Source organism: Flavobacterium sp., assembly GCF_036759525.1.
In the GTDB taxonomy this organism is placed as follows: Bacteria; Bacteroidota; Bacteroidia; order Flavobacteriales; family Flavobacteriaceae; genus Flavobacterium.
The window spans coordinates 263,484-321,154 of sequence record NZ_DAIOUN010000001.1; the positions used below are offsets into that span (position 1 = coordinate 263,484).

Below are 57,671 nucleotides of genomic sequence, written 5' to 3' on the forward strand. Positions count from 1 at the left end.
CCATATTGAAATGGGCTTTAGCTCGGCCAATGGCGGTATGACAACATTATTAAATAAAATGAATCAAATTCCGTACTATCCTTATCTCTTTAACGAAGTCTTTGGAACTCCCGATATTACGGAAGATCGGATACAAAAAGCATTGGCTCAATTCATCCGAAGTATGATTTCTACGCATAGTAAATTTGATTCAGCCTATGCAGAAGTATTTTCGCCACAAGCCCCCAATGGAGGAATCGGTGCTCCTTTTCCACAATTTACACCTAATGAGAATGCCGGTAAAAGTCTTTTTTTATTACCTAAACCTCAAGGTTTAGGTTGTGCGGGATGTCATATTCCACCCACATTTGCTTTGGCTGCCAATTCGTTAAGCAATGGATTAGATGCCAATGAAACTCGTATATTTAAATCGCCTTCCTTAAAAAATAGTGCAGTTGGTCCGTACATGCATGATGGTAGATTTGCCTCATTAGATGAAGTAATCGAACACTACAATTCCGGAATATTGAATGGCCCCGCCTTAGACAATCGTTTAAAAGGACCCAATAACACGGTTCAACAACTGAATATGACCCCTTTGCAAAAACAACAATTGAGAGCCTTTTTGGAAACATTAACTGATGCGGTTATTACACAAGATCCAAAATTTAGCAATCCCCATTTATAAAAAAAGTCCCAAGAAATTCTTGGGACTTTTACTTTTATAGTAAAGTGTTTTTAACCTTTTAAAGCTTCGGCACCACCCACAATTTCAAGTATCTCATTAGTAATGGCAGCCTGACGAGCTTTGTTATAAGTTAACTTTAATTGATTTCTTAGAGCCGTTGCATTATCTGTAGCTTTATGCATAGCAGTCATTCGTGCTCCATGCTCTGAAGCGAAAGAATCACGAATGGATTTATAAAGTTGCGTTTTTAAAGATTTTGGAATCAAAGTCAAAACAATCTCTTCTTTTGAAGGCTCAAAAATATAATCTGAAGTTGAAACTGAAGCTCCAACTACGGGTGCAAGTGGTAAAAACTGTTCGGTTTGAACAATTTGCGTTGCTGCATTTTTGAATTGATTGTAAACGATTTCTATTTTGTCGTATTGTCCGGAAACAAATTTTTCGATGAGCATATCGGCAATTACAGCTACATTATCAAAAGTTAATTGGTCAAAAACCTCACTTTTGTTTTCAATAACCGTGCTTGTTTTTCGCAATACATCGTTTCCTTTTTTTCCAATGGCAAAAACATCAACTTGTTTTCCTGTATAAGCATCCGTAAGTACTTTAACTTGCTTAATAACGTTGGTATTGAAAGCACCACACAAACCTCTGTTTGAAGTTATTGCAACTATTAATACTTTTTTTACTTCGCGTTGAGCCGTAAAATCACCACCTATTTCACCTTCCATAGATGCACTTAGACCTTTTAAAATTTCAGTCAATTTTTCGGCGTAAGGTCTCATAGCCGTAATGGCATCTTGAGCCTTTTTCAACTTTGCAGCAGAAACCATTTTCATCGCCGATGTAATTTGCATCGTTGACTGAACGGAACTAATTCTATTACGGATTTCCTTTAAATTTGCCATTTTGAATAATGTGTCAATGTGCCAATTTTCAATGTGCCAATTAATTGTCTAATTGACACATTAACAAATTGACTAATTAATTATATTTCGCTGAAACCTCTTTAGCTGCACTTTCCAACACATCGGTTAATTCGTCTGAGAATTTACCGGCTTTAAGAGCATTCAATGTGTCTTTGTGCTTGTTATTTAGGTATTCAATATAATCTCTTTCAAATTCTTTTACTTTATTTACCGGTACGTTACGTAGTAAATTTTTTGTACCTGCATAAATAATAGCAATTTGATCTTCTACTTTATAAGGATCGTTTACTGCTTGTTTCAAAATTTCAACGTTTCGTCTTCCTTTTTCAATAACATTTAAAGTAGCCGCATCCAAGTCGGAACCAAATTTAGCAAAAGCTTCTAATTCACGGAACTGAGCTTGATCTAATTTTAAAGTACCCGATACTTTTTTCATCGATTTAATTTGAGCATTTCCTCCAACACGAGATACCGAAATACCTACGTTAATTGCCGGACGTACCCCTGAGTTGAATAAATCAGACTCCAAGAAAATTTGTCCGTCGGTAATCGAAATTACGTTGGTTGGAATATAGGCAGAAACGTCACCCGCTTGAGTTTCGATGATAGGAAGAGCCGTTAACGAACCTCCTCCTTTAACGATTGGACGTAAAGAATCTGGTAAGTCGTTCATGTTTTTAGCAATATCGTCATCTGCAATTACTTTTGCAGCTCTTTCTAACAATCTAGAGTGAAGATAGAAAACGTCTCCAGGATATGCCTCACGTCCCGGTGGTCTTCTCAATAAAAGAGAAACTTCACGGTAAGCAACAGCTTGTTTAGATAAATCATCATAGATAATCAAAGCTGGACGACCTGTGTCGCGGAAATATTCTCCTATAGCCGCACCAGCAAAAGGTGCATATACTTGCATTGGTGCAGGGTCTGAAGCATTTGCTGCAACAATTACAGTATAAGCCATTGCTCCTTTATCTTCCAATGTTTTAGCAATTCCGGCAACAGTTGACGCTTTTTGTCCTACTGCCACATAGATACAAAACACAGGTTGACCTGCATCATAAAATTCTTTTTGATTTAAGATCGTATCAATACATACCGTTGTTTTCCCGGTTTGACGGTCACCAATAACCAACTCACGTTGCCCTCTACCAACCGGAATCATCGCATCAATAGATTTAATTCCTGTTTGTAAAGGTTCAGTTACCGGCTGACGGAAAATTACTCCGGGAGCTTTTCTTTCCAATGGCATTTCATAAAGATCTCCACCGATTGGTCCTTTCCCATCGATTGGATTACCCAAAGTATCTACGACACGACCTACCATTTGTTCCCCTACTTTTAGGGAAGCGATACGTTGTGTTCTTTTTACAGTAGAACCTTCTTTAATACCTGTTGAAGGACCTAACAATACTACCCCAACATTGTCTTCCTCCAAGTTTAATACGATAGCTTCCAATCCGTTGTCGAATTGTACTAACTCTCCGTATTGTGCATTTGATAAGCCGTAAACACGAGCAATACCATCTCCTACTTGAAGAACTGTTCCTACCTCTTCTAACGAAGCACCTGATTCAAAACCAGATAATTGTTTTTTTAATATTGCTGAAATTTCAGCAGGTTTAATTTCCGCCATTGTTTTATATCTTTATTGGAATATTAATTACTAAATTCTCTCTTTAATTGTTGCAATCTGTTTGCTACAGATGCGTTGTATTGTTGATCGCCAATTCTCAAGATAAATCCTCCAATGATAGTTGGATCTACCGTATTGATTAACGTGATTTTCTTATTTGAAAATTCTTTTATTTTGGCCAAAACTTTTGCTTCTAAGTCCGGAGTAATTGGGAAAGCAGTGGTTACTTTTGCCACTTCAATTCCGTTTAACTCATCGTATTGAGCATTATATTGTTTTGCAATTTCTCCTAAAATCTCGAAACGCTTATTTTCTTTTAGCAACAAAAACAATCCTTTGGTGTCATTTTGAACGGAGGCAAATATTTCAGACAAGGCATCGTATTTTGCTTCCGGTTTTACTACAGGACTAACTAAAAAAAGCTTTAATTCCTCATTAGAATTTACCGTTTCGTTAATCAATTTCATATCTTGATTCACCGCATCGGCTCTTCCGTTTGAAACAGCATTTTCTATAATAGCTTTGGCATATCTAATCGCAGCTCTTGACATACGGATTAATTTAATTTTGCATCGCCTAACATTTTCTCAACCAATTGGGTTTGAGCTTCTGTATTGGATAATTCACTTTTTAATACTTTCTCTGCAATCTCAATAGACAACGTAGAAACTTGATTCTTCAATTCGGCCATCGCTGCATTTTTCTCGCTTTCAATAGCAGATTTTGCCTGAGCAATCATCTTTTCTCCTTGAGCTTGAGCTTCGGCTTTGGCATCGTTTATCATTTTCTCTTTGATTTCACGAGCTTCTTTAAGCATGACATCACGCTCTGCTCTGGCTTCGGCTAATAAACGCTCATTGGAAGCGGTCAAGTTTTGCATTTCTAACTTAGCTTTTTCAGCTGCTGCTAATGCATTGTTGATTGATTCTTCTCTGCTTTTTACAGCTCCTAAAATAGGCTTCCAGGCAAACTTTTTCATTAAGAAAAAGAAAATAACAAAGATGAGCGTTGTCCAAAAAATTAAACTTTCCGGTGAAGTTAAGTTCATGTTTTATATAGATTAAATAGTTTTACTTGTTTTAAAAAACCGTTTCGCAACCAACCGTTACGAAACGGGTTCTTTTTTTAAAATTACTTTGCAATCAAAGCAACAACCACCGCGAAAAGAGCTACACCCTCAATAAGAGCCGCAGCAATAATCATAGCAGTTTGAATTTTTCCAGCAGCTTCTGGTTGTCTTGCCATAGCATCCATAGCAGATCCACCAATTTTTCCAATACCGATTCCTGCTCCAATAACAGCTAATCCAGCACCGATTCCAGCTAATACCATAATGTTAAATTTATATAGTTAATAATTAAAAAAAACTCAATTTTAGTGATGGTCGTGCTCTTCAACAGCTTGACCAATAAACAAAGCAGACAACAAGGTAAATACATACGCTTGAAGTGCCGCTACCAACATTTCCAAAACACTCATGAACAATACAAAACCGATTGAAACCGGAGAAATCATCCAAGTTTTGAAAATATAGATTAATGAAATTAAACTCAATATAATAATGTGTCCCGCTGTAATGTTAGCAAAAAGACGAATCATCAAGGCAAAAGGTTTAGTAAACATTCCGATAATTTCTACCGGCCACATGATGGGGTATAATGCTTTTGGAACCGGTGGAGCAAATATGTGTCCCCAATAGTATTTGTTAGCACTAAAAGTAGTGATTAAAAACGTGATAAATGCCAAAACGAAAGTGAAATAAATATTTCCGGTTAAGTTAGCACTGAATGGGAAGAAAGGTATTAATCCGATTAAGTTGTTAATCCATATAAAGAAAAAGATGGTTAACAAATACGGCATATATTTTGCATAATTTTTGTGTCCGATGTTTGGAATAGCAATATCATCTCTTACGAATAATACCAAAGGCTCCAAGAAACCGGCCAATCCTTTGGGAGCCATTTTGTTTTTGTTGTATGAACGAGCAACTGCCGTAAACAATAAGAATAAAACAATAACCGACATCAACATCGAGAAAACCAATTTGGTAATTGAAAAGTTCAACGGTCTGGCTGCAAAATTTAAACCGCTTTTATCTGCTTCATCTGTGATTTCTGCAAATTTATCGGCATAGTAAATCACTTCTTTGTATCGCACAAATTGTTCTCCGTTTACTTCAACAATTTCTTTTCCTTCATTATCATGGTGAAATTTTGAAGATGAAAACACCGTCAAACCGTTATTTGTCCATAAAATAACCGGCAAATAGAATGAAATCGCATGTCCATTCCAATCGGCAATATGAAACTCATGCGAATCTCCAATGTGTGAATTAATCAAGTCGGTGGCATTAAACTCTTTATCCTCAGAATGTGACCCACCTGCAAATCCAGAAATGGGTAACAACGTTACTAATAAAATCGCTAGGAACTGAATGGTACTTTTTGCTATTCTCATTTTTAAAATTTAGCAGAATTTAATGTCGTTAAAATTTCGTGCAAAGGTACATATTTAATTAATAAATGAAAATATATCAAAAGAATTTTTAAGGAAAGTCTTCAAAGTTGTTTTGTTTTTAAAAATTACGCAATCATTTTACGTTTAAAAGTCTAACAGAATGAATGGTTTCGAAAAGCAAGAAAAGGAAAAAAGGGACAAAAAATGCACCAACATCCGGAATTTTATTTTCAAAATCGGATTGGATTAATGGCATCAAAAAAACTATAGAAGCCATCATTTTTAAAATTCCTGTTGCTAAAAAAGTGTATCCGGTTTTGTCAAAAAAAGTAGTATTGACAAATACTAAAAACCAATATAATAAAAAGGTAACACAAAAATGAAAACTGTATACCTCAATCAAAGAATAATAAAAAGAAGTTTCAGGAAGCAAAAAACGGGTTACCCAGAATTGTAAGCCAAAAGTAAGAAGGGAAAACGGGATAAACTGTTTAATAAAAGGCAATAGTTTTTCTTTCATTCGTTTTGCTTTGAAATGTTTTTTACTTGACGTATCACGTGGTATAATGCTACAAATACGGAAAATAACGATAAAATAATAGTAAAAACAGGGGTTGAATTTTGTTGTTTTTCATCTATCCATTTACCCAAAAGAACTCCTAATAAAATGATTACTCCCATTTGAAAGGGAATATTCATAAAAACCAACCATTTGTTAAGCGATTTTTTCTTCGGGTCCGGGTTCATTTTGAGTAGGTAATGTTTTCACATTGGGCTTCATTACGCAAGTAGCACTGAATTCGGCTCCCGGTTCTACTGCCAATTTGCCACAGACTACTTCCCCGTGAATGATAGCTTTTGATTTTAAACTTAAAATCTCTAAAACCTGAATTTTTCCATCAAACTTTCCTTCAATATCGGCATTTTTACATACGATATCACCTTTAATACTTCCGGCAGGGCCAATAACCAACTTCCCTTTAGAATAAAAATTACCTATTAAATGTCCGTCCAATCTAAAATCGGCAGACGATTGTATATCGCCCTTTATTATGGTTCCTTCAACTATTCTATTGGTTTTACCCAATAAATCGGTATAGGATTTTGAATCTTTTTTAAACATGACTATCCTTTTTTAGTGTTGTTTGGTGCCGGAGGTAACTGTTGTTGAAAATTTGATTCATTTCCTCCTTTTCCGGAAGAATTGGTTTTTCCGCCTGCAGGGGGCATATCGTTTCCTCCCGGAGGCATTAATGAGCCGCCTTTACCCGGGTTTTGTGTTCCGGCAGGATTTTGCATAGGAATTACAATCTCAGATTGTTCTTTTTTGGCTTGAGTTCGCTTGGGCTTGGGAATATACGGTGGCGGAACAACTCTCAAACTAGGGTCTAGGTATTCTTCTAAATTTTTTCTAATTTGAATGATTTTGTAATTCTCCGTAGAAACAATTACAAAAGGTTCTGCTATTTTGTATTCTTTAAATTCCTTCAATATTGAGGCTACACCTTTTGCATATTCTTCATCTTTTAATCCATGAATTACAATAAAGTTCTTGTCCGTTGTGTACAAATCAATAGAATGTGACAATTGTATCTGATTTCTTTCTTTTATGAATTTACTGATTTTTTCAAGTAATTCTTTGGTTTTTTTGTCTTCCAGATTATCTGCTCGATATAAAATCTTATACGTTGTTGGCGGTGCTTGGTCAAAATACAAACTTTCCAAATACGGTATATTATCATAAAGTAACTCTTCGGCTTGTTTGCCTTCGTCTGCGTTAGGATAGGTTAAAGCAACAAAGTTGAGCGATTTTTTGTAATCTTGAATTCCTTTCATTTTGGCTACAAGAGAAGCCTTGAGTAATTCAAACTTGGGCAACAATTCTTCTCCGGTAAATTTTTCAATAGCTAAATCGGTTTCTAAGGCCACTGCTCTGTAGTCTTGATTTTCGTATCGCTTGTATAAATTTTTATAAACAAGCTCCGGATCGTCTATCATAGTATCGGCAGAAGCGTTTGATTTACTTAAAATTTGAGCATAACGCGAATCGGGGAACTGCGTTAAAATTTTATCCTTAAGTGTCAAAGACTTAGTTGGATTGATAATTTCATACACTTTATACAAATTGTAAAGTGCCGGTAGAACCAGACGTTCTTCAGGTTTGCTTTTTAATAAAATTTCAAATCTATCGGCAGATAAGTAGTACTCTCTGAATTTCTCTTTGTAGATAACTCCCAATTGGTAATAGGCAAAATTGCGTTCTTTGGCAATACTATCTATCACGATTTTTGAGGTTGGTAACTGACTCAAATAAAATTCAGGAGAATACATGGGGTTGTCTTTTTCCTCTTTTGCTACGGTATCATCTTCTTGTTCGGGAGAATCAGGGCTTTCAACAAATGAAGTACCCGGCTTTTGATTTAATCTCCAATAACCACCCATACTTCGTTTTCCCCATCGCTTTACAAAGTCGAGTTTTCCCTGAGCCAAGGTAGCTGCATTGTAAAAATAAAACGTTGACCCACTGCTTCCTGTTGTTAAACTGGCCGAATTTTTAAAGGAAAGTTCTTTTGATTCTGTTGTAGGATTGGTTTTTTCTTGAGCAGCGGTTTTGGCATTTGTTTTTTTCAAGTCGGTTATATAGGCTTCATAAAAAGCGATTTGATCTTCTTTTGAAAGCGAAACCACATTCAAAATGCTATCATTTCTTTGAGCAATACCTTCATATTTAATCACATCAACTAAATTGTCTCGTTTCTTTTTGATGGCTTTAAATTCGCGAGTGCGAGGTTGTAATAAAACCAAAGTACTGTCGTAATACTGTCCCGATGTTTGGTATTTGGCTTTGTAAAAATAAATTTCACCTAAGTTTCTGTAATTTGAAGCCAATAAATAGGGATCTAACGATTGGGCTCTAAGTGATTTATTGTAGTTGATAACCGCGTGGTCCGGCATTTTCATTCCTTCATAAAACAATCCTTTTTGATAATACAAAACATCCAAATAGGGCCTGTTTTCTCTATCTTCAATAAGTTTATTGAATTGCGTTACAAAAGGAAGTGTATCCGCTTTTTGGTAATCAAAGTAAGCGGCTTGTTTGGCATGGGCTTGAATTACATATCTTCTGGGAGATTTTCGTTTCATATTTATTACCGATTGGTAATAGTGTAAAGCACTGTCTTTTTGCTTTTGCTTATCAAACAATTGCCCTAAAATGAAACGGTAACGAGCCTTTTCTTCATCTTTTTTTGTATAACTTAATGCTTTTCTGAGTCTTACTACAGCACTGTCTTGTTCTTCCAAATTAAGAAAAGCTTGAGCCAAACTGGCATTAGCATCTGCAAAAACTTGATCTTTAAACTTAATTTCGCTTAGTAGTTTTCGAAGGTTTTTTACGGCCAAAGCATCATTTTCCAAACGGATATTGGTACGCTCTCTCCAAATTTTGGCTTCATAGATTTTATCGCTGTCCGGATTTTTATATAAAATATAATTAAATGCTTCTAAAGCGGGTACAAAACGTTGGTCATAATACCTGGCTTTACCCAACAAAAGGTGAGCTTCATCCATTTGTGGGTTTTTTTCACTACCCCCAATAAGCATAGAACGTTTTTGGATTGCCTTAGTTGCTTTCTCTTCTGCTCTTTCAAAATTAGGATTTCTGCTTTCGCCGGGCATACTCGCTTCTTGGGCGACTTGCATGCGTTCTACTGGCAAAACTTCCCAGAAATTATCCTTATAATTGTTTCTCAAATCTGTCAAACCTTCTTCTAAAGCCAAATTACCGTTGTAAAGAACATTGAATTCGGTATTCAAAGCCTGAAAATTTCGGTTCAAAAATTTATCTTTTCGGGTAGAACAAGCCCCAAAAACGAGAATAGTTAGAGATAAGTAGAGTGTTTTTTTTGCAGCAGATTTCAAAATTAAAACATTTAATGGCATAACTAAAAAAAGAGCTCTTTTAGTATATAGCAAGGGTAAAAATACGTTTCTTTTTGAAATAGAGAAAAATATTGACTCTTTTTTGTATGCAGAAGCCTTTTCGGTTTTGAAAATTAGGCGTTTTGAATGCTATTCTGCAAAAAACGCTTCCAATTCTTTAAGGGTTTCCGATGTAGGAATTAGGTCCAGCTTGATTTCCCCTTTTTGTAGTGCTACAATACGATTGGAAACTTCTACAGTATGCTGTAAATCGTGACTTGACACTAAAATGGTAACTGTAGGGTCATCTGCCAATTCTTTGATGATTTTTTTCAATCGAATTTGAGTAGTCGGATCTAAATTTGCAAAAGGTTCGTCAAGAATAATTACTTCAGGTTCACCAATCAAAGCGGCTACTATTCCAACTTTTTTGGAGTTCCCTTTGGATAAATCTCTCAAATATTTTTTGTTTTTTAAAATCTCTCCATTAAAAAAATCTGAATATTTAAACAAAAAGCTATCTACATCGGCTTTGTTCCAACCTCGAAGTTCTCCAATAAAATAAAAATATTCTTCGGGTGTAAGGTATCCAATTAAAAAACTCTCATCAATGAAAGAAGAGGTAAATGGTTTCCATTTTTCACTTGTATTTACTTGAATCGAGTTGTTCGTTATCAGTCCGGTAGTAGGCTGAATTAAATCTAATAACAAACTGAAAAAAGTAGTCTTGCCGGCTCCGTTATTTCCAACCAAACCAAAACTTTGTCCTCTTGAAATTTCTAAATGTTCAATATTTAAAACCGTATTTCCATTGTAGGTTTTACTAAGATTTTTTACTTGAATCATGGATGTTGTGTATTAAGATTGATGATGATTAACTTTCTTGTTGTTTGTATCCGGATAGGATATCATACTTTCTTTTGGCATATTGCAATGCGATTTTTTGCATTAGATAATTTCGCAATAAAATTCCAACCAAGCCTAAAATTGCCAAAACAGCAACTCCTGTTTCATAAGAGAAAAAATAGTAGGCCAGATACCAAATTAGTATAGGAATTAGCAACAAGGGAAACCCTACAATCCATTGAGCTGCACCGGTTCCTTGGTAATTCATAAACGGACTCTTATCTAAATCAATTCTTTTTTTATTAAATGATCCTGAATACATCAAAATAGGAACGTTTACCCCTATGTTATAAAGAGCACAGGCTAAGTTTAATGCTAAAATATTGAGCCCAAAGAAAGCATAAGGCACACTCAAAATGGCCAATACAATAACCGAAAAAGTCATTAATCCGGCCTTAGAATTTAAATATTCTTTTAAAGGAATATTTTGAGACATCATCATAGAAAAATAGGCACTATCCCACGAAGGTATGAACTGTCCAAAATTTACCATAAAAATTCCGGTGACAAAAATCCCTACAAAAACAAAAAAGGCCGGCATGCTTTGATAGGTTGGATTAGGATAAAAAATTAATCCATACAATAAGAAAAATAATGACATCCAAACGGTTGTTTTGGGTCGTTTGTTTCTCCAAATCAATTTTAAATCCAACTGTAAAAAAGGAGCCATTTTACCAAAACGTCTTACCCAATTGTAATCTACCGTTGAAACTTCTTTAGATTTGGTTTGGATTGATTCATCTAAATAAAATTTGGCTCTTAAATTGCTAAAATTCCAATAATATAAAGCGAACAGAATCAAAAAAGGCAATCCCATTAGAATTGGATAATCGATTAATAAACCTAAAAGTTTTCCAAATGCAACGGTAATTCTAAAAACTTCAAAATATTCCAATCCAAACAATAGTAATCCCAATGCCAAAAAAGGTAATAATCTTTTCAAATTGTCTGCAAATCTTTTCTTTAAAATGAAATTAGTATAATTTACACACAAGGTCAAAACATACACCGATACCATCCAAGGAATTATATTCCATACCGAAATCTTTTCTTTTACGGCATAAAAAATACCAAAAGGCACAATTAGCAATAAGGGTAAAATGTTGTAAAAAGAAAGCAAACTTTTTAACAATACAAAATGGATAACTTTTGATCTGGGTATAGGCACAACCAAAAGTGGTTTTATATTTAAAACCGGTAAAGATTGAAGGAAAAAACGATAAAATAACTCAATGACCAACCAAAGTAAAACAAAATTATTTACGGTTGTTAATGGGTCTTGGTTGGGGTTCAATTCTTTTGAAATAGGATACAAAGCCACTCCCAAAAACAAAAAAGCTGTTAAAAAGTAAACCGCCAAAAACCCTAATAAAATTTATAACGCAATACTTTTTCCAACGCTTGCCGACCTGATAAAAGATTTAAATTCTAATGAGATAAAACGTAGAAACATACAATTGCGATTAGTTATCAATTCATTTAAACCTAAGAATGTGAAATGAGTCGTACATGTGAAAAAAATGTTACAATCTAAGTTGAAAGAGAATATTCCGGGTAGGTTTGTTTTAGATATTCTTCGGCTTTAGAGGGAATTACTTTTACAATAATATAAGTCCCCAAAAACAGCAATACCAGAAATACACTTATACCCCAAAGTATGTAATCATTGGGTACACCACTACCGTAATTGGAAAATATATTGATTAAATGCAACGGAAAAGCAAAAACACCCGAGAATGAACCATAACCGTAAATAATTTCTTCAAACATCCACTTTTTTCCGGTTTGTTTTTTTCGCTTCTTCATTTTATTTCTTTCATAAATTAAGAATACAATTAGAGCTAAAAACCAAAAAACCATTCCAAATGTCATCAATTCATAAAAGAAAATGTATTTGAAAAAATAAAACAGTCCGACAATTAGTGTTGCTGTTACGGCAATTTTGGGAATAGAAAAGAACGCTTTGAAATGTTTCCATATCAATAAATGGTATTTTTTACTCAATGCTTTGCTGCGTTCTTCTACTACATCACTAAAACCGAAAATTCCAAATTTTTTAAATTCCTTTTGCAAAGCATCCTCAAAGGATATTTTGGTATTTTCTCTCCATTGTTCTTCAATAGCATTGGAAAGGTGATCCACCAATTCAGTTTGCAAATCATAGTGCTCTACAAAATGTTCGCGAGTGAAACGGTACAAGCGATCAATTTGTTCTTGATTAACTTTTAATTCCATATGTGCTTTTTTTTGTAATATTTTTGAATAGAGTTACCGTAAAAAGACAGAAAAACAATTGATATGAAAAGTATTGAGACATCAAACCAAAATACCTGTGTAACTTTATTTACATCAATTAATTGGGATATAGGAATGATGAGATAATTGATGAAAAAAAGAACTAAAAAAGATTGTTCCAAAACAAAAAATCGTTTCTTCTTTATGAAATGAAAAAAAATAAAGTGTGCTATCGCAAATAGGAAAAAAAACGAAAACCAATATGCGTGAAATTCTTCAATGAAATACGTTTTATCTAATTGATATTGAAAAAAATAAATTCCCAAAAAGAAGAGAAAAGCAAAAACAATTGAATTACGCTTTAATAAATACTTGCTAAAAATTCTAATAGGTTCAAAAGATTTAAATCCCCCTCCTGCAAAGTTTTTCAAAAGGGTTTTCTTATTCAAAATCATGTAATTTTTAAAAGCGTCATAAAAATCAATCGTATCCGTTCTCATTTTTTCTTCCACAGCCGAAGCGATATGATCGGTGAGTTCCATTCGAATATCATCATAACAAACTTGGCTTTGTTTGAGATAATTATCAATGAATTTCAGGTTTTGAATAGTTAATGTATTCATCTCAATAACTCAATTTAGGATTCACAATAGTCTGCATATTCTTTATAAATTCTTCCAATTCTGCCAATCGGTTTACCGTTTCTTTGGTGCCTTTTTCGGTGAGTTTATAGTATTTTCGCAAACGGTTATCTACTTTTTCAACTTCTACTTCAAGCAAACCTTCGGCCTCCAATTTGTGTAAAGCCGGATACAAAGCTCCCTCGGTAATGTTCAATTCACCTTGCGTGATGATTTTTACTTTTTGGGTAATTTCATACCCATACATGCGGCCTTTTTCTTCTAAAAGCTTCATTATAATGGTATTAAGACTTCCTTTATATAATGCCGAGTTTTTCATTTTAAGTGAATTTGAAACACAAATATACATAAGATTCTTATACATAAAAAACTTAGGTATAATTTTTTGTTTTATTTGCAATTTCTAAAACTACGGGTTTATTACCTTTGTAAAAAAAGAAAACTATGTCCACTTTCTATAAATTAGCAGTTAAAGATATTATTCGTGAAACACCAGAAGCGATTTCCGTTTTGTTCAACGTTCCATCCGAATTAAAAGAAAATTACCGTTTTACAGCTGGTCAATATATCAACTTAAAACTCACTTTAGACGGAAATGAAATCCGTCGTGCCTATTCCATTTGTTCTACACCTGAGAGTGGTGAGTTGAAAATTGCCATTAAGGCCATCAAAAACGGTTATTTTTCAAAGTTTGCCAATGAGCAATTAACCGCCGGGAAAGTTTTGGAAGTAGGAACTCCCGAAGGAAAATTTACGTTTGAACCCGATGCTTCACGACAAAAAAACTATGCAGGTTTTGTGGCCGGAAGCGGAATCACGCCGGTACTATCCATTTTGAAAACCGTTTTAGAACAAGAACCCAACAGTACGTTTGTATTGGTTTATGGAAATAAATCAAGTAACGAAACCATTTTTTACAACCAATTGCACGATTTACAATTGAAATACGTTGGACGTTTTATTGTTCATTATGTTTTTAGTCAGCAAAAAGCCGATGATCAATTGTTTGGAAGAATTGATAAATCGGTGGTAAATTTTGTGTTGAAAAACAAACACAAAGAGAAAGAATTTGACAAATTCTACTTGTGTGGTCCGGAGGAAATGATTAACACGGTAAGTGCTGTTTTAAAAGAAAACAATGTTAAAGAAAAAGATATAAAATTTGAATTGTTTTCGGCTTCATCATCTGAAAATGAAATTCAGAAATCATTGGAAGGTCACACCAAAATTACCGTCTTGGTAGATGGCGATGAAACTTCATTTGAAATGTCGCAAAAACAATCGTTATTAGAAGCCGCTTTAAAACAAGGTTTGGATGCTCCTTATTCTTGCCAAGGCGGAATATGCAGTAGTTGTATTGCGAGAATTTCTAAAGGAACTGCCGAAATGAAAAAGAATACCATTTTAACCGATGGTGAAATTGCCGAAGGGTTGATTTTAACGTGCCAGGCACATCCAACTTCGGGTGAAATTTTTGTGGATTATGATGATGTTTAGGAAAGTGATTAGTGAATAGTAATTAGTGATTGGTGAAAAACAAACTGGAAATATTTAAAAAAGCTCAAGCCCTTTTGGATAAACCGGAAGTGCAAGAGCTTTTGGCATATTGCGACCGATTGGAAGATGAATTGGTAGATTTAAAGTTTGAAAAAACCAACAACAAAGAACTGATATTGCTCGATATGATTCGGGAAGTTTTCAAAGGATGTAATGCTCTGGAAAAAGAACAACTGGAACACGAACGGTTTGGCTATGATGCACCTAATTATGCTGAAGTCGTTTCCAATTTAAAATCGTTTATTCTGGGAATGTGTAAAGACCATAAAATTTACTTGTAATTTATCACTTAAAACTGTGACTGCGAGTGAATAATTGAGATCCTTCCTGCGTCAGGATGACAAGATTGTGTGAAAACTGAGACTGAAAACTGCGACTGAAAACTAAACCCCCAACAAAGACTGAACTCTGAACACTACTTTTTCCGGTTCAATAGTTCGCATTGCCTCTTCATAACCTTCTACTTTCTTGTTTCCATAAATGGAAGTTGGCAAAAGCGGAAATTTCTCTCTATCTGCGGTGATACAATTTTCCAACGGTTGATTAAACGGTGAAAATCCGGCAAACGGGTGTGTGGCTCCCCAAAGTGTAATAACTTTTACACCTAGCATCGCTGCTATATGCGAATTTCCGGAATCCATGGAAAGCATTACGTCTAAGTTGGAAATTAAATCCAATTCTTGTTTAAATTTTATTTTTCCGGCAATTACAACTACATTTAAGTGATTGTTTTGCAATTGATTTAATTGCTGAATTTCCTCATTTCCACCGCCAAAAAGAAAAATTTTGATGGAAGTGTTTGTAGACAATTCATCAATCACTTTTTGCATTAAATCGAGTGGATAAACTTTTCCTTCATATTGAGCAAACGGTGCAATACCGACCCAATTTTGGTTTTTATTTTCGGTGATTTTCAGAATTTCATCTGATAAAACTGCTTTTTGGGGAAATTGAGGGTTTGTTAAATCAATTGAAAAACCGAGTTTTTTAAACGTTTCCACATGACGTTCCACCATGGGTTTTACGGGTTTGAAAACTTTGTTAGTCAAATTGGTCAACGCTTTTTTTTCCGCTCTTCCTTTATCTGTGTAAGCTACTTTTTTTCCGCTTAAAGCGAATAAACTTCGGATAACTTTTGATCTAAGAACATTATGTAAATCAGCAACCGCATCAATATCCAACTTTTTTAAATCGGAAAACAATTGAAGCAAACCGAAAAATCCTTTGTGGCGTTTTTGTAAATCAACCGCAAAGAAATGCACATTTGGAATTCCGTCGAAAAAAGGTTTAAAAAACGGTCGGGAAACCACAGTAAGTGTAAGTTCGGGATGTTGTTGAATTAATGCTCGCAAAACCGGAACGGTCATCGCTACATCGCCCATAGCTGAGAGACGAATAACTAGAATATGTTTTGGTTTTTGCGACAATGAATGATTTTTTAAAATTAAAAACCATTAAACAATTAAGGTTCATTACGTTTTGATACTTAACTCTTCTTAAATGTTTAATGGTTCAAATAAAATTACTTCTTATTCTGATACAAAACCGGATTCAACTCCTCGTCGTTGTACATTTTCATTTGTTTATAGACTTTCATGAATTTGTCTCCGCTTTCAATATCTTTCAACAATTGGTCGATAGACGAAAACATATCGCTTTTTTGTTCTAACAAAACGTTTAATTTTTCCTGACATTTGGCTCTGTGTTCCGGAGTGGCTTCTCCTCGATTGGCTTCTTCGCTCATGTGATAAATTTTTAAAGCCAAAATAGAAAGGCGGTCGATGGCCCAAGCCGGACTTTCGGTGTTGATTTTAGCATCTGCCTTTACCTGAATGTCTTTATATTTTTGAAGAAAATAGCTGTCAATATATTCCACCATATCGGTGCGAACTTGATTGGACGCATCAATTTTTCGTTTTAAATCCAGTGCCGCTACCGGGTCAATTTGCGGATCACGGATGATGTCTTCATAATGCCACTGCACGGTGTCAACCCAATTTTTGGCATACAATAAATGTTCAATTTTATCTTTGGGATACGGGTTGTTAACCGGTTGATACACATTATCATGAATATGATAATCGGCTATACTTTGTTCAAAAACAGAAAACGCAAATTGTGAAAACATAGGATTAAATTTTAAAATACAAATATACTTTTTATACCTTTATCAAACTAATTCAAAACTAAAACGTTTATGCATCTTCATTATATTTCGGAACAAAATAGCATTCTCAATCATTTTTTGGCACAAATTCGAGATGTTTCGGTACAAAAAGACAGTATGCGTTTCCGAAAAAACATTGAACGAATAGGCGAAATTATGGCTTATGAATTGAGTAAAACGCTGCCCTATGTTCCTGTAGAAGTGCAAACACCGCTTGGTATAAAAAAAACTACAGCTTTGGAAGACCATGTGGTTTTGTGTTCTATTTTGAGAGCCGGTTTGGCGTTGCATACCGGTTTTATGAACATTTTTGATAATGCCGAAAACGGATTTGTTTCGGCTTATCGTCATCATCCGAATAATGATGCTTATTTTGATATTTTGGTAGAATACCAAGCCGCTCCTTCTTTTGAAAATAAGACTTTAATTTTAATCGATCCGATGTTAGCCACCGGACAATCGATTGTAGCTGTTTTAAATAAATTGCATTTAGAGCAAAACCCGAAAGAAATTCACATAGCCGTAGTGATTGCTGCTCCCGAAGGAATAGCCTATTTAGAAGAAAACCTTCCGGCCAATTGTCATTTATGGGTTGCCGCTTTAGATGAAAAATTAAATGAGAAAAACTACATTGTTCCCGGTTTGGGTGATGCAGGCGATTTGGCCTATGGTGTCAAATTATAATTGAAAAATAAACAAAAAAACGGAGGCAATAACAACACAACCCACCAAAATTTCGGTTGTTAATTTGTCTTTAGTCATTTCTAAAAAAGAAGTCCCCATAATAGCAACCGGCAAAACTCCAAAAAGTAGCAAATCATTTGATTTATTAGGAGATACAACATAAATTAGAAGGGCAATAACAAAACTAAATAGAACCTTTTTAAATGATGCGTGCTGAATTAAAGGTCTTTTGGTAAGTGTTAGAAGTAACGAGAAAAAGAATAAAACCGAAAAAATAAAGAATACGGTTAAAGCTATGTTTTCAATAGGTTTTTCAGAAAGGGCAAATTCTGTACTAATTCTAATTTGAGAGCCAACCCAAGAGAGCCAATCGGTTTCCAATAGTAAACTAAAAAAAACCAACAAAATGCTTACCGTAAAAAATGCAATAAAGGGAATAAGCCAATTTCTGTAGTCTCTGGAAACATGAAACACTATAGATACAAACACCAAAAGCAAAAACAAAATACACCAAAAATGGAACAATGAGGCCACTATAATCCAAAAAGAAGCATCAAATATTTTTTCTTTTGGAGTAATCATCGACTTCATAGACATTAACCGTCTAAAAGCTAATATTAAAAAAAAAGAGGCTGCAATTAAAGCATTCGAATCAAAAACGCCGGGGATAAAAAGAAGCAATAAAAAATAAAACAACACCGTGTAACTATTGTCTTTACTCAACTCGTTACGTTTGGTTATAAAATTGACTAAGAAAATGGAAACGGTTAGGAAAATTAAGTTTAATCCTTTTTTTACGACTTCAATGCCTGCAGATTCTTGACCTAAACCCAAATGAATTTGGTAAATAACGAAACAAAAAATCAAAGCACTGGCAATTAAAATATAATTAAATGGTCTTGATTTACTAAAAATGCTTGCTATCATACAGATATTTTATACTTTTGTGGGTGTAAATATAATACTTTAAAGCATGAAAGCATTTTTCGAAGCAATCCAATACTTGTTTGTCGATATTTTATTCGCTCCTTTAGACGCCATAAGAAACTTAGAATTAAGTAGTTGGTGGGGTGCCAATACGATCAACTTCCTATTTATGATTATTTGTGCAGGTGCCTTAGTATACTGGGTAAAACAATTGAAATTGCACAAAGCCAATAACGAAGAAAATCAAGATACAACGGCTCATTCGTTTTTAAAATAAAAACCGAAGTCCGATTTTTTTAAATCTTTCTTCTCGTTTTTTTATTTAAAGATCAAAACCAATATCTTTTCTATAATACATCTTATCAAAATGTAGTTTTTCTATATTTTGATAAGATTTTTTTAGAGCCTCTTTGAAATCGTTTCCATACGAAGTAACGGCTAAAACCCGTCCCCCGTTTGACAAAACCGTTCCGTTTTCAAGTTTGGTTCCGGCATGAAAAACAATAGAATCTTTTATGTTTTCCAAACCGGTTATTGTTTTTCCTTTTTCAAATGCTTCCGGATAACCTCCCGAAACCATCATAACCGTAGTAGCACTTCTTGAATCTATTTCAAGTGTCATTTCGTTTAATTTTTGTTGAGAAACCGCCAGAAATAATGCAACCAAATCCGATTTGATTCTTGGCATAACCACTTCGGTTTCAGGATCACCCATTCGAACATTGTATTCAATTACCATGGGTTCACCTTTTACGTTGATTAAACCTATAAAAACAAAACCTTTATATTCAATTCCTTCTTTTTGAAGGCCTTCAATCGTAGGTTTTACAATTCGGGTTTCAATTTTTTCCATTAAAACCGCATCGGCAAACGGAACAGGAGAAACAGCACCCATACCACCGGTGTTTAAACCGGTATCGCCTTCACCAATTCGCTTGTAATCTTTTGCGGTAGGAAGCATTTTATAGTTTTTTCCATCGGTTAAAACAAAACAACTCAGTTCAATTCCGTCTAAAAATTCTTCAATTACTACTTTAGAACTGGCATTGCCAAATTTTTGATCCACAAGCATGCTTCGTAATTCCGTTTTGGCTTCCTCCAAATCATTAAGAATTACAACTCCTTTACCGGCCGCTAAACCATCTGCTTTTAAAACATAAGGAGGCGTTAAAGTTTCTAAAAAATGACATCCTTTTTCAACTGTTTCAGCTGTGAAACTATCATAAGCCGCGGTTGGAATGCTGTGTTTGATTAAAAACTCTTTGGCATACTCTTTACTTCCTTCCAATCTTGCTCCTTCTTTGGAAGGGCCAATTACGGGAATTGATTTTAATTCAGTGTCGTTTTTAAAAAAATCAAAAATCCCGGCTACCAAAGGGTCTTCTGGCCCTACAACAACCATGGTTACGTTTTCTTTTATGACAAATTCTTTTACTGCCGTAAAATCTGTAGGTTGTATGTCTACATTTGAAGCAATAGATGCCGTTCCCGCATTACCGGGTGCCACAAATAATTTTTTGCAAGTAGGACTTTGAAGTAATTTCCAAGCCAACGCGTGTTCGCGTCCGCCGGAGCCAAGAAGTAAAATTGTCATGTTGTGTTGTTTAAAAGAACTCTTTTCGATTTTTAATCTCAAAATGGTTCTAAAGCTGTTGTGGGGCAAAAATAGTTTGTTTTGAGGTAAAAAAAAAGAGGGTTGAATAGTTTATCGGTTGTGGTTTTTATATTTTTGAAAAAAAATCTTTGGAATGTTTAATTTATTTCTTCTCTCTTTAAAATTAAATGGTTTTCCTATCCAGAAAGCACAAGAAGAATTTGAGGAAATTTTAAAAATTCCTGAAGAGAATTATGAAAAATACCTTGAAAACAGAAAAAAGGAGATTGTAGAATTTCATTTAAATAACAACCCTTTTTACCGTAATTTAAACCCCGGAAAGCAATATAAAACGTGGAATGAGTTGCCGGTTTTAACCAAAAAAGATTTGCAAAAACCTCTAAAAGAAAGACTTTCTAAGGGGTATACCTTAAAAAATGTATTCCTAAATAAAACATCGGGTTCTAGTGGTGATCCTTTTATTTTTGCCAAGGATAAAAAAGCCCACGCTATTACTTGGGCTTCCATTATTCACCGTTTTGGATGGTATGGAATTGACTTTTCAAACTCCTTTCAAGCTCGGTTTTATGGAATTCCTCTTGACTTTTTAGGGTATTACAAAGAACGATTAAAAGACTTTTTGAGTCATCGTTACCGTTTTCCTATTTTCGATTTATCCGAAAAGGTTTTGGATACAATTTTGATTCAATTTAAAACTAAAAAATTTAACTACATCAATGGTTATACCAGTTCAATAGTGTTATTTGGTAAATATTTGCAAGAAAAAAACATCATCCTCACAACTATTTGTCCAACACTAAAAGTTTGTATGGTAACCTCAGAAATGCTTTTTGATGACGACAGAAGAATGTTGGAAAAATATTTAGGCATCCCTGTAGTGAATGAGTACGGTGCTTCTGAATTGGATTTAATAGCGTTTGAAAATCTACAAGGCGAATGGCAGGTAAACACGGAAACTTTATTTGTAGAAATCTTAGATGAAAACAATGAGCCGGTTCCTCATGGAAAAGAAGGCAAAATTGTAATAACTTCTCTATACAACTTGGCTCATCCTTTCATTCGATATGAGATTGGCGATATGGGAATTCTAGATGAAAAAAGTAGTGGAAAAAACGTTTATCTGAAAAAATTAATTGGAAGAACAAACGATGTGGCTATCCTGCCCAGTGGAAAAAAATCACCGGGATTGACCTTTTATTATGTAACAAAAAGCATCATAAAAGACGATGGAAACGTTAAGGAGTTTATTATTAAACAAACAAAAATTGATCAATTTGACATTGATTATGTGAGTACTACCGAATTAAATGAAATCCAAATAAAAGAAATAGAAAAATCAATTGCCGAGTATTTAGAACCGGGATTAACTTTTACATACAACCGAAAAGAGGTTTTGCAACGCACCAAAAGTGGCAAACTAAAACAATTTCAATCTTTACTTTAATTTCTATATTTCAGAAATCCTCTATAGGCCCAATGCATCAAATAATAGAGCGATTGAAATACCGATAAATTTTCTACTTCTCTATAAAATTGCCATTGGTACTTAATCAAATCGGTTTTTTTTCGGGATAAAGAATTTTTTCTTATTCGATAAATAGCCTGGGGCTGCTGAATACCGTAAGCAAAAGGAACCGCTTTTAAATACTGCAACCACAATCCCATATCTTGCCTTTTTCGTATAAGGGGCATGTATTTTTTTCCCAGTTTTTGGATATCCAAAAAAGCCGTAAGACAGCTAATAGAGTTGGATTTCAATATGTCTGAATAAGTTACACTTTGAGGTACAATAAAATCCGAATAGACAAAGTTGAGATTTTCATCAGCCCTTCTATAGGAAGAAAAAACAAAGGGAATTCCGGTTTTTTGAATAGTTTGAATACTATTTGCCATGAAATCTGGAAACCAAATATCATCTGCATCTATAAAAGTGAGGTACTGGCCTTGAGCCTGTTCAATTCCGGTATTACGGGCAACGGCTGGTCCCGAATTTTTTTCTAATTGAAAGAACTTAATTCGAGAATCATTTTTTTGAAGCTCTTTTACTAAGTCTGCCGTTTTATCCTGAGACCCATCGTCTACAATGAGTAATTCCCAATGGGTATAAGATTGATTTTGAACCGACAGAATGGTTTCGGCAATAAACTGTTCCGAATTGTAGGTAGGAGTAACTATAGATACTAAAAAATCCATTAGTAGGCTTTGTCTTCTCCTTTAAAGATATTAATTACCGTTTGAATGATAATTTTAACATCCAATAAAAACGACCAATTTTCGATGTAAAAAACATCAAATTTGATGCGGTTAATCATATCTTCATCGGTTTCAATTTCGCCACGAAATCCTTTCACTTGTGCTAGACCAGTAATTCCGGGTTTAACATAATGCCGCACCATGTATTTCTTGATCTTATTTCCGTAGGCTTTATTTTGTGACCAAAGATGGGGTCTTGGTCCTACAACCGACATATCGCCCATTAAAACATTAAAAAATTGGGGAAGTTCATCCAAGCTGGTTTTTCGTAAAATTCTTCCAATTTTGGTAACTCTTGGATCATTTTTTGAAGCTTCTTTTTCAGTAGTTTTATTGATTTTCATCGAACGAAACTTGTAGCAAAAGAATTCTTTTTCGTCTAAGCCGGGTCTGCCTTGTTTGAAAAAAACAGGCCCTTTGGATTCCAGTTTAATAAAAATAGCCAAGATTGGCACTAGCCATGACAATAAAAACACAATGACAAAGAGTGAAAAAACGATATCAAAAAAACGTTTGAAAAGTTTAGTAACCGGTTCGTGGAGTAATGTTTTTTGCAGTGAAAGAACCGGAAACATTTCGTAATAATCTATCTTCAAATTTTTAGAGAAGATTTGTTTCGTATCCGGAATAAACTTGATTGTTTTGAAGTGTTCGTCTGCAAATTCTACCAAATCTTTTAATTGATCATTACTAATTTCGTTTAAACTACAGTAAATCTCATCCACTCGATTTAACAAAACAAACTCTTTAACCTCCTGAATTTTTCCTACAATGTGTTCGTTTGACTTTTTATTAGAGAAAAATCCATAAAAGCGGTAACCGTAATCATTTCGGTTTTCAAAAAGTTCTTTTAAAGCAATCGCTTCTTCGGTATAACCAATAATAATAGCGGTTCTGTAATTACTACCGGTTACAATTCTATACTTTTTGAGATAATAAAAAAGTAAAAATTTCACAAATAAAATCAAACTAAATGAAGCCGTAAGAAAATAGGCTATAGCTCTACCGCTAAACTCTGCTTCTTTAGCAAAGGGAAAGAAAGCGATAACAACGAGCAAAAAAACGACAGCTTGTTTGAAAATCTTGGATAAAATTTCCACCGGTGTTGTAAAGCGATACACCTCATAATAGTCTACAAAAAAGGCGATTAAGCTCCAACTAATCGTTTGATATAAAAGATAAATTGGGAAATTTAGATTTAAATCTGCCAGAAAAAACAAACTCAAAGAGGTAATAACCAAAAGGTCTAGAAAGACACTTATGGGTCTAATGTATTTGGAATATCTACCTTTTTGAGCTGCGACCATACTAGTGAATGAATCCTGAAAAATCTTTGTGTTCTTCTTTTAACAGTTCTTCCGAAGATAGTGTTTTGAAATACTCATAGGTAATTTTCATCCCTTCTTCACGAGAGACTTTGGGTTCCCAACCCAAAATTTCTTTCGCTTTTGTAATATCCGGTTGCCTTTGCAACGGGTCATTTATAGGTAATGGATGGTACACCACTTTTTGTGTTGTTCCGGTAAGTTTGATAATTTCTTCTGCAAAATCTTTGATGGTAATTTCATCTGGATTTCCAATGTTAACCGGCAAATGGTAATCGGAAAGCAACAAACGGTAAATCCCTTCTACTTGATCGTCTACATAACAAAAAGATCGGGTTTGCATGCCATCTCCAAAAATGGTTAAGTCCTCACCGCGTAACGCTTGACCAATAAAAGCGGGAATAACACGCCCGTCATTTAATCGCATACGTGGGCCATAGGTGTTAAAAATACGAACAATTCTAGTTTCTAAACCATGGAAAGTATGATAAGCCATGGTGATGGATTCCTGAAAACGTTTGGCTTCATCGTATACTCCTCGTGGTCCTATGGTATTTACGTTACCATAGTATTCTTCAGTTTGAGGGTGTACCAAAGGATCTCCATATACTTCAGATGTTGAAGCTATTAATATTCTGGCTTTTTTAACTCTTGCCAATCCCAATAAATTATGTGTTCCCAAAGAACCCACTTTTAGAGTTTGAATGGGTATTTTTAAATAATCAATTGGACTAGCCGGTGAGGCAAAATGTAAGATATAATCCAGATTTCCGGGAACAAATACAAACTTCGTTACATCGTGATGGTAAAATTCAAAATGAGGTTCTTTAAATAAATGTTGGATGTTTTTTAAATCTCCGGTTATCAAATTATCCATTCCAATAACATAATAGCCCTCTGCAATAAACCGGTCACATAGATGCGAGCCTAAAAATCCGGCCGCTCCTGTTATAAGAATTCTCTTCATATTAATCTTTTTTTGTTGGCAAAAGTTGCGTGGCGGTAAACAAACAATAAAATGCTGTAAAAAAAACAACGCCTCTTTGTCGCCATAAGAAACTTTCTGTCAAAAATAAACTTATCATTAGAACTGCAAAAGCAATTTGAATAAAATCTTTTTGTTGTAGGGCATTTTTAAACACAATTGCAACCAAAAGCAATAAAATCAAAAAACCAAAAAAACCTAACTCGGCAAAATTTTGAATGTATTGGTTGTGAAAATTTTTATTTTGGTAGCCTTCTTGTGTTTCATTTCCTTGAAAAACATTATATGAATTAGCTTTTTCTTGTAGCTTTTTATAGGATGCATTCAAGCCGAAACCTGTCCAAAATACTTTCTCTTCTTGAAATAACTCATAGAATAAGCGAGCTTGATAAACCCGAAAAGCGGTTCCTGGAAAAAAATCGTTTGGTGAAAACTCTTTGTTTGTCCAGGCTTCATTGATACTTACTATTCTTAAACCCACTTCCTCTTTTGCTATTACGGTATGATTAATACTTTTTTCTGACTTTGCTTTTAATTCACTTTCTACAGAATCTTGGATTTTCCCCGTAAAAAAAACACTTCCAATAAACAAAATAAAGACTATTAGGTTTCGAAGCCTCAATTGTTTTCCTGTTTTGGTGAAATAAAACAAATAAACAATAAAAAGCAGTAAAAAAGTAATTAAAATAGCATAGGCAGATAATAATATCATAAAAACAAATAACAATAAAAGCGAAAGAGTTGTTAAATAACTTCTTGGGTTTTGCTGAATTAAAATGAAAAAAGCCATACCAACGTATACCGAGACATGAACCGCATTCAGTTCTTTAGGAACCAATCCGTGAAAGAAAAAAACGGAGACATCTTGTGAAATAATAAAAAAACTGAAAGCTTTTAGTGTAAAAAACAAACAATAAATCACAATAGAATAACTGTAAATTCTCAAAATTTGACTCAACTGTTTCCTACTGAAAGGCTTGGAAAGCATAAATAAAACAGGCACTAAAAGAAAAGCCGTAAATCGGGGTAATGCTCTTAATGACCTCTCTAAATCTATACTCCAACTCAGAGAAAGAATTGTTATAAAAAATAAAACTATGAGCGGAAATAAATTTTTAACCCAATGCACATTTTCTCTTTTAAAAGAGAAAATGACAGATAGAGCATACAAAACTAGCATCACATTGTTCAATCCATTGTGCAGTGGCAAGGTAACCAAAAGCAATACCATGGGTAAAAAGGAATGGTGATTTTTAGATTCAAAAAGTATATCCTTAAAAAAAGTATTTATTGGATGTTGAGCTTTATACATGTTCTACATTTGAAATAAAATAATTCAAACCCTTTGCAAGGTAGTATTTTTTTCATAATACCGGTAATTTTTACTATTGACTACTCAAAAATGTAATTAAATAACACTTTAGATTATATTTGCATTCAATCTCGTAGATTGCCAATTGATTTAAAATTTGACATAGAATCAATTTATTGTGATAGCATAAGTGAATTTTAACCCCTTTCCATTTGATGCAAAAATTTCGAATTTTATTTCAAAACAATTTATTTTTAAGCGGTATCTATAAAGGTATATCAGGTCTATCCCTTTTTATATCCATTCCGCTTTTAATACAGTTTTTGGGAGAAAACAGTTTTAGTATTTGGGTTCTAATATTTGCTTTGTTTCAGTGGATTTTATTAATGGACTTGGGTATTTCAAGTGTACTCAAATCCAAAATTCCGGTTCTAAAATTAGAGAATAAACCCTCACAATTAAACGCTTACATTAAATCAACTTACAAAATTACAACCGGTATTGCCTTCTTTTCTTTCTTAATTTTTTCAGTATTAATTTATTTTTTTGATATAACGAACATTTTAAATATTACCGGTTTTTCTCTTGGATTTATTCGGTTTCTTTTTGTTTTAAACATAGGTTTTTTTTGTGTTCAATTTATTCTCAATACACACAAGTCTCTTTATGTAGGTTTTTTAAAAGGAAAATATGCCGAAAAATCAATTGCCGTTAATCAAATTTTTTTCTTGATATCCTTGGTTTCCCTTTACTTATGGGGAAACGATTTTGATGCAGATACTAAATTACTTATGGTTTCTATTTGTAATGGTATTGTAGGGATTGGTGTGCATTTAGGGTATACGATGCACTTGTTTAAAAGTGAAAAAATTTCGTTTCAACAAAGAACAAAATCACCTAAAAATTTCTTGAAAGAACTTTACCTGATGGGTATGAAGTTTATGATTATACAAGTGTGCTTTATTTTTATTTTTAATTCTGACACCTATTTAATCAGTTATTTTTTTGGTTCAACCGAGGTAGTTTCTTATGAGATTTTGACCAAATATTTTCAATTTCCACTAATGGTTTTAATGGCGGCTATGTCTCCCTTATGGTCTATTTTTGCTAAAAAATATTATGAAAAAGAATACCATTGGTTGCTTGACGGTTTTCGCAAATTCAACTTAGGGTTTTTAGTTATTTCTTTATTATTTGTATTTTTTGCTTTGTTAGCTCCATGGATATTTCCTCTTTGGATTTCACCTGATTTTAACTATTCTCAAACGTTATTCATTTCAATTGGATTCTTAACCTTATTTCGATTGTATTCGCTTTTTTATGGTTTTTTTCTAAGTGGTATCGGAGAATTAAAGAGGTACATCCTAACCTTGGTAGTAAGTGTCTTGTTAAAAATTCCCATCACCTATTTTCTTATTCAATTTCATTTTGGAGTTTCTTCAGTAGCTATAGCTTCTGCAGTTTTGGTATTCATTTGGTGCTTTTTACAACCCTGGGAATCCTACAGAATTGTAAAAAAGAATCTCACACACAAAATCATTTGAAAAAAATTTCTATATCTTTCCGCACCATAGTCAAAAATTAAATAAACAAACCAAACTTAAATGAACAAACTTTCTATAATAATACCTGCTTACAACGAAGGTCCAACTATTCATTTTATATTAGATAAACTTCAAAATGTTACATTACCTAATGGCATTGAAAAAGAAATCATTATTGTAAACGATTGTTCTAAAGACAATACTGAGGAAGCTATTTTAAAATACATTGAAACTCATCCTGATATGTCGATTCAATACTTTAAACATGAGGTAAACAAAGGCAAAGGAGCTGCACTACACACCGGAATTAGTAAAGCTACAGGTGAATATTTAATTATTCAGGATGCAGATTTAGAATACGACCCCAATGAATTTAATTTATTGATTCAACCGGTTTTAGATGGTTTTGCCGATGTAGTGTATGGTAGCCGTTTTATGGGCGGAAATCCACATAGAATCTTGTTTTTTTGGCACACAATAGGCAATAAGTTTTTAACTTTTTTATCTAACATGTTTACCAATCTTAATCTTACAGATATGGAAACGTGTTACAAACTTTTCAATACCAAAATCATTCAACAAATTCCACTTCGTGAAAAACGTTTTGGCTTTGAACCCGAAATAACTGCTAAAATTTCACGAATACCCAAAATTAGAATTTATGAAGTGGGTATCTCCTATTACGGAAGAACCTATGAAGAAGGCAAAAAAATAGGTTGGAAAGATGGTTTTAGAGCTATTTATTGTATTTTAAAATATGGTTTATTCAAAAGATAAGATGTGATACTTCTGACAACAAATCTTTTTCTTTTATTTATTTTAATGAATGATAAATCTTTAAGTTTATCTTTCATTAAAGCATTACTTTTATTTTCTGTAACCGTTTTTGGAATAACTGAATTCCTTTCCTTAATTGGTTTTCTTGATCATATTGGAGTTATATTGTCTTGGTCTTTTGTTAATCTAGTTCTTTTCTTTCTATCATATAAAAAAGGTCTCTATAAAAACATATTATCTAAAATTAAGAGTCAAATTGAAATTTTTAAAACTAGTAAGCAGTCTTTTAAAATTTTACTTTGTATTACTATTTTAATAATTATAGGCCTGTTTTTTCAAGGTTTTGTTTATCCGCCTAATAATTGGGATTCTCTAACTTATCATATGTCTAGAATTATGTATTGGATTGGAAATGGATCTGTAGATCATTTTCAAACTCATATTTTGAGACATTTATACCAACCTCCTTTTGCTGAATACGTCATTCTTAATTTAAATTTAGCTAACGGAAATGATTATTTTTCAAATAATGTACAAGGGGTTTATTTAATTGGGTGCCTTTTTGTTGCTATTGCTATTTTAAAAGAAGTTGGAGTTAGTGAAAATTATAAACTTTTTGTTTGCTTATTAATCTTAAACACACCAAGTGTCCTTTTGCAGGCAACCACAACTAAAAATGATATTGTAGTTGCTTTTTTTATTTTAACTACAATTCATTTTTTTAGAAAAATAATTCAAAGCAATCAACCCTTAGATTTTATTTTTCTTGGACTGTCGATAGGTTTGGGAATGTTAACTAAAAGTACATTCTATGTTTTTACTGCTCCTATTATCCTAATTTTAGGAATATCTTTTTTATATAAAAATGTCAAGACTAAATCCTATTTTTGGTTAACACATTCAATTATAGCCATAGTAATTGCATTGTCAATAAATACAACTCATTTTTATAGAAACTATAAAGTAGATCAAGATATCTTAAACATTGATAAAAACGAAGCAAAAGGTTATTCAAATGAATCCATGTCTGTATCTTTTTTTACCTCAAATTGTATTAAAAATATAGGGTTACATTTAGGTTATCCGTTCCAAGATGTATTTGATAAAGGAATTAGGAAATGGCACGAAAAAAACAATATTGACATTAATAATCCCAAACTTAATTATCTTGGTATACCCTATGAAGGTGCAAGAAAGTTGACTACACACGAAGATTATGTTCCAAATACATTTCAATTTCTTTTTATTTTTTGTGCTTTTCTATTTACAATTTATCAAATGGTTCGGTATCGAAAAATTAGCTTATTCCTTTTATCACTTTGGGGCATCTTAATTCTACAAATAATTTTATTTGTATTGTTTCTAAAATGGCAACCTTGGCATACACGTCTTCACATTCCTTTGTTTATAGAATCTTGTATAATTTTAGTACTAACATTTAAAGAATATAAAATTCGCAGATTAACGGGAATCATCGTTTTGACAATTTGTCTGACTGGTTTTATTTTTTATTTTGTTTACAACAATTTACGACCACTTATAAAACATTCTAAATACACAAAAGATGTATCATTTTATGAAAACAGATACAGAAATTATTTTAGTAATCAACTAAATCTTCACGGTGAATATAAAAAAATCAAAGAAAGTATAATAGATAATACCACTATTGGTCTTTTTATGTCTGATTGGGAATATCCATTATTCAAAGATTTCTATTATGATCACATAAAATTAAAAGCCATTAATGTCTTAAATAATACCAATAGAATCAAACAGGACGAATTACCGATTGATCAAATTATTTCAAATACAATTAATCAACCATTTATTGAATACCAAGGCAAAAAATATTACAATCAAAACTTTAATAATTTGTACATTTGGAGCTATAAATAAGTTGAAAGCCCAAGACTAGAGATAAACCATAAAAATGAATTCATTCCTACTTCAAAATAAAAGCTTCCTACTCAAACTAAAACGCTTATTTAATTCGGTAACACGCATTGAAATTTCAAAATATCCGAGTCCGGAATTAGATAGACGTATAAAATTGATTCAATCCAATCAAATAGATGTCATTTTAGATGTGGGTGCCAATATTGGTCAGTATGGAGGTGAGATGAGAAATTTAGGATTCAAAGGTCAAATCATTTCTTTTGAACCGATGCAAGAGGCTTTTACTAAATTGGCTAAAAATGCAAAAAACGACCCGCTTTGGGATGTTTACCACTCTTCATTAGGCGAACGCGATGGCGTAGCGGTTATTAATATTTCTAAAAACTCTGTTAGTAGCTCTTTACTAAACAACCTTCCACAACTAACCGAAAGTGCTCCCGAAGCCTCCTTTATCACACAAGAAGAAATAAAAATAGCGAAGCTTGATACGCTTTTTGATTCTTTGCAATTAAACGGTAAAAAAATCTATCTCAAAATAGATACCCAAGGTTATGAAGAAAAAGTTTTAGAAGGTGCTCTAAATAGCCTAAGTAAAATCAATGGAATTCAAATAGAAATGGCTTTTATTCCAAGTTATGAGGGTGCATTAACCTACGAAACCATTAAACAAAAATTAGAAAACTTTGGTTTTAAGTTGATGGCTATTGAAAACGGTTTCTATGATAAAAAAACTGGAAAACAGCTCGAAGTTGATGGTATATTTTACAAACCCTAATTCTGAATACCAAATCCGGATTGGTTTAAATTTGAAAAAATTGGCTTTTGAAAATAAATATTAAAAAATATATTCTTTACTCTTCGGTTTTTGCCATTTTTACAGAAGCCTTTTTCTTTAATTATATTATTGATTGGAAATTATTGTATTTGATTGTTCTTTCAAATTTTTTACTCTTACTTAAAATCAATCACATCAAATTCAATCGCAACTTTGTTTTTATTCTTTTAGGATTCTTTATTCATGGCTTAGTTTGTTACACAGCCATAGGTATTCCCTATAATTTTATGCTTTCGCAAATCATTGGTATCGCGATAGTGGGATCTTACTTTTACAATGTGGTATCTCTTTTTAAAACCTCAGAAATCATAAAAGTTTATATAAAGATGAGTTTATATGTAGCCGTAATAGGATACATACTTTATGTTATAAATTACAACGAACCCCGCTACCGCTTGATGAGTATATTTAAAGAACCTGCTCATTATGTTGTAGTTGTTATTCCGGCTTGCTATTATTATTTAAAATCAAAGAAATATCTGGAATTTAGTATAATTTTTGGCACACTAATTTTATCAAATTCATCTTTAGGCTATATCGGTTGTGGACTTATGTTTATTCTGCCAAATTTAACTTTACGCAGAATGGGTTATCTAGTAGCACTTCTACCGATTGTAGGAGCTGTTTTTTACTATATTTACAGTGAACATACCTTCTTCAAAATGAGAGTTGATGATACCTACAACTCATTGAAAGTGATTCAAACCGGAAAATTTGATGAAAAAACCAATTTAAGTTCCTATGTAATGATTGGGAATTTATATATTGCCAGAAAAAATATTTCAGATCACCCTCTAGGAAGTGGAATAGGTAGCCATCATTACATGCATACTGAAAAATATTTGAAAGAAATGAGGCCTCCAGAGTATCTTAGAATTCAAAGAAGACATACCGATAATTCTTTTGATGCCAACTCATTAGCAACTCGGTTATTTTCTGAGTTTGGCCTTTTTGGAATTATCGGAGTATTTTTGTTTTTGTATTACAGTTCTACCGTTTTTAAAAGACCTGATTTGTTTTTTGCTCAAGGAGTATTTATTTATTTTTTACTAAAATTATTTCGAGATGGACACTATTTCCCTCCAGAATTATTTTTATTCATTTGGCTTTTCTACTTTAGTGTAAAAGAGCAAAAACAAATTTTCAACAACTCCAAAACTCGTGAAGCCTAAAGAAATTTTCCATATTGCTGAAGACTTAACTTATGAAAGTGGTGGTTTACGAACCATGATTTCAAAATTAGACCACTATTTAAATTCATCTGATGATTTTAAATCCAAAGTTATTACCCTTCACAAAGAAGCTTCAGACTCTTTTCACGAATTGTCTAGCAAAAGAAATGCTTGGCACTACAATTCTGATTTGTCAACCTACTTACAAAAGACCATTCAGTCCAATTCAATAATTCATCTGCATGGAGTTTGGATGTATCCACAATACATTGCTTCTAAAATAGCAAGAATCAAAAAAGTACCATCAGTCTTAACTGCCCACGGAATGTTAGAGCCGTATTTGTTTCAAGATAAAGGTTTTAAAAAACAAGTGTATTACCATTTGATATTAAAAAAACTACTTCAAAACACTACTGTTTTACATGCTATCACGAGTAATGAAAAAGAAAATCTATACCGTTTAAGTGGTCATAAAAACATTGTTGAAATCCCTAACTTAATTTCTATTGATGAAAATTCTAAAAGTGCTTTATTTAATCCCGAAGAGGACTATTTTTTATTTTTAGGTAGATTTCATAAAGTTAAAGGAATTGAATTGCTCATTCAAGCATTTGAAAAAATAGAAAATAAAAAAATTAAACTCAAACTAGCCGGGTTTCCAAATGAATATTCACAAACCATCAAAAAACTCATAGAATCTAAAAATTTAAATTCCCGAATTGAATGTGTTGGAGAGTGTATTGGAGATGAGAAAGTGAAACTATTTGGCCAAGCAAGAGCCTTTGTAAATCCTTCCTATTCTGAAGTCATCGGAATGGTGAATTTGGAAGCTGCTTCTCTTAAAACACCCGTAATAACTACATGGAATACTGGATTAAAAAAAGAATGGAATAAAAACGGCGGTATTTTAATTGAACCAGAATTGGAAAATTTAACCCAAGCTTTAAATGAGGCATCACATTGGAGCACTAATGAACGAATTAAACGAGGAAATCAACTTTCCGAATTTACATATAACGAATACTCTTGGGAGAAAAAAGGCTGGCTTTGGAATGAACTATATAACGATTTAAAATAATAAAAGAGTTGTTTCCAACTCTTTTATTTTAATTCATCAAAACCGATTCTAATTGTTCATTTCCTACAAATCCTGGAGGATAATCACCATCAAAACTCAAGTCGTTACGCATCATTTTTTCATCCCATTTCATCCCGGAATTGGCATTAAAATAGGGTACATATTTAAGTGCACTACCTTCCAGCATTACTTTTTCGTTATTCAAGACGGTTACCCCTTTTAAGTCCAAATGCTTTTGTTCTTTATTGGTACTCAAAGTAATTTGAAAGTTTTCCAAATATACTTGTTCAGGAATTGCAACTGTTATTTTTTGAATCATTTCTTGTCCTTTAACTGAAACCGGAATGGGATTTTCATAATCCCAATACCCATCCTTTTTTATTACAACAGACAAACTGTCATCAAACTGATAAACCGCTTCTAATACAATGCTGAACTTATCATTTACGGGTGCTTGAACTTCTTTTTTTTCTCTTCCGCAAGAGACCAAAACAAGTGCAAAAACAAAAATTAATTTTTTCATGTTTAAATTAAATTAGCGGAACAAATTTATACATATTTTCTATTCGAAATAAAAAAAGAAAATTATTTTTGGAAATTATTTAATCCCTCGTTTTATAGCATTTCATCAAAACTAAAATCACTACATAATTTAATGATTTTTAGTAATTAAATCAGAATCAAATCAAAATATCCTTCTAATGAATAAAATTTTTAAACCTCTGTCTACCATTCAAATTTTAGGAATTTCTTTCATTAAAGGTAAAGTTTCAGATGCGTTTCTCTATTTAAAAAATAAAGGAGGATTGATGACAGTACCTGCTGCACCAGCATTGGTAACTATTACCTATGATAAAGCCTATTATCAATCTTTATTAAAATCCGACTTAGTTATTCCGGATAGCGGCTATATGATTTTGATTTGGAACATGATTTCTTCAAATAAACTTTATAAAATATCGGGTTTAGAATTCATAGACTATTTTGTAAACGAATCTAAAACCATAAACCAAAGTAAATTACTTTTAGTAAATCCAAGTCATGAAGATGGTCAAATTAATCTAAACTATTTAGTCTCTAAGGGATTTAACGAAGAAACAATATACAACTTTACCGCCCCTTTTTATGGTGACAATGTAATAGATACAGACTTGATAGAGTTATGTGAAAAAATCCAACCAAAGTGGATAATGATTAACATTGGTGGAGGCACTCAAGAAAAATTAGGCCTCTTTCTAAAAGAAAACCTCTCATACAAACCTGCAATAATGTGTACGGGAGCTGCAATATCATTTAAGACAGGCCGACAAGTTAAAATGCCGCTTTGGGTTGATCGTATGTATTTAGGTTGGTTATCTAGATGTATTTCTAATCCCAAAGTGTTTATTCCTAGATACTTAAAAGGTTTTAAACTCTTAAAACTCATTCTTCTACATAAATCAAACACAATCAAGTAATAACATGGTATGATGTTGTTGTTAATTTATCAGAAAATTGAGATAGAAATTTTCAATTTAAAACCAAAAAAACTAACTTTGTTATTTAATTTTAAGCGTTAGTATGAAAAAAGTATTAGTTTGTGGTGCAGGTGGATTTATTGGGGGGCATTTGGTAAACAAATTAAAATCATTAGGATTTTGGGTAAGAGGTGTTGATTTAAAAGAAAATGAATATGGAAACAACAACTCAAACGAATTTATTTTAGGCGATTTAAGAGACCCAATTATAGCAAGTAAAGTAGTTCAGGATATAGACGAAATCTATCAGTTAGCCGCAGACATGGGTGGAGCCGGATACATATTTACCGGTGAACACGATGCTGATGTTATGAATAATTCTGCTTTATGTAACCTAAATATTTTAGGTGCCGCTCAAAAATCAGGTGTGAAAAAAATTTTTTACTCCTCTTCTGCTTGTATGTATCCTGAATACAATCAAATGGACCCTAATAACCCCAAATGTTCTGAGGATTCTGCGTATCCTGCAAATCCGGATAGTGAATACGGTTGGGAGAAATTATTTAGCGAACGTCTTTATCTTTCTTATCATAGAAATTATGGAATGGAGGTTCGAATAGCTCGTTTTCATAATATTTTTGGACCCCAAGGAACATGGAATGGTGGAAAAGAAAAGGCTCCTGCTGCAATGTGTAGAAAAGTTGCCGAAGCCAAAGATGGAGATGCTATTGAAGTCTGGGGTGATGGAAAACAGACCCGCTCATTTTTGTACATAGACGAATGCGTTGAAGCTGTAATTCGTTTAATGGATTCTGATTTCACAGGCCCTGTTAATATAGGTTCAGAGGAAATGATTTCAATTAATGATTTTGCCAATATGGCTATTGCAATTTCCGGAAAAAATTTAACTATAAAAAATATTCCTGGTCCAACAGGAGTTAGAGGAAGAAATTCTGATAATAAACTTCTAAAAGAGAAATTAAACTGGGAACCAACCATGTCTTTACTAGAAGGAATGAAACTCACTTTTGAATGGATTAACACTCAAGTTAAAAAACACGAATCTGTTTTTTAATAAATCCTTTAGGATATCTTTTTACCATGATTAAATCAATCCAAATCAAAGATTTTATTGTAAAAAGATATCCTTATTCTATCTTACTTTTATTCTGTTTTCCTTTACTTAAAGAAAATTTATCTTCCCTTGCCTTTTTAATTTTTGGGTTATTAACAATCGCTGTAAAATTTGGTTTTTCAAAAGGTGAAAAACTAAACAAAAAAATTCTTGTTTTTACTATCCCTTTTTGGATTATTCTGTTAGACGCATTTTTATATGGTAGATTGAAAGAAAGTGGAAGTGCAATAAATCACGCCTTGCTCTTTTTATTGTTTCCTGTAGTGTTTTATTTAGCACCTTCTTACTTATTTACTAAGGAAAAATTACACCGCTATTTCAATTTACTAACTTGGGTTTGTGTGATTTTGGGAGTTTCCTATCTCTTATTGTTTGTATTAAACAAACCTGTTTCTAGTTTAATTGAAACCAAATACAACAGCTCATTATTTCGTGATTTTGTTTACAGTGAAACAAAAATATTTAGCATACATCCGGCTTATTACACTTCAATTGTGATTTTTTGTATGGCTTACCAATTAAAAAATAATACAATCAATCCTAAAATTATCAATAGTATCATTCTCTTATTTTTATACGTTATCACTTTTTTAATGCTAACGAAATTAAATATTGTTGTAATGAATCTAATTCTAATTGTTTACATTTTATTCCATACTACAATTTCTCGTATAAAAAAAACGGCTTTTATATTACTAATAGTTATATCCATCATACTCTCGTTATTTTACGTCCCAGGGCTTTACATTCGGTTTGTTGAAATTTTTACAAGTTTTGGAATAAACCCGACAGGTGTAGCTCACGACTCAACTAATATTAGAGTAGCAATTTATACCTGTGATTGGGAAATTATAAAAAACAATCTTTGGCAAGGGATAGGGTTTTATGATATTCAAAATCAGCTTTTAAATTGTTTTGAATCAAAATACCATTCCTCTTTCTATGAAAATCACAAATATTTATCACACAATTATTTTCTGTATATATTGCTAGGATCAGGAATTGTAGGGTTTACAGGGTTTCTATATTTCTGCTACAGAGTTGTAAACTTTGCACTTAAAATTAACTCTTTCGTTTTTTATGTATTTATTTTAAATACTTTTCTAATGTGCTGTATTGAAGATTATTTTTATAGACAAAATGGAATTTATTTCTTTATGCTAATCTTTCTGTGTTACTTTAAATATTTTGATTCTGTAAAAGCCAAAAAAATTGAAAATATTTAAACTTTTAAGTTTATTTTATTTACTGTTTTTCTCAAACTCTCCTCCCAATTCTTAACCTCAATACCAAATGTATCTTTAATTTTTCTTTTATCCAAAACACTGTAAGCCGGACGTTTTGCGGGTGTTGGATAACTTGTTGTGGGTATGGGTTCTAAATTGATTTTGATGTTATTAATTTCAAAGATTTTATTAGCAAAATCATACCAACTGCATTGGCCCTCGTTGGAGAAGTTGTAGATACCGTAGTTGTTGGTTGTTGGTTGTTGGTTGTTGAACAAAATTATTTTAACCAAAACTTCGGCTAAATCGACTGCGTTTGTCGGGGTTCCGATTTGGTCGTTTACTACGGCTAGTTTATCTCTCTCAGTGGCTAATCGAAGCATGGTTTTCATAAAATTATTACCAAATTGTGAATAAACCCAAGATGTTCTAATGATGAAGTGCTTTTGCCAAGTTTCCTGAATCGCTTTTTCACCCTCTGATTTGGTTTGTCCATAAACACCGGTTGGGTTGGGAAAATCATCTTCAGTATAAGGAGAATCTTTGGTTCCGTCAAACACAAAATCAGTTGAAATGTGGAGTAAAATAGTGTCAAATTCTTTACAAACCTCAGCCAGGTTTTTTGGACCAACCACATTGATTAAATGAGCTTTTTCGGGTTCACTTTCTGCTTTATCAACGGCTGTGTAAGCCGCTGCGTTAATACAAAAAGAGGGTTTAAATTGTTTAAATTGTTGTTTAATATGGTTCAAATTCGTTATGTCTAACTGACTTGATTCACAAAAAACAAAATGTATATCCGGATAATTTGGTGCCAAAAACTGCAAAGCTTGCCCTAACTGTCCACCTGCTCCTGTAACTAAAACTACCATACTTTCTTTGCGTTTTCCAAGACAGGCAATAACCGATCTTTCTCTGAAATAATTAATTTTTCGGTATCAAAACCCCATTCAATTCCAATAGAACTATCATTAAAGATTATACCGCCTTCTGATTCTTTATTGTAAAAATTATCGCATTTATAAAAGAAAGTGGCTGTATCGGATAGTACCAAGAATCCATGTGCAAACCCTCTAGGTACAAAAAACTGCCTCTGATTGGTTTCGGATAACAATACGGCTTCATACTGCCCAAAAGTTTCCGAATCAGGTCGTATATCAACCGCCACATCCAAAACTTCTCCTTGTAAAACTCGAACCAATTTAGCTTGTGCAAATTCACCGGTTTGGTAATGCAAACCCCGTAAAACTCCTTTTGAGGAAAACGATTGATTGTCTTGTACAAAATGTACTTTTTGCCCCACTCCTTCTTGAAAAGTTCGTTCATTAAAACTTTCCATAAAATAACCGCGTTCGTCTTGAATTATTTTGGGTTCTAGAATAAAACAGCCTTTGAGCTTGGTTTCTGTAAAATTCATAGTGATAATGTGTCAATTTGACAATTCGTCAATGTGTCAATTAAATTAATCCCATTAAATGTGTTCCGTAGCCACTTTTTAGCAATGGTTCTGCTAACTTTTTAAGTTGATTGGCATCTATAAAACCCATTTTAAAAGCCGCTTCTTCGATAGCTCCAATTTTTAAACCTTGACGTTCTTCAATTACTTGAACAAACTGACTTGCTTGCATTAACGATTGAAACGTTCCGGTGTCTAACCAAGCTGTTCCTCTATCTAAAATACTAACTTTCAAATTTCCACGGTTTAAGTATTCTTTATTAACGTCTGTTATTTCTAATTCACCCCGTGGACTTGGTTTTATGTTTGCTGCGATTTCTAAAACGCTATTGTCATAAAAATAAATTCCGGGAACAGCATAATTCGATTTTGGCTTTGCCGGTTTTTCTTCTATTGAAAGTACTTTCCCATGGCTATCAAAATCAACCACACCATAACGTTCCGGATCGTGCACGTGATAAGCATAAATAATCCCTCCATTTGGATTGTTATTGGCTTGAAGAAGTTCTGCCAAACCGGTTCCGTAAAAAATATTATCTCCTAAGATTAAGGCTACCTTATCGTTGCCCACAAATTCTTTTCCTATAATAAAAGCCTCAGCCAATCCGTTGGGGTGTTCTTGAACCGCATATTCAAATCGGCATCCCAACTTTGTTCCATCTCCCAAAAGTTGGCGAAACAAAGGCAAATCATGTGGTGTAGATATTATTAATATCTCATGAATTCCGGCCCACATCAAGGTGGACAATGGATAATAAATCATGGGCTTGTCGTAAATAGGCATTAATTGCTTACTCACAGCCAATGTCAACGGATGTAATCGCGTACCGGAACCTCCGGCTAAAATAATTCCTTTCATGAAATTATTGGTTTTTTAAGGATTGTATTTTATAAAATCGCATCAAATTTCCGCCTAAAATAAATAAGAATATAAACAAGAATGGAAGTACAAATTTCAATTTTCCGTTTACCCCTTTGGTTTCTTTTTGATTAATTATAAAACTAATATCGCGTACTACTTTGCTTAAATTCACCAAATCTAAACGTAAATTCCCTTGTTCGCGAATCAAAAGATCTTTGGTTTTTATAATCTCATTTAATTGCGTGTTCTCATTAAAATAAACCAACTTATCTCCTGTATTGGAATTCATTTTGTTTTTAAACTGATTCAAAACCCCGTTAATTTGAGAAATTATAGAATCGTTTTCATTCATTTTTACTTGAATGTTTTGCAAAGACTCTTTTTGAATTTGTTTAAAATAATCCGATTCGTTTAAGAAATTAAGTATAGGTTCAACTGTTTGATCCTTTGAAGAAAGTTTTGAAGTCGTAAAAGTCAAGGTATGAAATGGATAGTTTTTACTGGTTATTTTACCTTCTATTATTTTGTCTATATTTCCATCTTCTGCCATTAATTTTAACAAGTCAAAATTTTCTACTTTGTTGTCTACAAACTTGTAAACATCAATAATGGGTTCAATTTTTATTTCACCTAATTTTTTGGGTTCTTTAATTCCAATCTCCTTTAAAAATATGGTGTCATTTTCTTTGATTTTAGATTGCAACAAATCAATTTGGGCGTAAACAAAATCGGTACTACCAAAATTGGGCAACACTATCATCTGATGGTTATAGGTTTTTACTTTTTTGTCTAGAAAAAATCCTATAGCGGCTCCTACAACAAAAAGCAACCCCAATACTACCGCATTTCTTTTCAAAAACAATATGAATTTGAAAATACTATTCAAAAATCGGTCATACAATCCGCTCACTTTTTGAGCTAACTGACCTAAGTCTATTTCTTGATTATCAGTATTGGGTGATGTGTTTGAACTCATATGAATTTAGTTAATATTAAAAATTTGTTCTAAAATTTTGATGGTAATCAAATAAGTAGGTTTTACACCAGTGGTGCCTAATCCTCCGGAGGCTAATGTGCTTCCGGTTTCTAAAGGGTTATCTGAGGCATAATAGGCATAACGTACTTTTACGTTTTCGGGTATGCTTTTTCTAATTTTGGAGGCCGATTGAATGGCTTTTTGGTAATAGGCTCCTTCCATTTCCAGTCCAATTACACCCCAAGTTGATTCATGGAAAAATTTCAATAAATCTTTGTTTTGTAATGAAGTTCCTAAAACGGTAACCATTGGGCCGGCAAAAACGGGAATATCATTACCCATTAACATGGCGGCTGTTAACTCGTTTTCAAAAGGATAGTTATCACCGGTTCCTTCATTGATATGAGCCGACGGAATCATGATATCTCCTTTTCCGCCTTGCAAAATTCCGGCTTTACCCATTATAGAAACCGACTCAACTTCTAAAAAGGTCTGTTTGGACTTGCCCTCTTTATAAGGTTTTAATAATTCGTCAATCGTTTCATAAGCTTGTTCGCCAAAAGCATAGTCCATTACAATTAATACCGGTTTTTGTCCGTTAAAGGTTGCTTTAGAAAAATTAGTTTTGGCAAAATCTATTTTCGCTGTATCAAAAACTTGTACATCAATATTGGTCCCCGAAGTATCCAACAAAGAAATCATTCCGTTTTTTAATGCAAATTCCTCAACTTTGCTACGCAAATCATTGGCTCCTGATTTGCTTAACTCTTCATAAATAAAAAAATCGGGTTTGTCTTTATATTTAGATTTTAGAACTTGAGTAGCAAATAAAGAATTCATTACACTGTGCATATTGGCACTAATAATGTGAATGGGTCTATTCAACAAACCGTTTTCTTTTAATACATCTTTAATTCGGGTAGCCCAAAATTCTCCATGTATATGATGCCCTAAGCGTTCTCTTAAAATAGGACTAAATGTAATTGTCCGTTTAGTATTGTCTACAACTTCTTCGATAGCCAATTTCCCCAACCAATAGATAATGTGTAAAAAACGATCCGGCTTTTCTGATGTTCCAAATGCATCATAAATATCAATAATTTCAGAAAAACTTCTTCCTAAAACATTTGAAGCATGAGAAATTGCTTTTTCTTTATCTATTTGAGACAATTTTTTTCCTTGTAACACATAATGTTCCACTTTTTTCCAATCGCGAGTTACTTCAAAATGGTTTTCATCCAATAAAACGCGATCTTTAATTTTATGCGATTCGATAAAAATAAAAGTCAAATGTGTTAATATGTCATAAATATCCGAACGTCCACGCGTAATTTCTACATTCATTTGTTCTTCATCAATGCGGTAGCAATTACGTCTTCTTTTAGGAGGAACGATGGCTTGAAAATGCGATTTAGAGTACCCTTCATCCGAAGTTAAATTGATGTATCTACACTCCTCAATTCCAACCGGAAGGCGTTCAATAACATACAACAAACCGTTGAGTTCTACTTTTTCCTCGGCAATAGAACCATAAATTTCGGGGCGTAATTGCAGTAACGCTTCCCGCAATGTCTCACCGGATACCCCCATGGGCTTATAAAATCCTCGGTTAAACAAATGACGCATAGTAATGTATAATCGCTCTATAGCCGCAGAAGATTCTTGAGCTCTGGAACGAGATATGTTTTTAATTTCTTTCATTTATTTCTGTTTTCTAACCTACAAAGGTAGTTTTTTTATTTTTAGTCGTGTAAATTTAGGAATCTTACTGCATGTTCTGCTTTTTTAGTCTATCAAATTTAACTTTACGGCCAATTCTACAGTTCCGTAAGATCGACGCAATGAATCGTCTTTATTTAAAACCATAAGATTTTTTCCGCCCGGAAAAAACCCCACTATTGAAGGCTCATATCTCATTCCTTTTTTTCGTCCTTTTTCACCTTGAACGGTGTAAATGTATTCGAATTTATTTTGCTCCAATTTTAAATATTCAAATCCTATAATCATACCATTCTCCGGAATTTTAATTTGATAAACCGAAAGATCAACCCGATTTAATCGGGTTCCCTTTTGTACGGTTATCAATATTTCATCTGTTACCATGTCGCCCAAAGGAATACCTTCGGCATTTACGTCATAAAAACGCAATCGCATGATTACATTTTTTAACTGTGAACGGGTTTTGAATTCAATAGACTCTAAGTATGGGTGCTTTCTTATTTTTTCATGCGGTTGTATCCATTTACCCCAAATATGAACTTCGTCTTGTCCGGTATTGGTTACTCCCGAATTGAGATTTATTCCCGAAAAATCGCCATGGCTTACCCTGTTTTTCCCTTTTCTTTTTTCTAAAACCACTTCTTGTAGTTCGTAAATTTTGGGTTGCAACCAAATGGTCTGACTTTGTGAAGCAGAAATTTTTTTGGTTTCATAACCCAAAGATGAAAAAACCAGAAATTGATGGGGTGCTGCTTTCAAATAAAAGGTTCCATCTATTTCTGAATTGGTTCCTAAATCTCCATTTTCTATCCAAATATTTACATACGGAATGGGTTTTCCTGTTGTGCTGTCTTTCACGGTGCCGGAAATTTGGGCAGAAAGGGTTGAAATGGTGAATAAAAGAAAAAGTAGTAGTTTGGTTTTGATCATTTTTTTGCTTTTTGCCTGTGATGCAGGAGATTGCTTCGCCAGTTCGCTGACGCTCGTGCCTTATTTCGACTTCGTCATCTTACAGAATGACAAAAAAGCACTTTATAAACTTTTTAATTTATCTGCAATTGCACGGTCGTTACACAACCGAGGCAATTTGTTTTGTCCTCCCAATTTTCCAATGGACTTCATGTAATCCTGAAAACCGTTCTGAGCCACATTGGTTATAACCAATGTTCGCAACACTTTTCCTTCAATCAAATCATTATAATATGTATTTTGTTTACGCATAGCATTGTCGATTTTTAAGGCAAACAATTCCGTGTTTTCGGGTTCGTTTTCAAATTCAATGAACCATTCATGATAAGGCAATCCGGATTCTGGAGTAATTTGTGGAGCAACAGTAAACTCATTTACTCGAACAGTTGTGCCATCCATCGCTTCTTTTAAAGCCTGTTCTACTTCTTTTCCTATCACATGTTCGCCAAAAGCCGAAATGAAATGTTTGATTCTGCCGGAAACAATCACACGATACGGTTTTAAGGAAGTAAACTGAACTGTATCTCCAATATTATAGGCCCAAAGTCCGGCATTGGTAGAGATAATTAGTGCATAATTTACCCCTAATTCTACTTCTCCAATTGTATATCGTTTGGGATTTTCGGTAAAAAACTCGTCAGCTTTGATAAATTCATAAAACATACCGGCATTTAGCAAGAGCAACATGCCTTTTTCGTTTGGCTTGTCTTGATAGGCAAAAAACCCTTCGGAAGCCGGAAACAATTCAACCGAATCGACTTTACGACCGATTAAATTTTCAAATTTAGCTCGATACGGTTCAAAATTTACCCCGCCATACACATACAAACTGAAATTTTGGAACAACTCGCCCACTTTCTTTCCTGACTTTTCCTGAAGTTTTTCAAAATACATTTGCACCCATGCCGGAATTCCGGAAATTACCGTCATATCTTCTTTAATCGTTTCGTTAACAATTGCATTTACTTTGGTTTCCCAATCGTCTATGCAATTGGTTTCCCAAGATGGCATACGATTTTTAAGTAAGTATTTCGGTACATAATGAGCTACGATACCGGAAAGTCTCCCAAGTTTAATTCCGTTTTTTTCTTCTAAAATGGGACTTCCTTGCAAAAAAATCATTTTCCCTTTCACAAAATCGGCATTTCCGGTTTCATAAATATAACTCAGTAATGCGTTTCGAGCCGCTTGTATATGAAATGGAATTGATTCTTTGGTAAGGGGAATATATTTGGCACCGGATGTTGTTCCCGATGTTTTGGCAAAATAAATGGGTTTGCCCTTCCATAAAATGTTGGGTTTTCCTTGTACAACCAAATCAACATAGGGACGTAACGCTTCATAATCACGAACCGGAACCTTTGCTGCAAAATCTTGAACCGTTTTGATTTGATCAAAATGATGCTCTTTGCCAAATTGGGTTTGAGATGCTTCCTTAATCAACCTTTTAAAAACCTTTTGTTGGGTTTCTTCTGGTTTTGAAGCCCATTTTTGAGTTTCTCTATTTACTTTTTGGGCTAAAAGTTTAGCAGCTAAAACTTTAATTCGCATAATTTCCTATTCAAAATCAATAAATTGAGTGGGGTCAATGGTGAATCCATCTTTCCAAAGTTCAAAGTGTAAATGCACCCCGGTTGATTCTTTTCCGGTAGATCCGGCCAAAGCTATTACTTCTCCCGTTCGTACCACATCGCCTTGCGTTTTGGTTAAACTGGCCGCATGTTTGTAAACCGATAAAATTCCTTCCCGATGTTTGATAATAATAACATTTCCGGTATTGGGTGTCCAATCGGCAAACACAACCGTGCCATTGGCAACCGATTTTATAGGGGTATCTTTGGCCACGGCGATGTCTACCGCAAAGTGTTTATTTTTGGCATTGTAGCTATCGGTGATACTTCCTTTTACCGGAGGAAACAAAACCAAACTTATTTTGGCTTGAGCTTTTTCAAAAAGATTATACTTGTCTTCCAATGCTACTTGTTCTCTTAATTTCTTTTCTTCTTCCGAAGGATTCAATTTGTACTTCGAAGGATCGGGAACTTCTTTTGCTAATATTGAATCTTTATTAAAATGAGCATATTCCAAATCTCCGGTTAAGATTTTTTTAATAGATTCTATGTATAACTCGTTTTTTTTAACTTCCAAAGCTAAAGAATCTGATTTTACTGCTAAAATAGTAGCATCCTTTTTCAATTTATTCGAAGCGTAACCCGGAATAAATTCTCGCAAAGGTGTAAAAGCGATAATATAAGTCGTGATTGAAATAAGAAGAATAGCCGAAACGGTAACTACCACAAAAACATTCATCAAGTTGAGTTTTAAAGAAAAAATCTCTTCAAATGTATCTTCATTTAAAACCACCAAACGATTTTTGGTAAATAACTTTTTTTTGAGTCGTTGCCTTTTCAGACGTTTTTCTGACATGTTTTTATAATTTATACACAAATATAGGAATTAAAGCTTCTGTAAAAAGCGTCTGATTTCTTGTTTTACACAAAGATAATGCTGTTAAACGTAGTTTTTAGTTAAGAATTGTTTAGAATCTGAACAATTACACTAAATTATTTTTACCTTTGTACCTCAATTAAAGTTTAAAACATGAATGCATTAGCTATATTTTTGGGAATTCCGGGACCTATGCAAATTGTATTGGTCATTGTGGTTTTACTTTTATTTTTTGGAGGTAAAAAAATTCCGGAATTGATGAAAGGTTTAGGAAGCGGAATTAAAGAATTTAAAAACGCTGCTAAAGAAGACCAACCGGCTGTTAAAAAAGAAGACGATACCAAAGAGTAAGTTTCATTTCTCTTTATCCCAAAACCAAACACAAGTTAAGTAATTTGTGTTTGGTTTTTTTTATAATACCATAGTCAACTGAATTCTCTTTCGCACCTCATCCACCTCAACTACTTTTACTTGAACGTGTTGATGTAATTTCACCACTTCATTTACATCCGAAACAAATCCGGCTTTGAGTTGTGAAATGTGAACCAAACCGCTTTCTTTTAATCCGATATCCACAAAACAGCCAAAAGCGGTAATGTTGTTTACAATTCCGGGTAAAATCATGCCAGTTCGCAAATCGGACATTTTTTTGACATTCGGGTCAAATTCAAAAACCTTTGCCGATGTTCTGGGGTCAAGTCCGGGTTTTTCGAGTTCTTTTAAAATGTCTTTGATTCCTAAAATTCCAATGGTTTCATTGGTGTAATTTTCGGGATTGATCAACGCTATTTTTTCTTTGTTTCCGATTAAATCGGTTAAAGATATTTTTAAATCTTTCGCCATTTTTTCCACAAGTGCATACGCTTCCGGATGTACCGCCGAATTATCCAATGGGTTTTTTCCGTTTTGAATACGAATAAAAGCCGCCGCTTGTTGAAAGGCTTTTTCGCCCAATCGCGGTACTTTTTTTAACTGTTTTCTATCTTCAAACGGACCATTTTCGGAACGGAAAGCCACAATGTTCTCGGCCATTTTTTCGCCAATTCCGGAAACATAACTCAACAACGATTTACTGGCGGTATTCAAGTTGACACCCACCGAATTCACACAACGAACGACAACCGTATCTAATTCTTCCTTTAATTTCGTTTGATCCACATCGTGTTGGTATTGCCCCACTCCGATGGATTTGGCATCAATTTTTACCAACTCAGCCAACGGGTCGGCCAATCGTCTTCCGATGGAAACTGAACCGCGTACAGTCACATCATAATTCGGAAATTCATCCCGAGCAATTTTGGAAGCCGAATAAACCGATGCTCCGGCTTCAGAAACCACAAATACTTGAACAGGCTTATCGAATGCAATTTTTTTGATGAAAAATTCAGTTTCTCGGCTGGCTGTTCCGTTTCCAATTGAAATCGCTTCAATATTGTACGCATTCACCATTGAACGAATTTTTTTCATCGCCATAGCATGTTCGTTTTGGGGCGGATGCGGATAAATGGTTTCGTTATACAACAAATCGCCTTTTTCATCCAAACAAACCACTTTACAACCCGTGCGATAGCCCGGGTCTATGGCCAGAATTCGCTTTTCTCCCAAAGGCGGAGCCAACAAAAGCTGACTCAAATTTTGGGCAAAAACTTCAATCGCTTTGGCATCCGCTTTAGTTTTAAATTCTTGAAGTGTTTCGTTGGAAATAGCCGGTTCGAGCAATCGTTTGTAACTGTCTTTTATCGCTAATTTTAATTGATGTGCCGTTTCTTTGTTATTTTTAATCGTATTATTTTCGATGAATTCGATAGCTTCTTCGGGTTCGATTTCGATATTCATTTTTACAAAACCTTCGGCTTCGGCACGCAACATGGCCAATAATCGGTGCGATGGTGCTTTCGAAAGGGGTTCGGCCCAATCAAAATACTGATTGAATTTTTGAGCGGCTTCGTCTTCTTTTTTTGATTTCACCACTTTAGTTGAAACAATGGCTTTTCGCTGAAATAAACGACGGAGATTTTTTCGAATAAACGTGTTTTCATTGATCCATTCGGCAACAATGTCTCGTGCTCCTTGTAAGGCTTCATCTTCATTAGCAACTTGATTATTCAAATATTTAGACGCAATAAATTCAATGTCATCGCTGTTTTGAGCCATGATGATTTTGGCCAACGGTTCCAATCCTTTTTCGCGAGCCACATCGGCTTTGGTTTTTTTCTTTTTCTTATAAGGAAGATAATAATCTTCTATTTCCTGTAAATCGAACGAATTTTCAATTTTCAACTTTAATTCCGCCGACAATTGTCCTTGCTCTTCAATAGCTTTTAAAATGGATTCTTTTCGCTTAACAATTTCCTCAAATTGTTTGTTGAGTTTGAAAATTTGTTCGATTTGCACTTCATCTAAATTTCCGGTTTGGTCTTTTCGGTAACGGGAAATGAAAGGGATAGTGCAGTCTTCATTTAACAGATTAATTGTGTTTTCAACTCCTTTAGTGGGAAGTTGTGTGGCGTTTTGAATATATTGGATGTTGGTCATTAGGTAATAAATTCTAAATAATTTTGTTTGTTAATTACTTCAAATGTTGCTTCCGGATAAGCTTTTGCAAAAGCAATTGGAATTTTAGATTTCTTATTTTCACTCCATTTGAATTCAAAAGCATTGATACTATCTGCTTCGGTTTCTAACCAATCTAATTCTTGTTGGTCATAGGTTCGCCAAAAATAATTATGTTTTGACATTTTTTGATAGGCTTGTTTTTTCATTCGTTCAGAGGCAAGATAATTTTCCCATAAATCGCCAACATCTGTTCGGTTATTCAACGAAGTAAAATTATTAATAATGGCATTTCGGATACCATTATCATAAAAATACCAACGGCTTGATTTGGTTATTTCTTTGCGAAGATTTCTTGAAAAACCTTCTACTTTGAACAATATAAACACTTTAGACAACAAATCTAAATAACGTTCTACCGTGTTTTTAGACATTTGCAATTGATTTCCTAACTCTTGCAACGAAACTTCTTTGCCAATTTGAAATGCAATCAATCGCAGTAAATCATAAATTTTATCTGCGTTCTTAATACCTTCAAAAATTAAAATATCTTTCAACAGATAAGCATTCACTATTTCTTTTAAATAATCTTTTTTTTCATCCCATGATTCATAATGAGTCAACTCAGGATAGCCGCCATAAAGTAATCGGGTTTCTAAATTTTCAGTAGTTTGTTTATAATTTTCAAACTGTAAAAACTCTAATTGTGCCAACGGAAATAAATACAATGTGCTTTTTCTTCCTACCAATGGTTCACCTAATTTATTGGCTAAATCAAACATAGACGAACCGGTTGCAATGACTTTTATTCCATCTATGGTATCTACTATGAATTTCAAAATCAGACCAATATCTGTAATATTCTGAGCTTCATCGATAACTAATAGGGAAATATTTTGCAATAATTTTGAATAGTTAGCCAAACTTCTCTCTTCCAACAAACGAGCGTCGTTTACGTCTTCTCCATTTAGTTGAAGTACTTTTTCATCTGCATTTTCTAAATATTTTTTTATCAGTTGCGTTTTGCCTACGCGTCTTGCTCCCAATAAAATTAATACTTTATTCGGTTTTAATTTGGATTGAAAATCAGCTAACACAGCTCTTTTATAATAATTCATTTTCAAAATTGAATTAGCATTGAAAGAACAAAGATAGTAAAAAAATGTAAATTCCGTCAGTTTGTTGACGGAATTTAGCTAAATTGAGTCAGTTGGTTGACGGAATTTACAAAAATATATAAATATCAAACAATATAAAATGAATTTAATCCATTAATTCAGTGGCATTTACCTCTAATACAGAAGCTATTTTGTTTATGGTTACTAAATTTAACTTCACTTTTCCATTTTCCAGTTTGGCATAATGACTTTGGGAACAACCAATCTGTTCTGCCACAAATTCTTGTGTAAGGTTTTTATCGTTTCTGAGTTGACGAATTTTTTGTAAGGTTTTAGAAGACATAGCATTGCATTAAAACATGAATAACTGTTTTAGGCTAATTTGTTTTGGGTTTTACAAAAGTAGAAAGAAAAAAAATGATTCCTACAAATTTTAAGTGTTAATTTTAGTCAGATTCTGACTAGGTTTATTGTTTTTAACTCCTTATATTTGGAATTATCAAGTTAATAATCAAATTTTTAAGGGTTTAAAAGTACTAACCACCCACTTGTGACACAATACAAAAAATGCCTTTCTAGTTTTTTGTAAGTACTTTTTAGAAACAAATTGTTGACTATTGAAGTTTGTTGAGCAACAATTTGAACGACCAAACAAACACAAAAAAGCAGCCTTACTTTTTTATATGTTTTCGACGACATAGTAAGACTGCAATTCATTTAATTAATGCAAATTAATGAAAAATTTTAAAAATTACCTCTTACTGATTTTTGCCGTTTTTTTTGTTGCTTGTGCCTCAGAAGAAGAAATAACATCAACAACGAGTAAAATGCCAGAGGCGGCAAAAACCCCTGAAATGACAAATTTCAGGAACTCAATGATTGAATGGTTAAAAATTAAAAACTCACCCAGTTTTAAAATAAATGTTACCGCTGAAAAAGAAGAAAAAACAAAAAATGACATCTTATTAGAGAATGCAGAGCTACTTCTAATAGCAAATGGATTAGAATCAGCTGTTGAAGCGTCAAAAAAAAGAGACGATAATGCCTCTATCATTACAATGGCATTGCAACTTTATGCTGAAAAAACCAAAATTGTAACCTCTAACTAAACAAAGACATGAAAAAAATCATTTTACTTTTAGCCTTCTTTTTAAGCATCACTAGTTTTGCTCAAAAAACAGTATATATTTTTAATTTTTCCAGCTATAACGTTCAGGTTGGAGAAATTCAAAGTAAGTCAAGTGCCACTTCTACTTATCCAAGATTTAGAACCAATTATTCAGGAGGAATTATCAATGTGCCTTCTGGTACTACTTACACGTTAGAAAACCCAAACGCCACTTATTTTCCGTTTTATTCTCCCACAAGTTTTCCAAATATTAATGCTTGGCAAAGACAGTTTACTGCCGGAGCTACATGGGCTAATTTTCTGAGTACTAACCTAAACAATGCACTTGCAGCTCCTCAAGTTTTTCATTTTATAAAATTTCAAGTTGGACCAAATGGGTCGCTAGGCGGTGGAAATTTATTTGATAATAGTACTGTTCCATTATCTGGCAATGGTTGGGAGGCTACATATGAACCAAATGGAATGCTTCCGTTGGGAGGTGCATTAATAGTTATTTATGATAATTAATCATATTAACCCCTATCAAATAATTGTTTGATAGGGGTTTAAATATTTAAAGCTATGAAAAAAAAATTATATTAGTACTTTTATTTATCTCATCATTTCTTCATGCTCAACCCAATTATTTAAAAACGTGGGCGAGCTATTTTGGTGACGAAAGCATTAAAATTGCCGATAGCGAAATGGATAGCCAAGGTAATATTTATATCGTTGGTAAAGTGCAACAAAATCAAAATGGGCAATTTAATCTAACCACACCTAATGCTCATCAAGAAGTTTTTGGCGGAGGTAACTCAGATGGATTTATTGCAAAATTTAGCATGGAAGGTAATTTACTATGGGCTACTTATTTTGGAGGAGAAAATATAGATGTAATTGAAGCAATTTCTATTGATAAATACGACAACATTTATTGCATTGGAGCGACTAACAGTGCACAGAATATAAGTACAGAAAATGCTTTCCAAACACAATTAGAAGGTTTGTCTGCTGTATTTATAGTAAAATTAAATCCATTAGGAAGCGTGTTTTGGAGTACCTATTTCGGCGGAAATATAGGAGTCGCGTTAAATAATGGTGATGTTAATAGCATATTTATTAGAAGTTCAATTATAAATGATACTGCTAATCATTTTTATATTGCCTTTCAAACATCTAGTACCAATTTAGCAACAACTGGAGTATTTCAAGAAATTAAAAACGATGCGGGTTCAGTAATAGCTAAATTTAGTGATACCGGAAATCGAGTTTGGGCAACTTATTATGGCTCAAATGCATCTTACATTGCTTCCATAGATATTGGACAAACTGGTCTTTTTTTAACAGGTTTAACTGTAGATTGCCCTCCTACTTTTACGCCCAACAATTATTTTGCTACACCTAATTGTCACCAACCTTCTCCGGGAAGTTGTAGTGATACCTTTATTACAAAATTCTCATTTGATGGACAACGCATTTGGAGCACATACTATGGTGGTACTTCAACTGAAAGAAATTTTAATAATAACTTAAAATGCAACAATGGATTTGTTTATGTTTCCGGTATGACATCAAGCAATACAAATATCACAACGCCAAATTCTTTCCAATCTACAAAAATCAATTCTACTTATACCAATTATCTTGTAAAGTTCAATGAAAACGGGGAACGAATATGGGGTAGTTACGTAGGGGAAAATAATAACTTTACAAATTTTGTTACTTATTATAATTCTGTTAGAATTAAAATATTTAGTGATACTATTTATCTTTTTGGCGGTACATTTTTGATTGAAAATATAAGTACGACTAATTCCTTTCAACCAATTATCAACAGCATCAATGATGGATATATCATCAAGTTTAATCCCGATGGGCAAAGAGAATGGGGTAGTTATTTTGGAGGAAATTTAGACGATCAAATTATGAATGTACTCTTTAAAAACGATAGCTTTTTTTTACTTGGTAGAACCCAAAGTCAATCCAGTGTTACTACTGCTGGTGCTCTTCAACCCAATTTTTTATATAATAACAGTCCTTGGGCAGCCTTGACAATTGACAATACGTTCATTGCCCGTTTTGATCCTAATCCTTTATCATTGAACGATGCCGTTATTGCGGATGTAAATTTATACCCAAACCCTAACAATGGTTCTTTTTCGATTTCATCTATTGATAAAATAGAAACGGTAGAAATAGTTGATATGTTGGGTAAACTTGTTTTTAAAAATAAAAATAATTCAAATGAATACAATATAAATGGGATTTCAAAAGGGCTTTATTTGGTAAAAGTTACATTTGATAATGATAAAGTCTTGATAAAGAAAATGATAGTGAAGTAGATTTAACGTTGAAAAAAAATATCTTCATAATACTACTTTTATCCCTCACTTCCTGTAAAATAAACGGAAGTTTTCAGGGACTTTACAGTTACTATCATTCAACAAAAAAAGCGAAACCATCGTTAATTGAAAAATATGATGCGGCGAAAGCATGTCGATTTGAAAACCCAAAAAAAGTAATTGTTATACATCATGAGGATATAAAAAATTGCTTGAAACAATACCCTAAGTCGCTCATCTATATTTGGAAACCAAAATGTAAAAGTGAATTTTGTTACGCTTTGAATATTGTACAAAATAGATGTTTACAAAATAATATCGAATTATTTGTAGTAGCGGAATATTATGATGCTGCATTAATGGATACTGATTATCTTCTAAAAAAACCGTTATTTGGAATTGATGTTGAATTCTACAACACCAATCTAACTGAAAAATACATGAATTTATTTGTTTCAGGGATAACGTCAAATCAATCAATAGAGGGAAGTTTTATTTATTTTATTGATGGAAAATATGAAAAATCATTTAAAAAAATAAATGAAATAGACGAATTATAATTCTAATCCTGCACAATAAAATCCTTCGGATCAACCTTCTGAAATTCCGGTTGAATATTCACGTGATTGATGTTGAATTTATCATAAAGCACTTCTTCAATCTCCTGCAATAAATCGTTGAATTCACTCATTTTGATGTCGGCAGCACAATCGAGATGAGCTTCTAAATGCAGTTCTTCTTCGTTTAAATGCCAAACGTGAATGTGGTGCAACTTCCCAACCCCTTTGATTTGATGTACCTCGCGAACAATTTCTTTAATGTCGATGGTATCCGGTGTAAACAACATCAACATTTTGGTGGATTTTATAAACAAATCAAAACCAACCACAATTAAATACAAGGCAATTAACAAAGTCATCACACTATCTACCCAATATATTTTATAATATTTCATCAACAAACCTCCGGTTAAAACCGCCACAGAGGCCATCATATCGGTTAACAAATGCAAATAAGCCGATTTCATATTCAAATTATGAGCGGCATCTTTACGAAGTAATAACACTGAAAAACCGTTGACGACAATTCCTAAAAGGGCTAACCAAATCACTAAGTTCGATTCAATGGGTTCAGGTTGCATCAATTTTAGTATCGCATGATAAATCAATATAAATGCCACAATAATCAATGTAGAGGCATTGATAAACGCTGCAATTAATTCGGCTCTTTTGTAACCAAATGTATGACTGATGGACGCTTTTCTTCTTGATAATTTGTGTGCCACCAAACTAAAAATCAGCGAAAGCACATCTGAAAAATTGTGCAACGCATCCGAAATTAAGGCCAAACTACCGGAAAAAATGCCGCCAATTACCTGAGCAATCGTAATCAATGTGTTCAGTAAAATCGAATAAATTAAATTATTGCCTTTTACGTTGTGTTTGTGAATTTTAGGGTTGGTGGACATTTAGGTTTTTTATTTTTAAAACCATTAAGGAATTAAGAAACATTAAGAAACTAAAACTTTATGAACCTTAATTTCTTAATGGTTCAAACTATTACGAACAACTTATTTTATTCACTCTATTCTGATGTCTTCCGCCTTCAAAATCGGTTTTCAAAAACGTATCCACCATTTCCACCGCTTGCGGAATCGAAGTAAATCGAGCCGGAATACTAATAATATTGGCATCGTTATGTTGTCTGGCCAAAGCCGCTATTTCTTTCGTCCAACACAAAGCAGCTCTAATGCCTTGATGTTTGTTTACCGTCATAGCTATTCCGTTTCCGCTGCCGCAAATGACGATACCTAAATCGGCTATTCCTGTCTCAACATCGATGGCTACGGGATGACCAAAATCGGGATAATCCACGCTATCAGTGGTGTTGGTTCCGTGATTGATGACTTCGTGGCCATTTTTTTCTAAAAAATCAACGATGGCTTTTTTATAATCCGGGCCGGCGTGATCGTTTCCTATGGATATTTTCATTTTAGTTGTGTTGTTATTTTTATCTTTACAAAAATAATCAAATTCAATCAGGTTAGGATGAAATTTAACGGTCAGGTTTGTTCGTTTGATGATAATGTTTTGTATTGGGAATTACACATCCCTATTCCGGAAAATGTTTTTTCAACTTTAGTTGAGTTATCCAAAGACAAACGTGTTGTTTGTACCTTAAATAAAGATTTTTCTTTTCATTGTGCGATGTTGCCTAAAGGAACCTTTCATTATATTTTATTGAATAGAGCAATCTGCAAAAAACTGAATCTACATTTGAATGATGAAGTGGAAGTAGAATTAGTAAAAGACGAAAGTAAATACGGTATGCCGCTTTCTGAGGAAATGCAAGAAGTTTTGTTCAGCGACCCGGAAGGAAGTCATTTGTTTCATCAACTCACACCCGGCAAACAAAGAACGTTAATTCATGTAGTGAATAAATACAAAAGTTCACAACTTCGGATTGAAAAATCATTCGTAATTTTAGAGCATTTGAAAAATCGAAAAGGGGTTTTGGACTTTAAAGGGTTGAATGAAGATTTTAAGCGTTTTAAAAATAAATTTTAATAGTGGCCCCGAATTCACGAATTCTACAAATTAGAAGAAATAATTGATGAATTCGTGTCAAACAAAAATAAATGAAAAAATACGATTACATCATTCTGGGTTCCGGTTTATCTGGTTTGCTCACCGCATATCGAATGGCGAATGATACTTGGTTTGATGACAAATCGATTTTAATCATCGACAAAGAAACCAAAAACCAAAACGACCGAACCTGGTGTTTTTGGGAAGAACCCAACGGCGAATTTGATGCTATTTTATCCAAAACCTGGGAAAAAGCATTCATAGGAAATCAGGATTTTCAACAATCATTTTCCATGCATCCTTATTTGTATAAAATGATTCGAAGTAGTGATTTTTACAAATTGGTATTCGATACTATTTCGGCTAAATCTAATTTTACTTTTATAAATGATGAAATTTTAAATTGGAAAACGATTGGAAATTCGGTCGATATCACTGGAAAAAATCGAATCTATTGCGGAAGTTTTTTATTGAATAGTTTTTTTGATGTCAATCCGCTTCTCAACCAAAATAAATATCCGTATTTAAAACAACATTTTATTGGTTGGTTCATCAAAACCAAAGAGGAAATTTTTGATGATTCGGAAGTAAAATTTATGGATTTTACGATTGAACAAAACGGAAATACCCGATTTATGTATGTTTTGCCGACTTCAAAAAGCGAAGCTTTATTTGAATATACATTGTTTTCAGAAGATATATTAGAAAAAGTTGAATACGAAACAGCCATTCAAAATTATCTTCAAAATCTTGGAATAAAAGAGTATGAAATTGTTGAAAAAGAAGCCGGAAACATTCCGATGACGTGTTTTCCTTTTCACAAACAAAACTCAAAAAGGATTTTATTCATCGGAACGGCAGGTGGTTGGACAAAAGCAAGCACCGGTTTTACGTTTTTCAACAGTAAAAAACAATCTAAAAAATTGGTGGAATTTCTAAAAACCAATCAAAACCTAACCCAATTTCATCAAAAAAATAGATACTGGTTGTACGATTTAATTTTGTTGGAAGTTTTACATCAAAATAACGAATTAGGAGCTCAACTTTTTGGAACGCTTTTTCAAAAAAATCCCATTCAAAATATCTTTACATTTTTAAACGAAGAAGGATCTATTTTCTCCGATTTAAAAGTGATGTTAACCTTACCCAAATGGCTTTTTATTAAGGCTACTTTTCGAGCTTTGTGGAAATTGGTGTGACTGTTTTCCGTTATCTGTAAATGGTTGACTGACAACGGATAACCGATAACAGACAACTGTAGCAAACCTTAAATCTTTCCATTGTTAACAGCATTTCATAATTGCTTGATATTCAGATAACATTAAATTAACATGGATTGTTAATAAATTCAGATAGAATTTTAGAAGTATTTTAAAGAAGTAAAGAAATTTTTTCTAAACAAAAATTGAAATGAAAAAATCAACTTTAGTTTTGATTTTTTACTTTAAAATTATCAACTTTTTCAACTCGGTTTTCAACAGTTTTTTACAACAAACTTATTCAGAATTACAATTCAAAAATGAATGTTAACAACTGTTAACAAAAACAAAAAAAACAGTCATTTTCAAGTTTTTAAATTCCCAAAAAGGTGTTGATAATTTTGTAAAACTAATTGAAACTGCATTTCAAATTATTTATCAAAAAAGTTTTTCTACAAATTAACACACTATAATAACCATCATAAAATTAAAATTAATTTAAAATTTCTTTTTGATGTTTTTAAAGAATGTTGAAAACTATTTAGATTTTTAGGTAATGGGTGAAGGGTAATTGGTAAAAGGTTTTAGATTTCTTAAATTTTAAAAATCCGTGTTCTTTTGATTTTTGGATAGAAGTTTGAAGAATTTATTTCTTTTAAGTTTGGAAAATCCGATTAAATCTGCGTTTAGCGTAGCTAATCCGTTCCGATAGCTATCGGGATCCGCGTTCCATTGATTATAAAGATTTCTCAAATTTTTATAATCTGTGTTCTTAATTTTTAAAAAGAATAATTCTTTGCTTTTCGAGTTTTCTGTGAGAAATAGCTATTCTACAATCCGAAGATGATTGTCTAAATTATCTAAGATATTTCGAACCAGTTCTTCATCATTGCGATGTACTTTTAATTTAATTCCACCATACGCAATACTTGCAAAAGGATCAATTGAAACAATCGTTTCATTTTCAAAAAAATAAGGAATTCCTTCATTTTCTAA

60 protein-coding genes (2 of these 60 cut by a window edge) are annotated in these 57,671 nt (G+C 33.2%); 22 read left to right on the forward strand and 38 right to left on the reverse strand.

Going from position 1 to position 57,671, the window contains the following annotated elements; all coding sequences use genetic code 11:
• Positions 1-667: the 3' portion of a cytochrome-c peroxidase gene (locus V7M80_RS01215; RefSeq protein ID WP_333693442.1), read on the forward strand. The gene continues 473 nt to the left of window position 1, outside the view; the window shows 667 of its 1,140 coding nt (coding positions 474-1,140); its start codon lies off the left edge, out of view; it ends in the stop codon at positions 665-667.
• Positions 668-717: 50 nt separating this feature from the next.
• On the opposite strand, the gene atpG is transcribed toward V7M80_RS01215, so the two are convergent.
• From atpG to V7M80_RS01290, 15 genes are all read right to left on the reverse strand, one after another.
• Positions 718-1,575, reverse strand: coding sequence for an ATP synthase F1 subunit gamma (atpG, locus tag V7M80_RS01220; RefSeq protein WP_333693443.1), 858 nt, complete (start codon positions 1,573-1,575; stop codon positions 718-720).
• Between the two features lie 76 nt (positions 1,576-1,651).
• Positions 1,652-3,229: a F0F1 ATP synthase subunit alpha gene (gene atpA, locus V7M80_RS01225; RefSeq protein WP_333693444.1), complete on the reverse strand. Its 1,578-nt coding sequence runs from the start codon at positions 3,227-3,229 to the stop codon at positions 1,652-1,654.
• A 23-nt stretch (positions 3,230-3,252) separates the two neighbouring features.
• Complete coding sequence (gene atpH / locus V7M80_RS01230) at positions 3,253-3,786, reverse strand: ATP synthase F1 subunit delta (protein WP_333693622.1); 534 nt, start codon at positions 3,784-3,786, stop codon at positions 3,253-3,255.
• On the reverse strand, positions 3,786-4,277 hold the full coding sequence (locus V7M80_RS01235; protein ID WP_333693446.1) for a F0F1 ATP synthase subunit B: 492 nt from the start codon (positions 4,275-4,277) through the stop codon (positions 3,786-3,788). Before V7M80_RS01235 ends, atpH begins: the two co-directional genes overlap by 1 nt.
• A gap of 83 nt (positions 4,278-4,360) precedes the next feature.
• Positions 4,361-4,561, reverse strand: coding sequence for an ATP synthase F0 subunit C (gene atpE / locus V7M80_RS01240; RefSeq protein WP_023578147.1), 201 nt, complete (start codon positions 4,559-4,561; stop codon positions 4,361-4,363).
• A 42-nt stretch (positions 4,562-4,603) separates the two neighbouring features.
• Entirely contained in the window at positions 4,604-5,686 is a 1,083-nt protein-coding gene (gene atpB / locus V7M80_RS01245) for a F0F1 ATP synthase subunit A (RefSeq protein ID WP_333693448.1), read from the reverse strand.
• A 133-nt stretch (positions 5,687-5,819) separates the two neighbouring features.
• Positions 5,820-6,206: a hypothetical protein gene (locus tag V7M80_RS01250; RefSeq protein ID WP_333693450.1), complete on the reverse strand. Its 387-nt coding sequence runs from the start codon at positions 6,204-6,206 to the stop codon at positions 5,820-5,822.
• On the reverse strand, positions 6,203-6,385 hold the full coding sequence (locus V7M80_RS01255; RefSeq protein ID WP_333693451.1) for an AtpZ/AtpI family protein: 183 nt from the start codon (positions 6,383-6,385) through the stop codon (positions 6,203-6,205). Before V7M80_RS01255 ends, V7M80_RS01250 begins: the two co-directional genes overlap by 4 nt.
• Before the next feature lie 16 nt (positions 6,386-6,401).
• On the reverse strand, positions 6,402-6,809 hold the full coding sequence (locus tag V7M80_RS01260) for a bactofilin family protein (protein WP_333693452.1): 408 nt from the start codon (positions 6,807-6,809) through the stop codon (positions 6,402-6,404).
• A gap of 2 nt (positions 6,810-6,811) precedes the next feature.
• Positions 6,812-9,607, reverse strand: a complete 2,796-nt coding sequence (gene porW / locus V7M80_RS01265; protein ID WP_333693454.1) for a type IX secretion system periplasmic lipoprotein PorW/SprE — start codon at positions 9,605-9,607, stop codon at positions 6,812-6,814.
• A 150-nt stretch (positions 9,608-9,757) separates the two neighbouring features.
• Positions 9,758-10,453: an ABC transporter ATP-binding protein gene (locus V7M80_RS01270; RefSeq protein WP_333693455.1), complete on the reverse strand. Its 696-nt coding sequence runs from the start codon at positions 10,451-10,453 to the stop codon at positions 9,758-9,760.
• Between the two features lie 28 nt (positions 10,454-10,481).
• Positions 10,482-11,888: a DUF5687 family protein gene (locus V7M80_RS01275; RefSeq protein WP_333693624.1), complete on the reverse strand. Its 1,407-nt coding sequence runs from the start codon at positions 11,886-11,888 to the stop codon at positions 10,482-10,484.
• A gap of 155 nt (positions 11,889-12,043) precedes the next feature.
• On the reverse strand, positions 12,044-12,748 hold the full coding sequence (locus tag V7M80_RS01280) for a hypothetical protein (RefSeq protein WP_333693456.1): 705 nt from the start codon (positions 12,746-12,748) through the stop codon (positions 12,044-12,046).
• Positions 12,739-13,371: a hypothetical protein gene (locus V7M80_RS01285; protein ID WP_333693458.1), complete on the reverse strand. Its 633-nt coding sequence runs from the start codon at positions 13,369-13,371 to the stop codon at positions 12,739-12,741. Before V7M80_RS01285 ends, V7M80_RS01280 begins: the two co-directional genes overlap by 10 nt.
• Before the next feature lies 1 nt (position 13,372).
• Positions 13,373-13,708, reverse strand: coding sequence for a PadR family transcriptional regulator (locus V7M80_RS01290; RefSeq protein ID WP_333693459.1), 336 nt, complete (start codon positions 13,706-13,708; stop codon positions 13,373-13,375).
• Between the two features lie 125 nt (positions 13,709-13,833).
• Here V7M80_RS01290 and V7M80_RS01295 point away from each other — a divergent pair, with 125 nt between their 5' ends.
• Complete coding sequence (locus V7M80_RS01295; protein WP_333693461.1) at positions 13,834-14,886, forward strand: ferredoxin--NADP reductase; 1,053 nt, start codon at positions 13,834-13,836, stop codon at positions 14,884-14,886.
• Positions 14,887-14,918: 32 nt separating this feature from the next.
• The gene (locus V7M80_RS01300; protein ID WP_333693463.1) at positions 14,919-15,227 is read left to right on the forward strand and encodes a hypothetical protein; all 309 of its coding nucleotides are present in this window, start codon (positions 14,919-14,921) and stop codon (positions 15,225-15,227) included.
• Between the two features lie 102 nt (positions 15,228-15,329).
• Here the strand turns inward: V7M80_RS01300 and V7M80_RS01305 are convergent, their stop codons facing one another.
• Together V7M80_RS01305 and V7M80_RS01310 are read right to left on the reverse strand one after the other, a co-directional pair.
• Complete coding sequence (locus V7M80_RS01305) at positions 15,330-16,328, reverse strand: glycosyltransferase family 9 protein (protein WP_333693626.1); 999 nt, start codon at positions 16,326-16,328, stop codon at positions 15,330-15,332.
• A 140-nt stretch (positions 16,329-16,468) separates the two neighbouring features.
• Positions 16,469-17,074, reverse strand: coding sequence for a DUF4254 domain-containing protein (locus V7M80_RS01310; RefSeq protein WP_333693465.1), 606 nt, complete (start codon positions 17,072-17,074; stop codon positions 16,469-16,471).
• A 69-nt stretch (positions 17,075-17,143) separates the two neighbouring features.
• Here V7M80_RS01310 and upp point away from each other — a divergent pair, with 69 nt between their 5' ends.
• Complete coding sequence (upp, locus tag V7M80_RS01315) at positions 17,144-17,797, forward strand: uracil phosphoribosyltransferase (protein ID WP_333693467.1); 654 nt, start codon at positions 17,144-17,146, stop codon at positions 17,795-17,797.
• Here upp and V7M80_RS01320 read toward each other — a convergent pair.
• The gene (locus V7M80_RS01320; protein ID WP_333693469.1) at positions 17,792-18,724 is read right to left on the reverse strand and encodes a DUF6427 family protein; all 933 of its coding nucleotides are present in this window, start codon (positions 18,722-18,724) and stop codon (positions 17,792-17,794) included. The two genes, upp and V7M80_RS01320, sit on opposite strands and share 6 nt — an antisense overlap.
• A 46-nt stretch (positions 18,725-18,770) precedes the next feature.
• Between V7M80_RS01320 and V7M80_RS01325 the strand changes: the two genes are divergently transcribed.
• The gene (locus V7M80_RS01325; RefSeq protein WP_333693470.1) at positions 18,771-19,001 is read left to right on the forward strand and encodes a DUF6341 family protein; all 231 of its coding nucleotides are present in this window, start codon (positions 18,771-18,773) and stop codon (positions 18,999-19,001) included.
• Positions 19,002-19,046: 45 nt separating this feature from the next.
• Here V7M80_RS01325 and purD read toward each other — a convergent pair whose 3' ends face one another.
• Positions 19,047-20,318: a phosphoribosylamine--glycine ligase gene (purD, locus tag V7M80_RS01330; RefSeq protein WP_333693472.1), complete on the reverse strand. Its 1,272-nt coding sequence runs from the start codon at positions 20,316-20,318 to the stop codon at positions 19,047-19,049.
• A 154-nt stretch (positions 20,319-20,472) separates the two neighbouring features.
• On the opposite strand from purD, the gene V7M80_RS01335 reads away from it, so the two are divergent.
• Positions 20,473-21,783 carry a phenylacetate--CoA ligase family protein gene (locus V7M80_RS01335; RefSeq protein ID WP_333693474.1) on the forward strand — a complete coding sequence of 437 codons (1,311 nt, stop codon included), beginning with the start codon at positions 20,473-20,475 and terminating at the stop codon, positions 21,781-21,783.
• Here V7M80_RS01335 and V7M80_RS01340 read toward each other — a convergent pair.
• Genes V7M80_RS01340 through V7M80_RS01355 form a run of 4 tightly spaced genes read right to left on the reverse strand, consistent with a single transcriptional unit; the run spans position 21,780 to position 26,214 of the window.
• Complete coding sequence (locus V7M80_RS01340) at positions 21,780-22,532, reverse strand: glycosyltransferase family 2 protein (RefSeq protein ID WP_333693475.1); 753 nt, start codon at positions 22,530-22,532, stop codon at positions 21,780-21,782. The genes V7M80_RS01335 and V7M80_RS01340 overlap by 4 nt on opposite strands.
• A complete protein-coding gene (locus tag V7M80_RS01345) occupies positions 22,532-23,899 on the reverse strand; it encodes an undecaprenyl-phosphate glucose phosphotransferase (protein ID WP_333693476.1) in 1,368 nt (455 codons plus the stop codon). The genes V7M80_RS01340 and V7M80_RS01345 overlap by 1 nt, the downstream gene beginning before the upstream one ends.
• A gap of 1 nt (position 23,900) precedes the next feature.
• On the reverse strand, positions 23,901-24,884 hold the full coding sequence (locus tag V7M80_RS01350; protein WP_333693478.1) for a UDP-glucuronic acid decarboxylase family protein: 984 nt from the start codon (positions 24,882-24,884) through the stop codon (positions 23,901-23,903).
• Between the two features lies 1 nt (position 24,885).
• Positions 24,886-26,214 (reverse strand): O-antigen ligase family protein, encoded by a 1,329-nt coding sequence (locus V7M80_RS01355; RefSeq protein ID WP_333693479.1) that lies wholly within the window; start codon positions 26,212-26,214, stop codon positions 24,886-24,888.
• 215 nt (positions 26,215-26,429) lie between these two features.
• Between V7M80_RS01355 and V7M80_RS01360 the strand changes: the two genes are divergently transcribed.
• From V7M80_RS01360 to V7M80_RS01385, 6 genes are read left to right on the forward strand one after another with little or no spacing between them, the layout of a single operon-like run.
• Positions 26,430-27,758 (forward strand): lipopolysaccharide biosynthesis protein, encoded by a 1,329-nt coding sequence (locus tag V7M80_RS01360; RefSeq protein WP_333693480.1) that lies wholly within the window; start codon positions 26,430-26,432, stop codon positions 27,756-27,758.
• Positions 27,759-27,818: 60 nt separating this feature from the next.
• Positions 27,819-28,535 (forward strand): glycosyltransferase family 2 protein, encoded by a 717-nt coding sequence (locus tag V7M80_RS01365; RefSeq protein ID WP_333693482.1) that lies wholly within the window; start codon positions 27,819-27,821, stop codon positions 28,533-28,535.
• Positions 28,536-28,580: 45 nt separating this feature from the next.
• Positions 28,581-30,434 carry a glycosyltransferase family 39 protein gene (locus V7M80_RS01370; protein ID WP_333693484.1) on the forward strand — a complete coding sequence of 618 codons (1,854 nt, stop codon included), beginning with the start codon at positions 28,581-28,583 and terminating at the stop codon, positions 30,432-30,434.
• A 34-nt stretch (positions 30,435-30,468) separates the two neighbouring features.
• A complete protein-coding gene (locus V7M80_RS01375; RefSeq protein ID WP_333693485.1) occupies positions 30,469-31,209 on the forward strand; it encodes an FkbM family methyltransferase in 741 nt (246 codons plus the stop codon).
• Between the two features lie 47 nt (positions 31,210-31,256).
• Positions 31,257-32,441 (forward strand): hypothetical protein, encoded by a 1,185-nt coding sequence (locus tag V7M80_RS01380; protein ID WP_333693486.1) that lies wholly within the window; start codon positions 31,257-31,259, stop codon positions 32,439-32,441.
• On the forward strand, positions 32,431-33,519 hold the full coding sequence (locus V7M80_RS01385) for a glycosyltransferase (protein ID WP_333693488.1): 1,089 nt from the start codon (positions 32,431-32,433) through the stop codon (positions 33,517-33,519). The genes V7M80_RS01380 and V7M80_RS01385 overlap by 11 nt, the downstream gene beginning before the upstream one ends.
• Before the next feature lie 28 nt (positions 33,520-33,547).
• Here V7M80_RS01385 and V7M80_RS01390 read toward each other — a convergent pair whose 3' ends face one another.
• A complete protein-coding gene (locus V7M80_RS01390; RefSeq protein ID WP_333693490.1) occupies positions 33,548-34,042 on the reverse strand; it encodes a hypothetical protein in 495 nt (164 codons plus the stop codon).
• Between the two features lie 178 nt (positions 34,043-34,220).
• Between V7M80_RS01390 and V7M80_RS01395 the strand changes: the two genes are divergently transcribed.
• From V7M80_RS01395 to V7M80_RS01405, 3 genes are all read left to right on the forward strand, one after another.
• The gene (locus V7M80_RS01395; protein ID WP_333693492.1) at positions 34,221-34,976 is read left to right on the forward strand and encodes a WecB/TagA/CpsF family glycosyltransferase; all 756 of its coding nucleotides are present in this window, start codon (positions 34,221-34,223) and stop codon (positions 34,974-34,976) included.
• 103 nt (positions 34,977-35,079) lie between these two features.
• Positions 35,080-36,051, forward strand: coding sequence for an NAD-dependent epimerase/dehydratase family protein (locus V7M80_RS01400; RefSeq protein ID WP_333693494.1), 972 nt, complete (start codon positions 35,080-35,082; stop codon positions 36,049-36,051).
• A gap of 26 nt (positions 36,052-36,077) precedes the next feature.
• Positions 36,078-37,337 carry an O-antigen ligase family protein gene (locus V7M80_RS01405; protein ID WP_333693495.1) on the forward strand — a complete coding sequence of 420 codons (1,260 nt, stop codon included), beginning with the start codon at positions 36,078-36,080 and terminating at the stop codon, positions 37,335-37,337.
• Here V7M80_RS01405 and rfbD read toward each other — a convergent pair.
• The 8 genes from rfbD to V7M80_RS01445 all read right to left on the reverse strand — a co-directional run bounded on the left by rfbD (position 37,334) and on the right by V7M80_RS01445 (position 45,746).
• Entirely contained in the window at positions 37,334-38,209 is an 876-nt protein-coding gene (rfbD, locus tag V7M80_RS01410) for a dTDP-4-dehydrorhamnose reductase (protein ID WP_333693496.1), read from the reverse strand. The two genes, V7M80_RS01405 and rfbD, sit on opposite strands and share 4 nt — an antisense overlap.
• Positions 38,203-38,754 (reverse strand): dTDP-4-dehydrorhamnose 3,5-epimerase, encoded by a 552-nt coding sequence (gene rfbC, locus V7M80_RS01415; RefSeq protein WP_333693497.1) that lies wholly within the window; start codon positions 38,752-38,754, stop codon positions 38,203-38,205. Before rfbC ends, rfbD begins: the two co-directional genes overlap by 7 nt.
• A gap of 40 nt (positions 38,755-38,794) precedes the next feature.
• Complete coding sequence (gene rfbA / locus V7M80_RS01420) at positions 38,795-39,652, reverse strand: glucose-1-phosphate thymidylyltransferase RfbA (protein WP_333693498.1); 858 nt, start codon at positions 39,650-39,652, stop codon at positions 38,795-38,797.
• 4 nt (positions 39,653-39,656) lie between these two features.
• Positions 39,657-40,631 carry a hypothetical protein gene (locus tag V7M80_RS01425; protein ID WP_333693500.1) on the reverse strand — a complete coding sequence of 325 codons (975 nt, stop codon included), beginning with the start codon at positions 40,629-40,631 and terminating at the stop codon, positions 39,657-39,659.
• A 6-nt stretch (positions 40,632-40,637) separates the two neighbouring features.
• A complete protein-coding gene (locus V7M80_RS01430) occupies positions 40,638-42,332 on the reverse strand; it encodes a DUF6909 family protein (RefSeq protein WP_333693501.1) in 1,695 nt (564 codons plus the stop codon).
• Between the two features lie 84 nt (positions 42,333-42,416).
• On the reverse strand, positions 42,417-43,280 hold the full coding sequence (locus V7M80_RS01435) for a carboxypeptidase-like regulatory domain-containing protein (RefSeq protein WP_333693502.1): 864 nt from the start codon (positions 43,278-43,280) through the stop codon (positions 42,417-42,419).
• Between the two features lie 102 nt (positions 43,281-43,382).
• Entirely contained in the window at positions 43,383-44,870 is a 1,488-nt protein-coding gene (locus V7M80_RS01440) for a GH3 auxin-responsive promoter family protein (protein ID WP_333693503.1), read from the reverse strand.
• 6 nt (positions 44,871-44,876) lie between these two features.
• Positions 44,877-45,746, reverse strand: coding sequence for a M23 family metallopeptidase (locus V7M80_RS01445; protein ID WP_333693504.1), 870 nt, complete (start codon positions 45,744-45,746; stop codon positions 44,877-44,879).
• 174 nt (positions 45,747-45,920) lie between these two features.
• Here V7M80_RS01445 and V7M80_RS01450 point away from each other — a divergent pair, with 174 nt between their 5' ends.
• Positions 45,921-46,118 carry a Sec-independent protein translocase subunit TatA/TatB gene (locus tag V7M80_RS01450; protein ID WP_333693505.1) on the forward strand — a complete coding sequence of 66 codons (198 nt, stop codon included), beginning with the start codon at positions 45,921-45,923 and terminating at the stop codon, positions 46,116-46,118.
• A gap of 60 nt (positions 46,119-46,178) precedes the next feature.
• Here the strand turns inward: V7M80_RS01450 and V7M80_RS01455 are convergent, their stop codons facing one another.
• From V7M80_RS01455 to V7M80_RS01465, 3 genes are all read right to left on the reverse strand, one after another.
• Positions 46,179-48,302, reverse strand: a complete 2,124-nt coding sequence (locus V7M80_RS01455) for a Tex family protein (RefSeq protein ID WP_333693506.1) — start codon at positions 48,300-48,302, stop codon at positions 46,179-46,181.
• Positions 48,302-49,438: an ATP-binding protein gene (locus V7M80_RS01460; RefSeq protein ID WP_333693508.1), complete on the reverse strand. Its 1,137-nt coding sequence runs from the start codon at positions 49,436-49,438 to the stop codon at positions 48,302-48,304. The genes V7M80_RS01455 and V7M80_RS01460 overlap by 1 nt, the downstream gene beginning before the upstream one ends.
• A 145-nt stretch (positions 49,439-49,583) precedes the next feature.
• Positions 49,584-49,781 (reverse strand): helix-turn-helix domain-containing protein, encoded by a 198-nt coding sequence (locus V7M80_RS01465; RefSeq protein ID WP_333693510.1) that lies wholly within the window; start codon positions 49,779-49,781, stop codon positions 49,584-49,586.
• 391 nt (positions 49,782-50,172) lie between these two features.
• Between V7M80_RS01465 and V7M80_RS01470 the strand changes: the two genes are divergently transcribed.
• The 4 genes from V7M80_RS01470 (at position 50,173) to V7M80_RS01485 (ending at position 53,448) form a co-directional block, all read left to right on the forward strand.
• Positions 50,173-50,547, forward strand: a complete 375-nt coding sequence (locus V7M80_RS01470) for a hypothetical protein (RefSeq protein ID WP_333693512.1) — start codon at positions 50,173-50,175, stop codon at positions 50,545-50,547.
• An 8-nt stretch (positions 50,548-50,555) separates the two neighbouring features.
• Positions 50,556-51,074, forward strand: a complete 519-nt coding sequence (locus tag V7M80_RS01475; protein ID WP_333693514.1) for a hypothetical protein — start codon at positions 50,556-50,558, stop codon at positions 51,072-51,074.
• Between the two features lie 176 nt (positions 51,075-51,250).
• Positions 51,251-52,888: a T9SS type A sorting domain-containing protein gene (locus tag V7M80_RS01480; RefSeq protein ID WP_333693515.1), complete on the forward strand. Its 1,638-nt coding sequence runs from the start codon at positions 51,251-51,253 to the stop codon at positions 52,886-52,888.
• 8 nt (positions 52,889-52,896) lie between these two features.
• Complete coding sequence (locus V7M80_RS01485; protein ID WP_026709801.1) at positions 52,897-53,448, forward strand: hypothetical protein; 552 nt, start codon at positions 52,897-52,899, stop codon at positions 53,446-53,448.
• Between the two features lie 2 nt (positions 53,449-53,450).
• On the opposite strand, the gene V7M80_RS01490 is transcribed toward V7M80_RS01485, so the two are convergent.
• Positions 53,451-54,356, reverse strand: coding sequence for a cation diffusion facilitator family transporter (locus tag V7M80_RS01490; RefSeq protein ID WP_333693519.1), 906 nt, complete (start codon positions 54,354-54,356; stop codon positions 53,451-53,453).
• A gap of 91 nt (positions 54,357-54,447) precedes the next feature.
• Positions 54,448-54,879, reverse strand: a complete 432-nt coding sequence (rpiB, locus tag V7M80_RS01495; protein ID WP_333693520.1) for a ribose 5-phosphate isomerase B — start codon at positions 54,877-54,879, stop codon at positions 54,448-54,450.
• A 57-nt stretch (positions 54,880-54,936) separates the two neighbouring features.
• Between rpiB and V7M80_RS01500 the strand changes: the two genes are divergently transcribed.
• Both V7M80_RS01500 and V7M80_RS01505 read left to right on the forward strand, forming a co-directional pair.
• A complete protein-coding gene (locus tag V7M80_RS01500) occupies positions 54,937-55,455 on the forward strand; it encodes a DUF1905 domain-containing protein (protein WP_333693521.1) in 519 nt (172 codons plus the stop codon).
• Positions 55,456-55,526: 71 nt separating this feature from the next.
• Positions 55,527-56,675, forward strand: coding sequence for a lycopene cyclase family protein (locus tag V7M80_RS01505; RefSeq protein WP_333693522.1), 1,149 nt, complete (start codon positions 55,527-55,529; stop codon positions 56,673-56,675).
• Positions 56,676-57,500: 825 nt separating this feature from the next.
• Here the strand turns inward: V7M80_RS01505 and V7M80_RS01510 are convergent.
• A protein-coding gene (locus tag V7M80_RS01510) for a DUF2007 domain-containing protein (RefSeq protein WP_333693523.1) crosses the window boundary here: on the reverse strand, positions 57,501-57,671 show its 3' portion. Its footprint extends 66 nt past the window's final position; only the last 171 of its 237 coding nucleotides appear in the window; its start codon lies off the right edge, out of view; the stop codon is at positions 57,501-57,503.

Coding starts and splice junctions, on each gene's coding strand:
- atpG (WP_333693443.1), bottom strand. CDS start 1,575: ATGGCAAATTTAAAGGAAATCCGTAATAGAATTAGTTCCGTTCAGTCA.
- atpA (WP_333693444.1), bottom strand. CDS start 3,229: ATGGCGGAAATTAAACCTGCTGAAATTTCAGCAATATTAAAAAAACAA.
- V7M80_RS01235 (WP_333693446.1), bottom strand. CDS start 4,277: ATGAACTTAACTTCACCGGAAAGTTTAATTTTTTGGACAACGCTCATC.
- atpE (WP_023578147.1), bottom strand. CDS start 4,561: ATGGTATTAGCTGGAATCGGTGCTGGATTAGCTGTTATTGGAGCAGGA.
- atpB (WP_333693448.1), bottom strand. CDS start 5,686: ATGAGAATAGCAAAAAGTACCATTCAGTTCCTAGCGATTTTATTAGTA.
- V7M80_RS01250 (WP_333693450.1), bottom strand. CDS start 6,206: ATGAAAGAAAAACTATTGCCTTTTATTAAACAGTTTATCCCGTTTTCC.
- V7M80_RS01255 (WP_333693451.1), bottom strand. CDS start 6,385: ATGAATATTCCCTTTCAAATGGGAGTAATCATTTTATTAGGAGTTCTT.
- V7M80_RS01260 (WP_333693452.1), bottom strand. CDS start 6,809: ATGTTTAAAAAAGATTCAAAATCCTATACCGATTTATTGGGTAAAACC.
- V7M80_RS01270 (WP_333693455.1), bottom strand. CDS start 10,453: ATGATTCAAGTAAAAAATCTTAGTAAAACCTACAATGGAAATACGGTT.
- V7M80_RS01280 (WP_333693456.1), bottom strand. CDS start 12,748: ATGGAATTAAAAGTTAATCAAGAACAAATTGATCGCTTGTACCGTTTC.
- V7M80_RS01285 (WP_333693458.1), bottom strand. CDS start 13,371: ATGAATACATTAACTATTCAAAACCTGAAATTCATTGATAATTATCTC.
- V7M80_RS01290 (WP_333693459.1), bottom strand. CDS start 13,708: ATGAAAAACTCGGCATTATATAAAGGAAGTCTTAATACCATTATAATG.
- V7M80_RS01295 (WP_333693461.1), top strand. CDS start 13,834: ATGTCCACTTTCTATAAATTAGCAGTTAAAGATATTATTCGTGAAACA.
- V7M80_RS01305 (WP_333693626.1), bottom strand. CDS start 16,328: ATGGGCGATGTAGCGATGACCGTTCCGGTTTTGCGAGCATTAATTCAA.
- V7M80_RS01310 (WP_333693465.1), bottom strand. CDS start 17,074: ATGTTTTCACAATTTGCGTTTTCTGTTTTTGAACAAAGTATAGCCGAT.
- upp (WP_333693467.1), top strand. CDS start 17,144: ATGCATCTTCATTATATTTCGGAACAAAATAGCATTCTCAATCATTTT.
- V7M80_RS01320 (WP_333693469.1), bottom strand. CDS start 18,724: ATGATAGCAAGCATTTTTAGTAAATCAAGACCATTTAATTATATTTTA.
- V7M80_RS01325 (WP_333693470.1), top strand. CDS start 18,771: ATGAAAGCATTTTTCGAAGCAATCCAATACTTGTTTGTCGATATTTTA.
- purD (WP_333693472.1), bottom strand. CDS start 20,318: ATGACAATTTTACTTCTTGGCTCCGGCGGACGCGAACACGCGTTGGCT.
- V7M80_RS01335 (WP_333693474.1), top strand. CDS start 20,473: ATGTTTAATTTATTTCTTCTCTCTTTAAAATTAAATGGTTTTCCTATC.
- V7M80_RS01340 (WP_333693475.1), bottom strand. CDS start 22,532: ATGGATTTTTTAGTATCTATAGTTACTCCTACCTACAATTCGGAACAG.
- V7M80_RS01345 (WP_333693476.1), bottom strand. CDS start 23,899: ATGGTCGCAGCTCAAAAAGGTAGATATTCCAAATACATTAGACCCATA.
- V7M80_RS01350 (WP_333693478.1), bottom strand. CDS start 24,884: ATGAAGAGAATTCTTATAACAGGAGCGGCCGGATTTTTAGGCTCGCAT.
- V7M80_RS01355 (WP_333693479.1), bottom strand. CDS start 26,214: ATGTATAAAGCTCAACATCCAATAAATACTTTTTTTAAGGATATACTT.
- V7M80_RS01360 (WP_333693480.1), top strand. CDS start 26,430: ATGCAAAAATTTCGAATTTTATTTCAAAACAATTTATTTTTAAGCGGT.
- V7M80_RS01365 (WP_333693482.1), top strand. CDS start 27,819: ATGAACAAACTTTCTATAATAATACCTGCTTACAACGAAGGTCCAACT.
- V7M80_RS01370 (WP_333693484.1), top strand. CDS start 28,581: ATGAATGATAAATCTTTAAGTTTATCTTTCATTAAAGCATTACTTTTA.
- V7M80_RS01375 (WP_333693485.1), top strand. CDS start 30,469: ATGAATTCATTCCTACTTCAAAATAAAAGCTTCCTACTCAAACTAAAA.
- V7M80_RS01390 (WP_333693490.1), bottom strand. CDS start 34,042: ATGAAAAAATTAATTTTTGTTTTTGCACTTGTTTTGGTCTCTTGCGGA.
- V7M80_RS01395 (WP_333693492.1), top strand. CDS start 34,221: ATGAATAAAATTTTTAAACCTCTGTCTACCATTCAAATTTTAGGAATT.
- V7M80_RS01400 (WP_333693494.1), top strand. CDS start 35,080: ATGAAAAAAGTATTAGTTTGTGGTGCAGGTGGATTTATTGGGGGGCAT.
- V7M80_RS01405 (WP_333693495.1), top strand. CDS start 36,078: ATGATTAAATCAATCCAAATCAAAGATTTTATTGTAAAAAGATATCCT.
- rfbD (WP_333693496.1), bottom strand. CDS start 38,209: ATGGTAGTTTTAGTTACAGGAGCAGGTGGACAGTTAGGGCAAGCTTTG.
- rfbC (WP_333693497.1), bottom strand. CDS start 38,754: ATGAATTTTACAGAAACCAAGCTCAAAGGCTGTTTTATTCTAGAACCC.
- rfbA (WP_333693498.1), bottom strand. CDS start 39,652: ATGAAAGGAATTATTTTAGCCGGAGGTTCCGGTACGCGATTACATCCG.
- V7M80_RS01425 (WP_333693500.1), bottom strand. CDS start 40,631: ATGAGTTCAAACACATCACCCAATACTGATAATCAAGAAATAGACTTA.
- V7M80_RS01430 (WP_333693501.1), bottom strand. CDS start 42,332: ATGAAAGAAATTAAAAACATATCTCGTTCCAGAGCTCAAGAATCTTCT.
- V7M80_RS01435 (WP_333693502.1), bottom strand. CDS start 43,280: ATGATCAAAACCAAACTACTACTTTTTCTTTTATTCACCATTTCAACC.
- V7M80_RS01440 (WP_333693503.1), bottom strand. CDS start 44,870: ATGCGAATTAAAGTTTTAGCTGCTAAACTTTTAGCCCAAAAAGTAAAT.
- V7M80_RS01445 (WP_333693504.1), bottom strand. CDS start 45,746: ATGTCAGAAAAACGTCTGAAAAGGCAACGACTCAAAAAAAAGTTATTT.
- V7M80_RS01450 (WP_333693505.1), top strand. CDS start 45,921: ATGAATGCATTAGCTATATTTTTGGGAATTCCGGGACCTATGCAAATT.
- V7M80_RS01455 (WP_333693506.1), bottom strand. CDS start 48,302: ATGACCAACATCCAATATATTCAAAACGCCACACAACTTCCCACTAAA.
- V7M80_RS01460 (WP_333693508.1), bottom strand. CDS start 49,438: ATGAATTATTATAAAAGAGCTGTGTTAGCTGATTTTCAATCCAAATTA.
- V7M80_RS01465 (WP_333693510.1), bottom strand. CDS start 49,781: ATGTCTTCTAAAACCTTACAAAAAATTCGTCAACTCAGAAACGATAAA.
- V7M80_RS01470 (WP_333693512.1), top strand. CDS start 50,173: ATGAAAAATTTTAAAAATTACCTCTTACTGATTTTTGCCGTTTTTTTT.
- V7M80_RS01475 (WP_333693514.1), top strand. CDS start 50,556: ATGAAAAAAATCATTTTACTTTTAGCCTTCTTTTTAAGCATCACTAGT.
- V7M80_RS01480 (WP_333693515.1), top strand. CDS start 51,251: ATGGATAGCCAAGGTAATATTTATATCGTTGGTAAAGTGCAACAAAAT.
- V7M80_RS01490 (WP_333693519.1), bottom strand. CDS start 54,356: ATGTCCACCAACCCTAAAATTCACAAACACAACGTAAAAGGCAATAAT.
- rpiB (WP_333693520.1), bottom strand. CDS start 54,879: ATGAAAATATCCATAGGAAACGATCACGCCGGCCCGGATTATAAAAAA.
- V7M80_RS01500 (WP_333693521.1), top strand. CDS start 54,937: ATGAAATTTAACGGTCAGGTTTGTTCGTTTGATGATAATGTTTTGTAT.
- V7M80_RS01505 (WP_333693522.1), top strand. CDS start 55,527: ATGAAAAAATACGATTACATCATTCTGGGTTCCGGTTTATCTGGTTTG.